Source organism: Campylobacter sp. (assembly GCF_052169515.1).
Classification (GTDB): Bacteria; Campylobacterota; Campylobacteria; order Campylobacterales; family Campylobacteraceae; genus Campylobacter_A.
Genome location: NZ_JBQNCH010000017.1, coordinates 1 through 50591, shown reverse-complemented (window position 1 = coordinate 50591; position 50591 = coordinate 1). Strand labels below are relative to the sequence as shown.

General features: G+C 38.8%; 48 protein-coding genes and 1 pseudogene. 41 read left to right on the top strand and 8 right to left on the bottom strand.

What is annotated here, in order from left to right; translation table 11 throughout:
- Nucleotides 1-1574 (bottom strand): pyruvate:ferredoxin (flavodoxin) oxidoreductase (gene nifJ, locus ACTTKV_RS07290; protein WP_442549928.1); only part of this gene is annotated, 1574 nt, incomplete at its 3' end.
- A 156-nt stretch (nucleotides 1575-1730) separates the two neighbouring features.
- Between nifJ and ACTTKV_RS07285 the strand changes: the two are divergent.
- From ACTTKV_RS07285 to fldA, 6 genes and pseudogenes are all read left to right on the top strand, one after another.
- Nucleotides 1731-2905 (top strand): annotated as a pseudogene (locus tag ACTTKV_RS07285) (sugar transporter).
- 85 nt (nucleotides 2906-2990) lie between these two features.
- On the top strand, nucleotides 2991-4382 hold the full coding sequence (gene dcuC / locus ACTTKV_RS07280) for a C4-dicarboxylate transporter DcuC (protein ID WP_442549927.1): 1392 nt from the start codon (nucleotides 2991-2993) through the stop codon (nucleotides 4380-4382).
- Nucleotides 4383-4389: 7 nt separating this feature from the next.
- On the top strand, nucleotides 4390-6153 hold the full coding sequence (locus ACTTKV_RS07275) for a M3 family metallopeptidase (RefSeq protein WP_442549926.1): 1764 nt from the start codon (nucleotides 4390-4392) through the stop codon (nucleotides 6151-6153).
- A gap of 137 nt (nucleotides 6154-6290) precedes the next feature.
- On the top strand, nucleotides 6291-6602 hold the full coding sequence (locus tag ACTTKV_RS07270; RefSeq protein WP_002939277.1) for a DUF2325 domain-containing protein: 312 nt from the start codon (nucleotides 6291-6293) through the stop codon (nucleotides 6600-6602).
- Between the two features lie 3 nt (nucleotides 6603-6605).
- Nucleotides 6606-7319: a hypothetical protein gene (locus tag ACTTKV_RS07265; RefSeq protein WP_442549925.1), complete on the top strand. Its 714-nt coding sequence runs from the start codon at nucleotides 6606-6608 to the stop codon at nucleotides 7317-7319.
- Nucleotides 7320-7330: 11 nt separating this feature from the next.
- Entirely contained in the window at nucleotides 7331-7822 is a 492-nt protein-coding gene (fldA, locus tag ACTTKV_RS07260) for a flavodoxin FldA (RefSeq protein WP_442549924.1), read from the top strand.
- A gap of 79 nt (nucleotides 7823-7901) precedes the next feature.
- Here fldA and ACTTKV_RS07255 read toward each other — a convergent pair whose 3' ends face one another.
- A complete protein-coding gene (locus ACTTKV_RS07255) occupies nucleotides 7902-11354 on the bottom strand; it encodes an acyl-[ACP]--phospholipid O-acyltransferase (RefSeq protein ID WP_442549923.1) in 3453 nt (1150 codons plus the stop codon).
- Nucleotides 11355-11522: 168 nt separating this feature from the next.
- On the opposite strand from ACTTKV_RS07255, the gene mnmG reads away from it, so the two are divergent.
- From mnmG to ACTTKV_RS07235, 4 genes are all read left to right on the top strand, one after another.
- A complete protein-coding gene (gene mnmG / locus ACTTKV_RS07250; protein WP_442549922.1) occupies nucleotides 11523-13385 on the top strand; it encodes a tRNA uridine-5-carboxymethylaminomethyl(34) synthesis enzyme MnmG in 1863 nt (620 codons plus the stop codon).
- Between the two features lie 177 nt (nucleotides 13386-13562).
- Nucleotides 13563-14066, top strand: coding sequence for a ubiquinol-cytochrome c reductase iron-sulfur subunit (gene petA / locus ACTTKV_RS07245; RefSeq protein ID WP_442549921.1), 504 nt, complete (start codon nucleotides 13563-13565; stop codon nucleotides 14064-14066).
- A 10-nt stretch (nucleotides 14067-14076) separates the two neighbouring features.
- The gene (locus ACTTKV_RS07240) at nucleotides 14077-15321 is read left to right on the top strand and encodes a cytochrome b (RefSeq protein WP_442549920.1); all 1245 of its coding nucleotides are present in this window, start codon (nucleotides 14077-14079) and stop codon (nucleotides 15319-15321) included.
- A 2-nt stretch (nucleotides 15322-15323) separates the two neighbouring features.
- The gene (locus tag ACTTKV_RS07235) at nucleotides 15324-16367 is read left to right on the top strand and encodes a c-type cytochrome (RefSeq protein ID WP_442549919.1); all 1044 of its coding nucleotides are present in this window, start codon (nucleotides 15324-15326) and stop codon (nucleotides 16365-16367) included.
- A 349-nt stretch (nucleotides 16368-16716) separates the two neighbouring features.
- Here the strand turns inward: ACTTKV_RS07235 and ACTTKV_RS07230 are convergent, their stop codons facing one another.
- Nucleotides 16717-17004 (bottom strand): hypothetical protein, encoded by a 288-nt coding sequence (locus ACTTKV_RS07230; RefSeq protein ID WP_442549918.1) that lies wholly within the window; start codon nucleotides 17002-17004, stop codon nucleotides 16717-16719.
- A gap of 458 nt (nucleotides 17005-17462) precedes the next feature.
- Between ACTTKV_RS07230 and ACTTKV_RS07225 the strand changes: the two genes are divergently transcribed.
- The 11 genes from ACTTKV_RS07225 (at nucleotide 17463) to ACTTKV_RS07175 (ending at nucleotide 28009) form a co-directional block, all read left to right on the top strand.
- Entirely contained in the window at nucleotides 17463-18032 is a 570-nt protein-coding gene (locus tag ACTTKV_RS07225; RefSeq protein WP_148821461.1) for a 4Fe-4S dicluster domain-containing protein, read from the top strand.
- A 1-nt stretch (nucleotide 18033) separates the two neighbouring features.
- Nucleotides 18034-20001: a proton-conducting transporter transmembrane domain-containing protein gene (locus tag ACTTKV_RS07220; RefSeq protein ID WP_442549917.1), complete on the top strand. Its 1968-nt coding sequence runs from the start codon at nucleotides 18034-18036 to the stop codon at nucleotides 19999-20001.
- A 9-nt stretch (nucleotides 20002-20010) separates the two neighbouring features.
- Nucleotides 20011-20931, top strand: coding sequence for a respiratory chain complex I subunit 1 family protein (locus ACTTKV_RS07215; RefSeq protein WP_442549916.1), 921 nt, complete (start codon nucleotides 20011-20013; stop codon nucleotides 20929-20931).
- Between the two features lies 1 nt (nucleotide 20932).
- The gene (hyfE, locus tag ACTTKV_RS07210) at nucleotides 20933-21577 is read left to right on the top strand and encodes a hydrogenase 4 membrane subunit (protein WP_442549915.1); all 645 of its coding nucleotides are present in this window, start codon (nucleotides 20933-20935) and stop codon (nucleotides 21575-21577) included.
- Between the two features lie 2 nt (nucleotides 21578-21579).
- On the top strand, nucleotides 21580-23061 hold the full coding sequence (locus tag ACTTKV_RS07205; RefSeq protein ID WP_442549914.1) for a hydrogenase 4 subunit F: 1482 nt from the start codon (nucleotides 21580-21582) through the stop codon (nucleotides 23059-23061).
- A complete protein-coding gene (locus tag ACTTKV_RS07200) occupies nucleotides 23058-24794 on the top strand; it encodes a hydrogenase large subunit (protein ID WP_442549913.1) in 1737 nt (578 codons plus the stop codon). Before ACTTKV_RS07205 ends, ACTTKV_RS07200 begins: the two co-directional genes overlap by 4 nt.
- Nucleotides 24791-25330 (top strand): formate hydrogenlyase complex iron-sulfur subunit, encoded by a 540-nt coding sequence (locus tag ACTTKV_RS07195; RefSeq protein WP_442549912.1) that lies wholly within the window; start codon nucleotides 24791-24793, stop codon nucleotides 25328-25330. The genes ACTTKV_RS07200 and ACTTKV_RS07195 overlap by 4 nt, the downstream gene beginning before the upstream one ends.
- Nucleotides 25327-26151 carry an NADH-quinone oxidoreductase subunit B family protein gene (locus tag ACTTKV_RS07190; RefSeq protein ID WP_442549911.1) on the top strand — a complete coding sequence of 275 codons (825 nt, stop codon included), beginning with the start codon at nucleotides 25327-25329 and terminating at the stop codon, nucleotides 26149-26151. The genes ACTTKV_RS07195 and ACTTKV_RS07190 overlap by 4 nt, the downstream gene beginning before the upstream one ends.
- Nucleotides 26148-26492 carry a formate hydrogenlyase maturation HycH family protein gene (locus tag ACTTKV_RS07185; protein ID WP_442549910.1) on the top strand — a complete coding sequence of 115 codons (345 nt, stop codon included), beginning with the start codon at nucleotides 26148-26150 and terminating at the stop codon, nucleotides 26490-26492. Before ACTTKV_RS07190 ends, ACTTKV_RS07185 begins: the two co-directional genes overlap by 4 nt.
- Nucleotides 26492-26938, top strand: a complete 447-nt coding sequence (locus tag ACTTKV_RS07180; RefSeq protein WP_442549909.1) for a hydrogenase 3 maturation endopeptidase HyCI — start codon at nucleotides 26492-26494, stop codon at nucleotides 26936-26938. The genes ACTTKV_RS07185 and ACTTKV_RS07180 overlap by 1 nt, the downstream gene beginning before the upstream one ends.
- A 210-nt stretch (nucleotides 26939-27148) precedes the next feature.
- Nucleotides 27149-28009, top strand: coding sequence for a formate/nitrite transporter family protein (locus ACTTKV_RS07175; RefSeq protein WP_442549908.1), 861 nt, complete (start codon nucleotides 27149-27151; stop codon nucleotides 28007-28009).
- 92 nt (nucleotides 28010-28101) lie between these two features.
- Here the strand turns inward: ACTTKV_RS07175 and ACTTKV_RS07170 are convergent, their stop codons facing one another.
- Nucleotides 28102-28740, bottom strand: a complete 639-nt coding sequence (locus ACTTKV_RS07170) for a Crp/Fnr family transcriptional regulator (RefSeq protein WP_442549907.1) — start codon at nucleotides 28738-28740, stop codon at nucleotides 28102-28104.
- A gap of 143 nt (nucleotides 28741-28883) precedes the next feature.
- Entirely contained in the window at nucleotides 28884-29297 is a 414-nt protein-coding gene (locus tag ACTTKV_RS07165; protein ID WP_054197151.1) for an acyl-CoA thioesterase, read from the bottom strand.
- A gap of 91 nt (nucleotides 29298-29388) precedes the next feature.
- Between ACTTKV_RS07165 and ciaB the strand changes: the two genes are divergently transcribed.
- Together ciaB and ACTTKV_RS07155 are read left to right on the top strand one after the other, a co-directional pair.
- Nucleotides 29389-31221, top strand: a complete 1833-nt coding sequence (ciaB, locus tag ACTTKV_RS07160; protein ID WP_442549906.1) for an invasion protein CiaB — start codon at nucleotides 29389-29391, stop codon at nucleotides 31219-31221.
- A gap of 654 nt (nucleotides 31222-31875) precedes the next feature.
- Nucleotides 31876-33558, top strand: a complete 1683-nt coding sequence (locus tag ACTTKV_RS07155) for a putative bifunctional diguanylate cyclase/phosphodiesterase (protein WP_442549905.1) — start codon at nucleotides 31876-31878, stop codon at nucleotides 33556-33558.
- Here the strand turns inward: ACTTKV_RS07155 and ACTTKV_RS07150 are convergent.
- Nucleotides 33551-34090, bottom strand: a complete 540-nt coding sequence (locus tag ACTTKV_RS07150) for a hypothetical protein (RefSeq protein ID WP_442549904.1) — start codon at nucleotides 34088-34090, stop codon at nucleotides 33551-33553. The two genes, ACTTKV_RS07155 and ACTTKV_RS07150, sit on opposite strands and share 8 nt — an antisense overlap.
- A 268-nt stretch (nucleotides 34091-34358) precedes the next feature.
- Between ACTTKV_RS07150 and ACTTKV_RS07145 the strand changes: the two genes are divergently transcribed.
- Complete coding sequence (locus tag ACTTKV_RS07145; RefSeq protein ID WP_442549903.1) at nucleotides 34359-36536, top strand: putative bifunctional diguanylate cyclase/phosphodiesterase; 2178 nt, start codon at nucleotides 34359-34361, stop codon at nucleotides 36534-36536.
- Here the strand turns inward: ACTTKV_RS07145 and ACTTKV_RS07140 are convergent.
- On the bottom strand, nucleotides 36533-36721 hold the full coding sequence (locus tag ACTTKV_RS07140) for a hypothetical protein (protein ID WP_087577826.1): 189 nt from the start codon (nucleotides 36719-36721) through the stop codon (nucleotides 36533-36535). The genes ACTTKV_RS07145 and ACTTKV_RS07140 overlap by 4 nt on opposite strands.
- Nucleotides 36722-36849: 128 nt before the next feature.
- On the opposite strand from ACTTKV_RS07140, the gene dut reads away from it, so the two are divergent.
- Together dut and ACTTKV_RS07130 are read left to right on the top strand one after the other, a co-directional pair.
- Entirely contained in the window at nucleotides 36850-37545 is a 696-nt protein-coding gene (gene dut / locus ACTTKV_RS07135) for a dUTPase (protein WP_442549902.1), read from the top strand.
- Nucleotides 37542-38282 carry an EI24 domain-containing protein gene (locus tag ACTTKV_RS07130; RefSeq protein WP_442549901.1) on the top strand — a complete coding sequence of 247 codons (741 nt, stop codon included), beginning with the start codon at nucleotides 37542-37544 and terminating at the stop codon, nucleotides 38280-38282. The genes dut and ACTTKV_RS07130 overlap by 4 nt, the downstream gene beginning before the upstream one ends.
- An 18-nt stretch (nucleotides 38283-38300) precedes the next feature.
- Here the strand turns inward: ACTTKV_RS07130 and ACTTKV_RS07125 are convergent, their stop codons facing one another.
- A complete protein-coding gene (locus tag ACTTKV_RS07125; protein ID WP_442549900.1) occupies nucleotides 38301-38822 on the bottom strand; it encodes an ATP/GTP-binding protein in 522 nt (173 codons plus the stop codon).
- An 83-nt stretch (nucleotides 38823-38905) separates the two neighbouring features.
- On the opposite strand from ACTTKV_RS07125, the gene ACTTKV_RS07120 reads away from it, so the two are divergent.
- From ACTTKV_RS07120 to ACTTKV_RS07050, 15 genes are all read left to right on the top strand, one after another.
- On the top strand, nucleotides 38906-39274 hold the full coding sequence (locus ACTTKV_RS07120; RefSeq protein ID WP_442549899.1) for an L-arabinose ABC transporter: 369 nt from the start codon (nucleotides 38906-38908) through the stop codon (nucleotides 39272-39274).
- Nucleotides 39275-39694, top strand: coding sequence for a hypothetical protein (locus ACTTKV_RS07115; protein ID WP_442549898.1), 420 nt, complete (start codon nucleotides 39275-39277; stop codon nucleotides 39692-39694).
- Nucleotides 39695-39751: 57 nt separating this feature from the next.
- Nucleotides 39752-40495, top strand: coding sequence for a 3-oxoacyl-ACP reductase FabG (gene fabG, locus ACTTKV_RS07110; protein ID WP_442549897.1), 744 nt, complete (start codon nucleotides 39752-39754; stop codon nucleotides 40493-40495).
- 88 nt (nucleotides 40496-40583) lie between these two features.
- On the top strand, nucleotides 40584-40817 hold the full coding sequence (gene acpP, locus ACTTKV_RS07105; protein WP_054197141.1) for an acyl carrier protein: 234 nt from the start codon (nucleotides 40584-40586) through the stop codon (nucleotides 40815-40817).
- A 34-nt stretch (nucleotides 40818-40851) separates the two neighbouring features.
- On the top strand, nucleotides 40852-42063 hold the full coding sequence (locus ACTTKV_RS07100) for a beta-ketoacyl-ACP synthase II (RefSeq protein WP_442549896.1): 1212 nt from the start codon (nucleotides 40852-40854) through the stop codon (nucleotides 42061-42063).
- 1 nt (nucleotide 42064) lies between these two features.
- Nucleotides 42065-43000 carry an acetyl-CoA carboxylase carboxyl transferase subunit alpha gene (accA, locus tag ACTTKV_RS07095; RefSeq protein WP_442549895.1) on the top strand — a complete coding sequence of 312 codons (936 nt, stop codon included), beginning with the start codon at nucleotides 42065-42067 and terminating at the stop codon, nucleotides 42998-43000.
- Nucleotides 43001-43180: 180 nt separating this feature from the next.
- Complete coding sequence (locus tag ACTTKV_RS07090; RefSeq protein ID WP_442549894.1) at nucleotides 43181-44035, top strand: CbrC family protein; 855 nt, start codon at nucleotides 43181-43183, stop codon at nucleotides 44033-44035.
- Between the two features lie 15 nt (nucleotides 44036-44050).
- On the top strand, nucleotides 44051-44902 hold the full coding sequence (locus ACTTKV_RS07085) for a YwqG family protein (protein ID WP_442549893.1): 852 nt from the start codon (nucleotides 44051-44053) through the stop codon (nucleotides 44900-44902).
- 352 nt (nucleotides 44903-45254) lie between these two features.
- The gene (locus tag ACTTKV_RS07080; protein ID WP_442549892.1) at nucleotides 45255-45869 is read left to right on the top strand and encodes a riboflavin synthase; all 615 of its coding nucleotides are present in this window, start codon (nucleotides 45255-45257) and stop codon (nucleotides 45867-45869) included.
- Nucleotides 45870-45879: 10 nt separating this feature from the next.
- Complete coding sequence (locus ACTTKV_RS07075; protein ID WP_442549891.1) at nucleotides 45880-46599, top strand: polyphenol oxidase family protein; 720 nt, start codon at nucleotides 45880-45882, stop codon at nucleotides 46597-46599.
- Nucleotides 46589-46798, top strand: coding sequence for an acetyltransferase (locus ACTTKV_RS07070; protein ID WP_442549890.1), 210 nt, complete (start codon nucleotides 46589-46591; stop codon nucleotides 46796-46798). Before ACTTKV_RS07075 ends, ACTTKV_RS07070 begins: the two co-directional genes overlap by 11 nt.
- A 10-nt stretch (nucleotides 46799-46808) precedes the next feature.
- Complete coding sequence (gene iadA / locus ACTTKV_RS07065; RefSeq protein ID WP_442549889.1) at nucleotides 46809-47948, top strand: beta-aspartyl-peptidase; 1140 nt, start codon at nucleotides 46809-46811, stop codon at nucleotides 47946-47948.
- Between the two features lie 190 nt (nucleotides 47949-48138).
- On the top strand, nucleotides 48139-48927 hold the full coding sequence (gene rpsB, locus ACTTKV_RS07060) for a 30S ribosomal protein S2 (protein WP_085658056.1): 789 nt from the start codon (nucleotides 48139-48141) through the stop codon (nucleotides 48925-48927).
- Entirely contained in the window at nucleotides 48927-49991 is a 1065-nt protein-coding gene (gene tsf, locus ACTTKV_RS07055) for a translation elongation factor Ts (protein WP_442549888.1), read from the top strand. The genes rpsB and tsf overlap by 1 nt, the downstream gene beginning before the upstream one ends.
- The coding region (locus ACTTKV_RS07050; protein WP_442549887.1) for an ABC transporter ATP-binding protein at nucleotides 49991-50591 on the top strand (601 nt) is incomplete at its 3' end. The genes tsf and ACTTKV_RS07050, both read left to right, overlap by 1 nt.

The following is a 50591-nucleotide window of genomic DNA, read 5'->3' as shown; positions in this document are numbered from 1 at the left end:
GGCAGTTTAGCGACCGTCTGCTCGGCGTCCCAGATCGAGTTTAGCAGGAACGTCCCGCCCTCGCGGATACCGTCTATGACGTCGTAAATTTCAAGATACGCCGCGACCGAGCAGGCTACGAAATGCGGATTTGAGACGAGATAGGTCGAGCGGATCGGATTTTTACCGAAACGCAAATGCGATCGCGTATAGCCGCCTGATTTTTTACTATCGTAGGCAAAATACGCCTGCGCATAAAGATCGGTTTTATCGCCGATGATTTTGATGGAGTTTTTATTCGCTCCTACTGTACCGTCCGCGCCAAGGCCGTAAAATAGGCACTCTTTTACGCTTGCGTCGCTTAGCGAAATTTTCTCGCCGACTTTTAGCGAGGTAAATGTCACGTCGTCCTCGATACCGACGGTAAAGCCGTTTTTAGGCCCCTCTAAATTTAAGTTTTCAAAGACCGCTAGCATCTGAGCAGGATCGACGTCTTTTGAGCTTAGGCCGTAGCGGCCACCTACGATCACAGGCTGATTTTTACGTCCGTAAAACGCAGCCTTGACATCCAGATATAGCGGCTCGCCTAGGCTTCCAGGCTCTTTCGTGCGGTCTAACACGGCGATCTTTTCTACCGTCTCAGGCATCACGTCAAAGAGGTATTTTAGGCTAAACGGACGATATAGATGCACCTTTAGCACACCTACTTTTTCGCCCTTTGCGCGTAGGTGATCGACGACTTCTTCGAGAGTTTGCGTTACCGAACCCATCGCGACCACTATGCGCGTAGCGTGCGGATCGCCGTAATAATTAAACGGTCTATAATCGCGTCCCGTGATTTTTGAAATTTCTTTTAGATACTCGGCCACGATATCAGGAATCGCGTCGTAGTAGCGGTTAGCTAGCTCGCGCGTCTGAAAGTAAATATCGTCATTTTGCGCTGTACCGCGAGTTTTAGGACTCTCGGGGCTTAGCGCCTCGTCTCTAAATTTTTGCAGCGCCTCGCGGTCTAGCAGTCTATCAAAGTGCGCGTAGTCAAATACCTCGACCTTTTGTATCTCGTGGCTCGTGCGAAATCCGTCGAAAAAGTGCAAAAACGGCACGCGACCCTTGATCGCTGCTAGATGCGCGACGCCGGCGATATCCATGACCTCTTGCACGGAGCCGCTTGCCAGCATAGCAAATCCCGTCTGGCGACAGGCATAGATATCCTGATGATCGCCAAAGATTGAAAGCGCCTGAGCCGCGATAGAGCGAGCGCTCACGTGGATGACGCCGGGTAGTAGTTGGCCTGCGATTTTGTACATATTCGGGATTTTTAGAAGTAGACCTTGAGAAGCCGTGTATGTAGTAGTTAGCGCGCCTACCTGCAACGAGCCGTGTACGGTGCCTGCAGCTCCGCCCTCGCTTTGCATTTCGACGACTTTAACCGGCATGCCGAATAAATTTTTCTTGCCCTGAGCCGCCCACATATCGGTGTAATCAGCCATCGGCGAGCTAGGGGTGATCGGGTATATGCCCGCAACCTCCGTAAATGCATAAGCCGCGTGCGCCGCAGCCTCGTTTCCGTCCATAGTTTTCATTATTTTAGCCATTTTTCCGCCTTAAAATTATCTTAAAAATGGCTTTATTATAGAAAAAAAATCCAAAATTTGTCATTAATCTCTGTCATTAATAAATTTAAAATTTATAAATAACTAAAATTTAAGGCTAATTCCATTATTGTAAAAGTAAAGTAGAAGGATAAAATTTTGATAAATGTCCATAAAATAGCCTATTTAAGAGTTATTGCACTAACTTTTGGAGCTTTTATATTTAATACAACAGAATTTGTACCAGTGCCACTTCTAAGCGATATGGCAAAAGATTTTGGTATGAGTACGGCCGATACTGGACTTATTATCACGATCTATGCATGGAGCGTGACGATATTATCTTTGCCATTTATGCTTTTGACTGCAAATTTAGAGCGAAGGTCGCTACTCTTAAAAATTTTTATACTTTTTGTGGCTTCTCACGCACTTTGTTCTGTTGCTTGGAATTTTACGGTTTTGACGATCGGCCGTGTGCTTATCTCTATCTCTCATGCTATATTTTGGTCGATCACCGCCTCGCTTACCGTTAGGGTGGCGCCTATCAATAAAAGTTCGCAAGCTCTTGGTCTTTTAGCACTTGGCACCTCGCTGGCGATGATACTTGGCTTGCCACTTGGCAGGATAATAGGTGACGCCTTTGGTTGGCGTATTACATTTGGACTGATTGGGGTTTTGCAGTAGGAGTTGGTTTTTGGTTGCATAAAATTTTACCGATTTTGCCTAGTAAAAACTCAGGCTCCCTAAAAAGCTTACCAGAGCTTGCTAAAAATGGTTTTTTAATGGTTATATTTTTGCTAACAGCTATTGTTGTGAGTGCGCATTTTAGCACTTATAGCTACATCGAGCCATTTGCAAAGGGCATTAGTGGTTTTAGTGGCAAATTTATCACTATATTTTTGCTCATATTTGGTGCCGCTGGTATCGTGGCAAGCTGGCTTTTCTCTAAATTTTATAGGCTTATTCCAAATGCCTTTTTAACTCTTTCTATCACACTTATTTTGGCTTGTTTACTAGCACTAAAATTTATCGCCACAAATGAGTTTTTAATGCTTGCGCTTGCCTTTATCTGGGGGCTTGGCATAGCTGGGATAAATATGAGTTTTCAGATAAAGGTACTAAATTTAGCTTCAAACGCTACAGATGCTGCGATGGCGATATACTCAGCCATTTACAATATCGGCATCGGAGCAGGGGCGCTAATAGGGCATCAAACGATAGTTCGCCTTGGCGAAGAAAATATTGGCAATGTTGGCGGTATCTTTGCAGCAGCTGGTCTTGTCGTTTTTCTTGCAGCAGCGGTTAAATTTAGGACAAAAGAGCTCAAAAAGTAAATTAAATGAAAATTTTTATTTTAGTTTTAAAAAAGCTTTTCTGCACTAGAATTTGACCAGTTAAATTCGCTCAAAGGAGTATAAAATGGCTTTTGGGGGTATTATAATCGGTCTTGTGACCCTTTTTGTAGTGGGATTTGCTATCATCAAAGGCAAATACGCACCACTTGTTCTATTTCTCTCTGGCGTTTTTATGTTGATCTGCTCGGTCTTGCTCGGCACTGGACACTTTATGCCAAAGCAGGCTGTGCCAACTGGCAACTCATACTTTGACATCGTAGAGTTTATACGCTACATGTTCTCGAACAGACTCTCAAATCTCGGCCTTATCATCATGTTTATGGTCGGTTTTGCAAGCTACATGACGCATATCGGCGCAAATCACGCCTTTGTTGGCATCGCTACAAAGCGCTTTAAGATGATAAAAAACCCTTACATCATGGTTTTTGTCGCTTTTTTTGTCGCAAAGCTCATAAGTATGGTCATCACAAGCGCTGTTGGGCTTGGAGTTTTGTGTCTTGCGCTACTTGGGCCAGTGCTCATCTCGCTTGGGCTAAATAAACTAACAGTAGGCTCTATCTGCGCGATGTCTGGAGCGGTCTCGCTCGTGCTTCTTGGTGCTTCAACGGCCGCTGCTGCAAAGGCTACGCAGCTTAGCATACTTGATTATGTATTTACCTATAAAATTCCAGCAGGCCTGCCAACTACGCTAGTTATCGGTATCGCTCTAGTTTTTTGGAACAGATATCTGGACAAAAAAGAGGGCTGGGTTTGTAGTGAGCATGTGGGCGATGTGATGGAGTTTGAGGGGACAAAAGAAGAGCTAAAAGAGGCGCCTAAAATTTACGCACTTTTGCCCTTTTTACCTATGATCTTGGCGGTGGTTTTCTCACGCTACGCTATCGCTTCTATTAAGCTTGATATCTCAGCTATCATCATCATCTCAGTAGTTATAGCCATGTTCTTTGATGCAGTTAGATGTAAATTTAAATTTGACGCTATCGCCGAGGGTGTGAAGGTCTTTTTTAACGCTATGGGTAAGAGTTTAAGCGGCGTAGTCGTTCTGATCATCGCAGCTGGCGTCTTTGCAGAGGGATTTAAGGCTCTTGGCATGATAGACGCAATCATAAAGCTTGCAAATACTCTAGGGCTTGCCGGCTTTGGCATGTCGGTACTTTTCGTAGTCATCACGACCATAGTTACCATCATTTCTGGCTCAAATGGAGCGAGCTTTTATCCGCTCATAGAAATGGTCCCACAAATCGCATCTAAACTAAATGTAAGCTCTGTCATGCTCGTACTTCCTATGCACCAAGCTTCAACGATCGCCCGTCCGATCTCGCCAGTCTCAGGCGTAGTCATAGCCATAGCCGGCATGCTTAAATGCAGCCCAATGGATATCGTAAAACGCTGCAGTGTGCCTGCTATCTTGGGCCTAGTAAGTCACCACATTTTTGTATTTTTACTTTCGTTGTGAGGTTAGTATGAGAGAGGCTATTTGGGACTTTAGTGACGCTTATGGTGATTTTGATGATGTTAAATTTAAAGAGGCGTTTGTAAATTTAAAGGCTCTCGTTTTGCAAGCTAAAAATTTGGCTCGCAAAACGAGCGATCTAAATTTAGCTATAAACGCTTATGAGCTTGCTTTTGTTGAGCTAAATTCGCTTTTGGCATTTTGCAGATGTAAGATGAGTAGTGATGTAAAAGATGAGAGAGTAAGCGACATAGAGGCCTATCTATTATCTGACATGGCAAATTTAGAGCAGGCAAAGGTGGCTATCTTTAAAACCATAGATACGCTCGATGTCTCAAATTTCTTTTTTAAAAGTGGTGAATTTAAAAAGATAAAGCCGCTATATGATGAGCACAAAAACAGTTACCAAGCAAAGCTTAGCCCAAAAAGCAGTGAATTTTACGATCAAATTTCAGTTAGCAACTTTGCACCGATTTATGGCATATTTAGGCACTTAAACAACCTCATATCAGTTGAGGCTACAAATAGCTCTGGCGAAAAAGGCGTCTATAGCTATGCAAAATGCGCTGGAGTCTTAAAGGGCTCGCCAGATCAAATGTTAAGAAAAAACGTCTTTTGCGGACTAAAAGAGCACTATAAAAAACATGCAAATTTGTATGCAGACTTACTAAATATGCTAGCTGGCTTTAGGCTGAGCAAATTTAAAGCTGCAAAAACCGACTTTTTATCGCCAAGTTTGGAGCAAAACAAGATCAGCAAAGAGGCACTTGATGCGATGTTTGAGGCAGTTTACATGAGGCTAGAAAAGATAAGAGAGTGCGTGAGTCTTAGGGCAAAGTACCTCCCAAATGGCGAAATTTACGCCTGCGATCTTTTGGCTCCATCACCATTTGCCAGCAAGGATAAATTCTCTTACGAAGAGGCTATAAATTTTATCCTCGCTGCGCTTAGCAAGGTCGATAATGAGGCTTGCGATTTTGTAAAAATGATGATAGAAAAAGGCTGGGTGGAGGCTGATGTGCGTGACAACAAAGCTGCTGGGGCATTTTGCGTCTGGCTTGGTAAATTTAAGCAGCCGCGCCTCTTTTCAAGCTACACAGGTGCGCTATCTCACGTCATACAGCAGGCTCACGAACTTGGTCATGCCTGGCACTACTGGCTCATGCGTGACATCTGCGCATTACATCAAAGGCCGCCTATGAGCCTAGCTGAGTGCGCTAGTACATTTAACGAAGCCCTGCTTAGAGATCATCTAAGAAAAAGCAGCAGCGATGATAAATTTTGTTTTGATATCCTATGGCAGGAGCTAAAATCAGCGGCAAATTTCATGCTAAATATCGGCGTTAGGTTTGAGTTTGAGAGTGCTTTTTTAAAAGCTAGGCAAAATGGTGTCGTAGGCGTTAATGAGATAGAAAATTTGATGCAGCAAGCGTGGTGTAAATTTTATGGAGACTCCACAAAAGATATGGAGAGTATTTTGCCTTATTTTAAGCTACATTTTTACAAAACGGATCAATACATCTACAACTATCCTTATATGATCGGCTACTTGATATCGCAGTTTTTAATGAGCGAATTTGAAAAAGATAGCGCTAAATTTCTAGCTAGATACAAGGCATTTTTAATGGATAGTGGCGTGATGAGCGTTGAGGATTTACTAAAAAAACACTTTAAAAAAGATGCTAGAAAGTGTGAATTTTGGCTTGAATGCATTGATAATGCACTGCGATACATAGATGACTTCAAAAAGCTAGAAAAGAAGATAATTTTCTAAATTTAAGCTTCCAAATTTAACCAAGGACGTTACAAATTTCTACATATAAGTGATAATAAATATCATAACTAAGAATAATTTTAGCAAAGCTTTCTTATAATCGTTATCAGAAAATAAATAAATTTTAGGAGCTTGTTATGTCAGTTTTAGTTATCGGAGCAGATGAGATAACGCCTATTAAGGCGGTTTTGCATGATTTGGGAGCTGAAAAGATAGAACACTGGGACGCTAGAAATGAAAACCGCGTAAATCGCAAGCCAATCCCTCAAGACACCGAGTGCGTGGTGATGCTAACTAGTTTTTTAAACCACAACACGATGAAGACCATTAAAACTCAAGCAAAAAAGAGAAATATCCCTATCGTTTGTGCAAAAAGAAGTGTTAGTTGCGTATTTTGCGAGTATTGTAAGGTCTTTGGCCTAGATAAGGAATTTGGATGCAAAGAATAATCAATGAAATTCGGACTTTTATCAGATATTGGCGAAATAACTCCAAGTATTTTTGCAAAGCTTGATAAGCTTTCACGCGCAAAAATTTTCATCGCACTTTATAATGTTGGCGTAGAAGGTGAGCTAAAAATTCCGCTTTCTTACGCTAAATTTCTAAATTTCAAAGAAATTTTTGAGGCCAGGATAAATTTCTTACTTCGTGAAAAATGTCTAAATTTTAAGCCAGTAGATCGCTTTTGCCTTCCCTCAAATATCATCATAAATGCTTATTTAAACGGTGATTTTTCGAAGATAAAATTTGTAGCAAAAGAGCCAAAGATGCCAGCTGCAAAGATGATAAAAATGCTTTACGCAAGCGGTAAATTTGAGCTTTGTATCGATGCAGCGCAGATGTTTTGTCAATTTGTTTATGATAAAATACGCCTCCGCCATCAAGACAAAGAGGTCGTGCTAAATGGCAGCCTCATTTCGGTCAAAAAAGATGGCAAAAATTTGCTCAGCGTCATGCCAAGCTTTAAAAAAGTAAGCTTTGATGATATGAGAAATTTAAACGACGATATAGATAGAGCTGTTGGAGAGCTTGGACAAGAGTGCGAGATGGTTTATATCGTTTTTCCTAGAAATGAGGAATTTAGGCGTCATGTTGAGGTTAGGCACTGTTATGCGAGAGGGCAAATTAAGCTCGTGCCTTATACGATTATTAGTAAAATTTTTTAAAAAGGATAAAAATGATAGGTATAGTTTTTGGAAGCAGCATGGGAAATACTGAAGATGCAGCAAAACTTATAAGCGAGGGTCTAGGCCTTGAAAATGAGCTTTTAAACGTCTGTGACGTGGACGCGGCAAAACTAAATGACTTTGATAAGCTAATCCTTGGTACATCAACCTGGGGCAGTGGTGACCTTCAAGATGACTGGGATGCATTTGACTTTAAAGCATTAAATTTAAATGGCAAAACGGTTGCCGTTTTTGGTATGGGCGATGGCCAAAGCTACTCAGATGAGTATTGCAACGGTATGGCGAAGCTTTATGATGCGGTAGTCGCAGCTGGTGCAAAAGTAGTCGGTGAGGTCAGCACTGATGGCTATACTTTTGATGGTTCTGATGCTGTGAAAAATGGTAAATTTGTAGGTCTAGCGCTTGATGCAGATAATGAAAGCGACAAAACAGAAGCTAGAATTTCAGCTTGGATAGAGCAGATAAAACCACACTTTGCTTAATGCAAATTTAGCTAGAGTTTTCTAGCTAAATTCTCTCAATTTTTAAATTTAATACATTTAACAGTAAAGAAAGGGCGGCTCACTCCTCTAAAAGTGAGACTGCTAGAGCTTTTACACCCTTAAAATCAACCTTGCCACTTGCAAGTGTTGGAATATCATCAACTATGAATATATAGCTTGGTGTCATGATCGGAGCTAGGTTGCTCTCTTTTAAAATTTGCTCGATATTTTCAGGCTCAGTGCCGCTTTTTACCAAAAGTGCGATCGCTTCACCCTTTTTGCTATCTGGCACGTTTGCGCTACTAAAGACAACGTCGCTTCCAAGCACCTTTGTAAGCTCTTCTTCGACACTGCCAAGGCTTATCATCTCGCCGCCTATCTTGGCAAATCTTGAATACCTATCGACGATAAAAACAAAACCGTTTTCATCTATGTGACCTTTGTCACCAGTTTTATAGTATCTGACACCATCGATGTGCGTGATTACATCGCTTGTTTTGGCTTCGTCGTTTAGATAGCCCTTCATCACCTGCGATCCGCCGATCACTATGAGTCCATCGGTGCCAGTTTCTAGCTCTTCAAGCGTTTCTGGGTCGATTATCTTAATGATCGTGCCAGGCAGAGGCATACCAACGCTGCCAGGCCTATTAAATGTAAGCTCTTTTAGGCTCTCTTTTTCTAGGATATTTGGCATATTTACAGCAGCCACCGGCGCTGTTTCGGTCGCGCCATAACCTTCATAAATTTCTATGCCAAATTTGAGCCTAAACTCATCTTTTATCTCAGGTTTTAGCTTCTCAGCCCCAGCTACGACCATTCTGGCACTTTGAAACATCAGCGGATGAAGCTTTTTGTTTCTGGTGTAGAGCCTAAAAAACGTTGAGGTGCCAAAGATGATGCTGGCGCTGTGTCTTGCAGCCATTTTGCCGATAGTCGCTCCGTCTGTTGGGTCAGGCACGCTTACCATTTTTATCCCCTCGCAAAGTGGCATGAGCGTGGTGACTGTTAGTCCAAATGAGTGAAATACTGGGAGCGAATTTAAGATCACATCATCTTTTTTGAAATTTAGAAGCTCGCTTATTTGCTTAATGTTTGCAAGTAAATTTTTGTGGCTTAGCTCGATGCCTTTTGGCTCGCCTTCGCTGCCACTACTAAATAAAATAGTAGCCGTATCTTCTAAGCCCACTGGCTTAAAATAGCAAAGTTTAATAAGCCAAGCTGGGGCAAAAAATGCCGTTAAAAGTGTGAAAAATTTCTCTTTTTTAGAGACTAAATTTGATAGATCTTCGGCAAATTTAGCCTTGTCATTCATCGCATCTTTTAGATCAAAGCCCTTAAGTGCTAGTTTTTCAAGAAATTTACTAGATGTTATGACTGTGTTTATATTTGCCTTTTTTAGGGCGTGATTTAGCGAGGTAACATTAAGCGTGTAGTTTAAATTTACGCTCACTTTGCCCATGGCTAGAAGCGCCATATTTACTATCGCTGCGATACTTGAGCTAGGTAATAAAATGCCTATATTTTTCTCATCTTTTATCTCGCGTTTAAAAATTTTGATAAAGACTAAAACGGCGGTTATAAATTTCAAATTACTTAAATTTAGCCCAGTGCTATCGCTCACGCACTCTTTAAATTTATCCTCTTTTGCGTTGTTTAGCCACTCCTCGGTTAGTGGTTTTTGCCTTGAGATAAAGCTCTCCCACGATGAAAAGCTAAGCTCAAGCACCTTTTGCTTCATCTTTGCAGCGTTTATAAATGTGGTTATTGGTTTACCAAAGGCGACGATGATGTCGCGTCTGCCGTTTTTAGAAGTGAGGTCTTTATAAAATTTATTAGCCCTTGAAAAGCTCGAGCCCCAAAGGCCACGAAGGTAAAATGGCACGATGCAAATTTCTTTTAGATCTCTGATGATAAGCTCAAAGCCCTTTTGAAACTCATTTATCTGGCCGTTGTAGCTGATATGACCCTCTGGGAAAAGTGCAACCACTTCGCCATTTTTTAGGCACTCCCTAACTATCTCGATCGACTCTTTGCTCGCCCCTGCGCCTATTGGGATCACTTTAAAAAATTTAAAAATTTGCTTTAGATACCATTTGTTATAGATCGTTCTATACATGACAAATCTTATGCCCCTTGGGCTTGCTGCTTGAAGCACGAGCCAATCTATCCAGCTGATGTGGTTGCCAAGAAGTAGCGCACCGCCACTTTGTGGTAAATTTTGCAGGCCCTCTACAAAAAAGCGGTACTTTGTCTTTAAAAATGGCAGTAAAAGCAGCCTTGTAAAAAGATGTGGAAGCTGCAAAATGGCGTAGAAGCTACCGATTAGACAAACTAGCGCTGTAAATACAAAAAGCCCAGTTGTTGATACTTCAAAATAAACTAGTCCTATGCCAATGGCTAGAAATAGCAGCATTGAGACGTTTTGCAAGAAGTTGTTTGCTGCCATTATTTTGCCGGTCGTCTTTTGCGGGGCAAAGTACTGGATCATCGCATTTAGCGGCACTATAAATATGCCTCCAAAAAAGCCAAATGCAAATGAGCTAAGGCTCACTACGCCGATGTTTGAGCCAAATGCGAAAAATAAAAGCGAGAAAAATATACCCATGGCACCCATCGGCACGATACCAAGCTCAATGTGTAGCTTTGACATAGAGCCAGCCACGTATGAGCCAAATGCGATACCTATTGCACTTGCTGCAAGTATCGCTTGCACCGCTAGCGAGCTGTCGTCATTGAAAACCGCCTTATAGTGAGCCGGAAAAGCTGCGATGATGATCTGAGAAATTCCCCAAAATATGCTTAGTCCAGCGATGCTTAGCCAGATGTTTTTATCAGACCTTACCTCTTTTAAATTCTCTCTTAAATAGCTAAGGCTAATGTATCTTTTAAGCTCAAATTTGTCGGTTTCTTCGTTTGTTTCGCTGATGTATGGTAGCTTGTAGGCGAAATACGCTTCAAGCGCGCTAAAGACCACTAAAAAGATACCGATAGGATAGACGCTTTTTAAAATTTCTTCTGAGTTTCCACCTTGGATATATAAATTTTCAAATATAAATGAAAATAAAAATGAGCTTGATAAGATGGCAACGATGGTTAGTGCTTGGATGACGCCGTTTGCGGTGCCAAGGCGCTCAGGGCCGACGAGAGCCTTAATGATTCCATATTTTGCAGGCGAGTAGATAGCACTTTGAGCAGCTAGTGTGAGCGTTAAAGCAAAAGCTACGCCAAAAGCGCCCGCAAGATAGCTAAAAAGCACTGCGACACTAATGATAAGGCCAAAAATAGCACAAATTCTTATGACTTTTGTCTTTGAGAATTTATCATTTATAAAGCTTGATGGTGAGAATAAAAATATAAAAGGAAGCAAAATCATTGCATTTATAACGGCTGTTAATATAAAAAGTATGTCGCCATCATATGTTTTTAAAAGAACATTTTGGATAGTGATTTTGTGTGCCAAATCGACGCTTGCATTTAAAAATGCGATCGCAAGGTAAGGCAGAAAGCCAGCGATTTTTAATAAACTCATCATAGAAAGACCTTTGTGATTTTAGAAATTTTGTAAATCTAACAGCAAAACATTTAAAATATTATTAATAAAAAACTCTACATTTAAATTCAATAATAAATTTTTTAAGAAATTTAAATTTTATATGCTTTTGGATAAAATCACACAATCAAAAAATAGGAAAAATTTATCATGAATTATGAAATAATCGTCGTTGGCGGCGGACATGCAGGTATTGAGGCAAGTCTTGCAGCAGCCAGAATGGGCAAAAAAACTTTACTTATCACGATCTTAGCCGAACAAATAGGCGCTGCAAGCTGTAATCCAGCTATCGGTGGCCTTGCAAAGGGACATCTCGTAAAAGAGATCGACGCGCTTGGTGGCCAAATGGGGCTAACGACTGATGCCGTTGGTATCCAGTTTCGCGTGCTAAATGAGAGCAAAGGTCCAGCAGTGCGTGGTAGCCGCGCTCAGATAGATATGGATAGATACCGCGTTTATATGAGAAATTTGCTTTTAAATACGCCAAATTTAGAAATTTCTCAAGAGATTGCCACTGAAATTTTAACTGGAAATGGCGAGGTAACCGGCGTTAAAACCCACCTAAATAACACATATAACGCAAAAAAGGTGATAATTACCACTGGCACTTTTTTAAATGGATTAATACACGTTGGATTTAATAAACTTGAAGCCGGACGTGTTGGCGAACTAAGCGCAAAGGATCTAAGCGGCAGTCTAAGAGAGCTTGGGCTAATTTTAGGCAGACTAAAGACCGGAACATGTCCAAGGATCGATGCAAAAACGATAAATTTTGAAATTTTAGAAATGCAAGATGGCGATGAAAGTCCAACGCCTTTTAGCTTTAGAACTAAAAATTTCTCTCCAACACAGCTGCCATGTTATATCGCCTATACAAATGAAACCACGCATGAGATAATTCGCTCAAATTTCGACAAAGCACCGCTTTTTACGGGTCAGATAGAGGGTATAGGACCAAGGTATTGCCCTAGTATCGAGGATAAGATAAACCGCTTTGGCGACCGCGACAGACACCATCTTTTCATCGAACCTCAGACGCTTGAAGCGACAGAGTACTATATAAACGGCTTTTCAACTAGCTTGCCTTATGAGGTGCAAGTGCAGATGCTCCGCTCCGTAAAGGGTTTTGAAAACGCCAAAATCGTAAGGCATGGATACGCGATCGAGTACGACTATGTCGAGCCAACACAACTAAAACACAGCCTAGAGACCAAAAAGGTAAAAGGGCTATATTTAGCTGGGCAGATAAACGGCACGACCGGATACGAGGAGGCTGGTGCTCAGGGGTTAATGGCTGGTATAAATGCAGCGCTTTCACTGGACAAGAAAGAACCACTTATATTGCGCCGTGACGAGGCATATATCGGTGTGCTTATCGATGATCTAGTGACAAAAGGGACAAAAGAGCCATATAGGATGTTTACGAGTAGGGCGGAGTATCGCTTACTTTTGCGTGAGGAAAATGCCATCTTAAGGCTTGGCGGATATGGCCATGAGCTGGGGCTAATCGATGATAAGACTTTTGAAGAGATCGAGACTATAAGAAGAAATTTAAAAGAGGGGCTAGAATTTTTAAACAACACTCAGATCACTCCAAATAAGGCAAATTTAGAGCTTTTAGCAAGCCTTGATGAAGAGCCGATCAGCCAAAACGTGAGCCTTCAAAAGATCCTTGCACGCAAGAGTTTTACAGCTGAGAAGCTTAGAAAGCTTGATGAGAGATTTGCAAATTTAGACGATGCAAGTATGGATCAAATTTTAACCGAGTGCAAGTATCAGCACTACATCGGCGAGCAAAAAAATCAGATCGAAAAGATGAAAGATATGATGAGTGTTAAAATTCCTGAAAATTTTGACTTTAGAAGCATAAGTGGCCTTAGTAATGAAGTGGTTGAAAAGCTTGAAAAATTTGCTCCGCCAACGCTTTTTGCTGCGAGTGAAATTTCAGGTATTACGCCTGCTGCTATCGACATCTTACATATCTACATAAAGATGAACGAGAGAAGATCATAAATCAAAACAGCCCTAAATTAACAAGGGCTGTTTTAAATAAATTTCTAAAACTTATCCCAAAAAACGTGAATTTATAGCTTAAAGTAACATTATTTTTATAAATTACATAAAGAGATTATAGCTATTTAATTTTTTGAGAGTATAATCGTTTAAAATTTATTTATAGAAAGGAAAATAATGTCAGTAAAGCAAGAAAGACGAAGCTTTATCGGCCTTGCATTTGGTGCTGTGGCAGCTGTCGGCGGTGCGATGTCACTAGTTGCCATGAAAAAGACCTGGGATCCGCTCCCTAGCGTAAAAGCTGCTGGTTTTACAACTGTTGATCTAAGCCCAATCAAAGATGGCGAAATGAGGCAGGTTGAGTGGCGTAAAAAGCCTATTTTTATCCTTAAAAAAAGTCCTGATATGGCCAAAAATGACAATAGAGATGTAGTCGTTGGAGATGCTAGATATGTAGTTGTTATCGGACTTTGTACACACCTTGGCTGTATTCCTGAGTATAAGTCAAGCAAGCAAGTTTTCATTTGCGCCTGTCATGGAGGCGAATTTAACGTCGATGGTGTTCAGACATATGGACCCCCACCAAGACCGCTTGATATCCCACCGTTTAAGATCGACGGCACCAAACTAGTTCTAGGCGAAACAAGCCCAGAATATGAAAAATTAGTAGCAAAAGCTTAGGAGGTTAGTGATGTCTTTATCTCATAAATCAACTGGTGTTATTGACTGGCTTGATCAGCGCCTAGCTTTTACAAAACTAATGAAGGTTCTAGTTAGCGAATACTGGATCCCAAAAAATATAAATTTCCTTTGGGCGATGGGTGTTATCTTAACAACACTTTTCTTACTTTTAATCGTCACTGGCTTCTTACTTTTGATGTACTACAAGCCAGATATAAATTTGGCCTTTGATAGTGTAAACTACACTATTATGCAAGAGGTCGAGTATGGCTGGCTATGGCGTCATATCCACGCGGTTTCAGCATCGACTATTTTCCTTATCATGTATATCCACTTGCTTACCGGCCTTTACTACGGCTCATATAAAAGAGGCAGGGAGATTATCTGGGTAAGTGGTATGGTGCTATTTATCTGCTTTTCGGCAGAGGCGTTTAGCGGCTATATGCTCCCATGGGGACAGATGAGCTACTGGGCGGCGACTGTTATCACTCAGCTTTTTGGTGGTGTGCCAGTTATCGGTGATGCTTTGGTTGAATGGATTAGAGGTGACTATGCAGTCGGTGACTCAACGCTTACGAGATTTTTCATGCTTCACGTCTGCTTACTTCCGCTTGTGACTATCGTGGTTTTGGTTATCCACTTCTACTCATTAAGGGTTCCGCACGTAAATAACCTAATAAGCGAAGATATTGACTTTGACGTAGAGGCACAAGAGTATCTACATGGTGATAGGTCAAAAGCCAAAGTTATACCATTTTGGCCAGGATTTTTAGCAAAAGACTTTATGTATGTAGCATTTTTCATGATCTTTTTCATGTATCTAGTCTGCTATCACTTCAACTTTGCGATGGATCCGATCAACTTTGAACCGGCAAATCCACTAAAAACCCCTCCACACATCTACCCAGAGTGGTACTTCTTGTGGCAATACGAAATTTTACGTGGCTTTTTCTTTGATATAGCTGGAATTTCAGCTTACAACATCGGCCTTATAGCGTTTGCTTTTGCTGGCGTAGCATTTATGCTTATACCATTATTTGATAGAAGCGACCTTGTAGCTCCAGGACACAAAAGACCGCTATTTTTCGTATGGTTTTGGATATTAGTCATTGACCTCATCGTTTTATCGATATATGGTAAGCTTCCAACAGGTGGCATAAACGACTGGATAGGATTTTACTCGTCTCTGCTATTTTTGGTGCTATTTATAGTTGCACTTCCAGTCATAACAATACTTGAAAGAAAAAGGGGCTAATCATGAAAGAGCTTAAAATTTTTGCCATTGTTGTTATTCTTTCAGGCATTTTATACTGGGGTATCGAGCCTTATGCTCATACAAAGCTTCATCCTCATACAGCAAATGCTGAGTACAACTTCTCAAAAGAAGATACTGACTATGCAAAGTACTTTTTAGATCAGAAAAAAGAGGCACTTGAAGTAGCAAAAGCTAGTGGCAACAAAGCTAGTATAGAAGCAGCCGAAAAAGATGTTGAGGTGGCACAAAAAATTCTTGATGACTACACAGCATTTTGGGCTGATATAAACTCAATAGACCTTTCAAAAGGCGACGCAGTAAAGGGTGCTGAGACGTTTGGGGCAGCTGGATGTACAGGCTGTCACGGCATAGAAGCGGCTGGTATGCCAGCTAGTATGGACGCTGAGACAGCTAGCCAAAGCTTTGGCGTTGTTCCGCCAGATCTTAGTACTTCTGGTAAAATTTATGATGAGAAATTTTTAGCCGCGATCATCAAAAATCCAACTATGGCCGTAAAACTATCTCATAAATTTAACGACGAGCAACCATATCCGATGACTGCATTTTTTGGCGCTGGTGGCGACATCAATACCGAGATCGCTGATATAGTGGCTTATTTAAAACAAGTTTCGGCTGAGCATGAAAAGGCAAATGGCAAGATCACAGAGGCAAAGATCTTTGAAGATGCGTGTCAAAGATGCCACGACATGAAATACGACAAAAAATACACTCTTAGCAACAAAGTGAGCCTTGCAGGCTACATGGGCTCAAACCCACCTGATCTATCTATAACGATCCGCTCAAAAGGCGATGAGTATTTGCATAAATTTATAAACGATACTCAAAAGATGCTTCCAGGCACAGCTATGCCTAGAGTCGGTCTAAACAAAGCTGCTGAGGATGACGTGGTGGCTTATATCCAAAAAGTAGGCGACAGCAAAAAGGCTGAGCGTGAGAGCACAGGTCTTTACGCGATGATCTACTTCTTTATCTTAGGAATTTTTGCTTGGCTTTGGAAACGTAAAGTCTGGAGCGAACTCCACTAAAAATTTAAGAGCCTTTTTGGCTCTTAAATTCTATTTTTTACTAGTAAATTTATATATAAAATAAGTAGAGATTTAAATTTATATTCTGTAAATTTGATCAAGATATGTTTTAAATTTTAAAATCTTACTCACTTGCCTTAACAGACTACTAAATTTAGGCTGCACTGCGTTTAGCACTAAATTTAGAGCCGTGATATGCTCGTTCTTAAATTTTAAAATTTGCGATAAACTTTTTTAACATAAAATACACGTAGCACAATGGCATAATCGTGTACTTATAGCACGCGAGAAACTGGTAAATTTCACGCAAAAGAGCCAAATTCAGCTCCACTGTCAAGCTAAGTTTATTCTAAATTTCCTTGGCAATCTTGCTCATTTTATTAAGTAGTTCTTCTCGTTCGCTTGGCTTTAATTTACCGTATTGGAGCTTTGTCATCATCTGCATGAAGTCAAACTGCTTAAACATTTGTGCATCGCTCTTTAGCTCTTCCTCTAGCTTTTTGTAAATTTTCTCTGTCTCTTTGTTGGATTTTTCTAGATTTTGTAAAAAGCTTCCAGTTGCACTCGCATCAAGGTCATTTTTAGCTGCTTTATTAATAACGTTTTTTAAATTTGATAAATTTTCAGAAATTTTCATCTGCTTTTTCCTTTGGATTTTAAATTTTTAGAGCAAATTTTATTCCTAAATTTTTACCACATTGTTATATAAAAGATGATCATATTTTTTATTTTTATAGTTTGATAAATTGAGTCTAAAATAACTAATTTATAAAATTAAAGTTAATTAGGATATTTTTCCTCTTTATAAGAAAGTCTTATTAATAAATATTATCCTTTAGAAAATGCTAATACCTAAAAATCGATATTTAATAGTATATCTTAAAAATATATAAAATAAAAATTTAATTTTAAAAATACAAATTCTGTCATGTAGATGACGGAATTTGTTTGCGATAAGTTATAAAATTGTTTCAAGAAATTTAGGAAGGAGTGTTTGAGATGTTAAATAAAAATTTAACTATCTCTATCTGGGTGATTAACAATCAACCTATTAGTGAGCAAGGCATTTTAGCCTTGGTTTGTTAGGAGGAATTTATGAAAAAACATAAATTTGTGATTGCCGATTATAAACGCTGCATAGGATGTGCAACCTGCATGGCTGCATGTTTTAAAAGCGCTTATGAACGAGGCAAACTATCACGTGCAAGGCTAAGCGTGTTAAGAGAAGCTAGTGGTGTTATGCCGACTCAGTGCAGACAATGCGATGATGGCCCTTGTGCAAACGTGTGCCCAACTGGAGCGTTGCGATTTAATGATAATTGCATCGAGCTTCACGAGGAAATTTGTATAGGCTGTAAGATGTGCACGATCGCTTGTCCTTACGGTGCGATAAGTTCTAGTGCGGAGCTTATGCCTTCAGTAAATTACGCTGTCGAGCCAAAATATAACCTTGAGGTAGAGTCACAATCAGGTGCAAAAAATATCGCTGTTAAATGCGATATGTGCTTTGGTCGTGAGAACGGACCAGCCTGTGTTGATGTCTGTCCGACGAGTGCTCTTGTTATGATCGATCCTGAAGAGGGTAAGCATAAACTTGGCAAGAGGATAGATTATGAGGCAGCGAATAAATTTGCTACTAAAATTTTAAACGGACAAGGAGCATAAGATGACTACGGTTTATATGCTATTTCTTGTAAGTGCCGTCGTTAGCATCTTGCTCTACTGCGCTCCAAAGGCTGCTGTAAAGATTGGTTTTGGACTAAGCGCTTTAAGCTGCTTTTATGCGATGTGTCACTTTGTTGCAAATATGGGAGTAAGCGATAGCTTCGCTCTTATGGATGGCTTTTTGTATTCGCCAAAATTTGCGCTAAATCCACTTGGAAATTTTTTTAGCTTTGTCGTTGTTTTCATAGGATTTGCAAGTAGCGTTTACGGTATGAGCTATGCAGACGAGTACATCAAAAAAGCAAATGTCGGTGTGTTTGCATGTTTGTTTAATACATTTATCCTCTCAATGCTTCTAGTAATCAGCGCTGATAATGTATTTTGCTTTGTCGTTTTATGGGAGCTTATGACTCTTATCTCATCGTTCCTTATCATAGTAAATGATGGTAAAAACACTTTAAAAGCAGTCATGGTATATCTTGGTATCGCACAAATCGGTGCATTTTGTATCACCTGTGGTTTGCTTATCACCGCTTACTACGCAGGAAGTACAGAATTTAGTGCGTTCATGGGTGTTAAGATGCCATTTGGTGCTTCTGTTGCTACATTTATACTGTTTTTGGTTGGATTTGGTAGTAAAGCTGGTATGTGGCCATTTCACGTTTGGCTCCCACAAGCTCACCCAGCAGCACCATCAAATGTTTCAGCTCTTATGTCAGGCGTTATGATCAAAGTTGCTCTATTTACACTAGTTAAATTTACGCTTTACTTGCCACTTAGCACATATTTTGGTCTTACAATACTCGCTCTTGGTGCAGCTAGCTCACTATTTGGTGTTTTATACGCTCTTTGCCAACACGATTTCAAGGCTTTGCTTGCTTATCACTCAGTTGAGAACATAGGCATCATCTTGCTAGGTCTTGGCACAGGAATTTATGGTGTCGCAGCTGGAAATTTAACACTAGCAGCAGTGGGATTTTTAGCAGGTTGCTATCACGTAGTTAACCACGCTATATTTAAAGGTCTACTTTTTCTTTGCGCAGGTTCAGTTATCCACGCTACTCATACACAAAACATGGACATCCTTGGTGGCCTTGCTAAAAAGATGCCTTGGACAAGCCTTGGTATGTTTATAGGTATCATGGGTATCGCAGCTTTGCCTCCAGTAAACGGCTTTGTTTCAGAGTGGTTTACATATCAAGGCATGCTTCAAGGTGCGATGGGCGAGGGAGTATTGGTTAGATATGCATTTACACTTGGTGTCGTAGCTCTTGCACTAACTGGCGTTTTGGTCGGTATGCACCTCAAGCTTTACGCTGTTATATTTGCAGGCACTCCAAGAGATCAAAAAATTTGGGAAAATGCTAAAGAGAGCCCAATAGGCATGGTTCTTGGCATGATCATCCTAATGATAGGTTGCGTTGGCTTTGGTCTTGGCGCAAACTACATAGTTGATTACATCATGCAAGCTGTAAATTCTATCGCTATAAGCGACTATAAAGCTAGTCTTGGTGCTATAAACGTAACTTCACCAATAGGCAGTATGATCTCAACTCCACTAATTGCTTTGGTTCTTTGTTCAACAATGATTTTGCCATTTATCATTCTTGCTGTTATGAAAGCAAACAGAGATAAACCACGCGAGACTGATCCTTGGGCATGTGGCTTTAAATATAGCTCACGTATGCAAATGACAGGTGGCCCATTTACAGGTGATCTTAGGAAGATCATGCAATGGCTATTTAGAGCTGATAAAAAGATCGTTACTAGAAATTATTTTGACGCGGTTGAATATCACAACCACCCAAAAGATATCTGGTGGGGAATGTTTTATGAGCCAGTCATTAAATGGTGTATGAAATTTGCTGATAAGCTTGGAATCGTTCAAAGCGGGTATACAAACGTCTATACGCTTTATATCCTAGTTTATCTATGTGCCATACTTGCTGTGGGCTACTTTTTAGTTTAGGAGACGAAAATGCAAACTATACTTTTAATGATTTTTCAAGTAGTCGTTATCGTTTTGGTAGCTCCTTTGTTTGATGGTATGGCAAGAAAACTAAGGGCTAAACTTCAATCAAAACAAGGTAGCGATTTCTTTCAAACATATCGCGATATTATAAAACTCTTTAGAAGAGGAAGAACCGTCCCTGAGTGCTCACACTGGGTATTTAGATGGGCTCCATTTTTCCTTTTTGCAACTTCAGCCGCAGTTCTAGCTGCTATACCTATAATATATAGCAAAGATACTGTTTTTGGAGCATATTCAGATATATTTGTGATCCTTTATCTTGGTGCACTACTTAGATTTGTATTTGGTGCAGCTTCAATGGATAGCGGCAACCCATTTGCAGCAACAGGCGGCGGCAGGGAGCAAATGCTAGGTGTATATGTCGAGCCAGTTATGATCATGTGTCTAATCGTCGTAATGCTCGCAGCTAAAACATCAAATTTAATTGAGATCCAAGAGATGGTTAAAACTGGCGTTATCGGATATCAGATCCCAAGTTTTGCCGTAGCTTCTATCGCATTTTTATGGTGCATGTACGTTGAGACTGGTAGAAAACCATTTGACGTAGCTGAAGCTGAGCAAGAGCTTCAAGAAGGCTTGCTTGGCGAGTACGCAGGTAGCGACCTTGGTTTAGTTCAAGCATCACTTATATTAAAACAGTTTGCTATGATCGGACTTTTCCTAACTATATTTGAGCCATGGAATTTTAGCAATCCTTTCTTAGCTATCATCATTTTTGTGATAAAAACCGGAGTATTTTACGTAGCAGCTGTCTTTATAGACAACTTTGGCCCACGCTTTAAAATGACTTCATCTTTACGCAAAAATGCGCTTGGTGCACTTGCTATCTCGTTTGTTGCACTAACACTTTATGTAGTAGGAGTGTGAGATGCAAACTTTAGACGCATTAGCAATTTGCATGATCGTAACTTCGCTTGCGGTTTTTGGTCTTAGAAATTTAAAGCTTTCTATCATCGCTTATGCGGTTGAGACATTGCTTTTAGTTAGCATATTTTTCTTGCTATATGAGAAATTTAATGCCGAACAGCTCACAACTTGGGCGATCGTTGCGTTCTTTACCAAAGTTATTTTTGTACCAGCTATCTTATTCTGGCTTGTTAAAAAGCTAGGTGTAGTTAGCGAAGATGAGCCAGTTGGTGGATTTTTTGTAAGCCCTGTTATTGCTATGGGATTTTCTCTAGCTCTTTCAATGAGTATCCACCCTATATTTTTAAAATTCTCTCTTATCAAAGAAGAGATCATGCTAATCGCAGCTGGAACAGTCTTTATGATGGGAATTTTTGGCTTCATGCTAAGAAACTCATTTATAAAACAAATTCTAGCTTACTGCTTATTTGAAAACGGCATCCACCTAAGCCTTGCTCTAATGGCTTATAACTCACATGAGCTAGTCGAGCTTGGAATTTTAACAGATGCGATATTTGCCGTTATCATCATGAGTATTTTAGCGATTAGATTTTATAAAGCTTATGATAGTTTAGATACTTCTAAAGCTTCAAATTTAAGGGGTTAGAGATGGATAGTTTAGCTTTAATACTTATCTTACCGCTCCTTGGTGCTTTGGTCTTGTTTTTGAGTCCTAAAAATTATGCGGTATTAAGTGGACTTCATGTTTTGTTTTCTGCTGCGACATCGGTGGCTTTACTTAACAATGTTCTTAAAGTCTTAAGTAGCGGAACTTTTTATAGTTTTGATAAATTTTTGTTCTTAGATAGTTTGGGCTGTGTTTTCTTGGTGCTTATTGCTGTAACTGGATTTATAGTAAATTTCTACTCTATCCACTACATGAGATGGGAGCTTGAAGATGGACACATCCACCTAAGCGATCTTAAAAAATATTATGCACTAAGCCATGTATTTATCTTTACAATGACTTTAAGCGTTATTTGCAACAACGTTGCATTTATGTGGGCTGCTATTGAGGCAACAACACTAGCTTCAGTGTTTCTTGTCGCTATCCACAAAGATCAAAAATCAACAGAGAGTGGCTATAAATACATCGTTCTTTGCTCAATCGGTCTAGCATTTGCACTTTATGCGACTGTTCTTTTATACTCAGCCACATTTAGCACTCTAGGAGATGGTGAGGCTTCTATGCTATTTTCTGGAATAATGGCAAATGCTAAAAATTTAAACCCAGATGCGGCAAAACTTATCTTTGTATTTGCACTAATTGGTTTTGGTACAAAAGCTGGTCTTGCTCCAACTCACACTTGGCTACCAGACGTTCACGCTGAAGGTCCAGCACCTATCTCAGCTTTGCTTTCAGGCGTACTTTTAAAATGTGCGATGCTAGCACTTTTGAGATACTATGCTATCACAGCTCAAGCAGTTGGATTTAGCTTTGTTGAGGGCATAATGATCGTTTCAGGAACTATCACTCTATTTGTAGCGGGATTTTTCCTAATCAGACAACACAACGTAAAAAGAATGTTTGCATATCACTCAATCGTTCACATGGGTGTTATCGCATTTGCACTTGGTGTTGGCGGTAAATTTGGTCTATTTGCAGCGATATTCCACTGCTTAGCTCACAGCTTCACAAAAGCTTTGGCATTTTGCTCAACAGGCAATATAGCAAGAATTTACGGCCACAAAGATATGAGTAAGATGGGCGGCATGGTTAAGATCGCACCGATCACCACTATAATGTTTGGCGCGGCTGTTTGCTCACTTGTTGGTGTTCCAGCGTTTGCTATATTTGTTAGCGAATATAATGTCTTTGTAGGAGCTATCACAAGCGGTCAATACATCGCAGTTGCACTATTTGCTATTGCACTTGCAGTTATTTTCATAGCTGACTTTGCACACTTTAATATGGCAAGCTTTGGCGAGCCAAAAGGTGTGATCGTTCACAACAAAGAGATGAGTTTGTTAGAGAATTTACCTCTTATAGCACTTTGTGCCCTTATCATAATCTTTGGCGTATGGCATGTAGATAGCTTTTATACGCTAGTAGATAACGGTGTTAATATAATGATGGGAGCTTTAAAATGAGAGGCGATAAATTTGTTGAAATCCTAAAAACTAAAGTAAAAATTTTAGAGGTAACTCGTCAAGCAGACGATCAGATCACTGTGTTAGTCGATAGAAATGACCTCCCTTTAGCTGTTAAAACGCTCTACTATGATATCGGCGGCTTTATAAGCACGATGATACCAAATGACGAGCGCCAGATAAATGGCAGCTATGCGCTTTACTACGCTATCTCAATGGAAGGTAGTAAGATGACTGAGACGGACGACTTTGCGGCTGAGGATAAGTGCTTTATCACTGTTAAAACGCTTATTCCAGGAAGTGATCCGACATTCCCATCTGTTACCCCGCTAGTGCCAGCTTGTGTTTGGTACGAAAGAGAAGCTTACGATATGTTTGGTCTTGTAGCCGAAGGTTTGCCTGATAAAAGGCGTCTAGTTTTAAGTGATGACTGGCCAGACGGACTTCACCCACTTAGAAAAGATGCGATGGATTATCGCTACCGCCCTGATCCGGTTGACCATAGAGATGAACCAGAGGCAGAATTTTTATTTCCAACTGGTGATGCAGTAGTAGACGTGCCACTTGGACCACTACATGTTACATCAGACGAGCCTGGTCACTTTAGACTTTTCTGTGACGGCGACGAGATCATCGACGCTGACTACCGCTTGTTCTATCAACACCGCGGTATGGAAAAACTCGCTGAAAACAGAATGAACTACGATCAGATGGGCTACCTTGCAGAGCGCGTTTGCGGAATTTGCGGTTATGCTCACGCTATCGCTTGTATCGAAGCAGCAGAAAAAGCTATCAAGCTTGAAATTCCACTAAGGGCTCAAGCTATACGCGTCATCTGTCTTGAGATCGAGCGTCTTCACAGCCACCTTTTAAATATCGGTCTAGCTTGTGAGGTCACTGGTAACTACAACGCATTCATGCACATCTTTAGGGTGCGTGAGTACTCTATGGAGCTAGCTCAACTAGTAACTGGCGGCCGTAAAACATACGGCAACGTCGTTATGGGCGGCTTAAGACGTGACATGACAAATCACGAGATCAAAAAAGGTATCGAGATCATCAATAAACTTGACGTTCAAATTTCAGAAATTTGGGACGCAGTTATGGAAGACAAACGCCAAATCGGACGCTGGAAAGGTGTAGGCGTGCTTGACCGTCAAGTAGCACGCGACTTTAGCCCAGTTGGTCCAAATATGAGAGGCTCTGGCTTTAAACGTGATAACCGCTACGACCACCCATACGACTTCTTCAAACAGATAGAATTTGAAGTAGCAGTTGAGCACGGCTGCGACGTATTTGCTCGTGAGATGGTTAGATATAAAGAGCTAAAAAGCTCCATTCACATCATCCGCCAATGCTTTGAGCTAATGCCACAAACTCCGATTATGATTGACCCTGTGACTATGATCAAGCCTGAGAATTTCGCACTCGGTCACGACGAAGCACCACGCGGTGAAAACGTCCACTGGATCATGCAAGGCAGCGCTCAAAAAGTATATCGCTGGAGATGTAGAGCGGCTACTTATAACAACTGGCCAAGCCTAAGATATCAATTCAGAGGCAACAACATAAGTGACGCAGCACTTATTGTTTGTTCGCTTGACCCTTGCTACTCATGCACTGAGCGTGTTACATTAGTCGATGTAAGAACCAAAAAGAGCAAAATTTTAACAGAAAAAGACCTTAAAAAATTCTGTCAAGATGGCGGGGTTAGCAAAAAGGATTTAAGATGATGAAGTTGTTTGACATAACAGAAAAATATGGAAAGGCGACATACGCCTATCCATTTGAGCCATACATTGTGCCTGAAAATTTCCGTGGTCAGCCAAACTATACATATGATCTTTGTGTAGGTTGTGCAGCCTGCGGTGTTGCTTGTCCTAGTAATGCCATCGAGCTTAAGATGAATAATGAGAAAACAAAGCTTGTTTGGGAATTTGACTGTGGTCGCTGCATATTTTGCGGTCGCTGCGATGAGGTTTGCCCAACCGGAGCCGTTCGCCTAAGCGATAGCTTTGAGCTTGCAGTTAAATTTGACAAGAGCGCTCTTATCCAAAGGGGTGAGCTTGAGATGCAAACTTGCAAATGCTGTGGCAAGCCATTTACGCCAAAAAGGCTTATAAATTTCACTCTTGAAAAGCTTGGCACTGCAAATTTACTTCCAGGCAGGCTTGAAGAGGCTAAGAACTATCTTTTTATCTGCCCAGAGTGCAAGAAAAATAAATCTGCTGAGAGACTAACAAAAGGCGTTGAGGAGGCTATAAAATGAGTCTATATCAAGTCCCAGAGGACATAAAAACAGCAAATGACCTAACTGCAAAGCTAGAGCATTTAAAAAATATCAAAAGAAGCTTTAGCGTTTATAGGATCGACTGCGGAAGCTGCAACGGTTGTGAGATCGAAATTTTCGCTGCCATTACGCCGATGTGGGACCCTGAGCGTTTTGGCTTTAAACTTGTAGCAAACCCAAGACACGCTGATATCTTGATCTGCTCAGGCCCAGTCACAAGACAGATGTACTACCCACTACTTCGTGCTTACGAAGCAGCTCCAGATCCTAAGATCGTAGTTGCTTTTGGTGCTTGTGGAAGTACGGGTGGAATTTTCCACGACGCTTACAGCGTTTGGGGCGGTATAGATAAGATCATACCAGTAGATGTTTATATCCCAGGCTGCCCTCCGCACCCAGCAAGCGTTATCTACGGTCTTGGAATGGCTCTTGGCATCATCGATCAAAAGCTTCAGAAAAAAAGCTATGAAAACGACAGCACTACACCTCCGCCAGTTGAGAAGTCGGTAATGGGAGATATCTTGTTTGAGCGCGACTTGCAGGCTGAGAGTAAAAGGCTGATGAGCTATATCTTTGGTAGAACACTATTTGAAAAATATATGAACGCTATCAAAGGCTCAAGCGATATCCATAACCCAAGCGCTTCAAGAGAGGCTGTGCTTACAGCTATCAAAAAAGAGGAAGACCCAAGATATGCCGAGTGCATGGGGCTTTTACACAACGATGTCTATCTAAAATATGCAAAAGCTGATAAGAGCTTTGCGATAGACGTTGATAGTGAGGTTTGGAGCAAAAGATGATACAAGTGTTTAAGCTTACAAAAAGGCACATGGACGATAATGACAAACTTCCACGCGAGTTAAAGGAGATAAAAATTTTCTCTACTTGCGTGGGACACGGCGTTGGCACGATAGACTTTAGTGAGAAGGTTTTAGAGATCAGCGACGAAGAATTTGATGAGATGATCAAAAATTCAGGCGAATATGTGAAATTTAAAATCGGAAATTTAAGCAAATATTTCGAAGTAGAAATTTTTGCTGAGCATATCGTGCGACTTTTGCCACAGCTTTGCGAGTGTAAGCTTAAAGAAATTTTGGCAAATTTAAAAGAGGGATATGTCGTGCTAAGGAAGGATTTTTGATGAGAAAGGCCATCCTTTGCATCGGCAACCCAATGCGTGGTGACGATGACGTGGGCAACGAAGTCGGCCGCATCGTAGAGGCAGAGCTAAAAGAGTGGAAGGTCTTTTTTGGGCAAGATGTGCCTGAGAATGAATTCTCAGCTATTAGAGAATTTGCACCTGAAATTTTGATAGTGGTCGATGCGATGAGCGGATTTAGCGAGGATAAGATAGAGTTTTTTGATCTAAGCGACGATAGAGACTATATCTACTCGACTCACAATCTCCCTACGCCAGTGCTTTTAAGCTACTTGCGTAAAATTTGCCCAAAGACGCTTTTTTTAGGGATTAGTGTCTTGCTCGAAAATGTCTTAAATTTCGAAGAAGGCCTTAGCGAGCAGGCTAAAAAAAGTGCCAGAAAAGCTTTTTTGAGAATTGTAGAGATTGATAAAAATTTAGTTGGTTAAATTTGGCGAGAAACTAAATTTAATCTTTTTTGGTTGCTAAAGGTAGAATTTGCTCGTAATTTGGCTAAAAATTTTAGGCTAGAAGTCGCTAAAATTTGCTTTTAATTGCGAGCAGCAGTCTTGGCTTTTAGTAATTTTGCAAAGTGTCAAACTTTGGTCGCAAAGATGAGTTTGGCTCATTTGCGAGATTGAAAATAAAAGGAGAATGTGATGTTAAATCCGGCAGAAACTGCACAAGCAGTCTCAAGCTCTATGGAGCACAAAGCTCATATGCCACTTGCAAGTATTATTTTTCTTGCTATCATGGCTGGAGCTGCTATTGCTATGGGTGATATTTTTTGGGCTCACTCAACAGTTGGTATGGCTGAAAACCAGTCTATAGGTCTTTCAAATTTCATCGGCGGTATCACATTTAGTTGTGGTCTTATGATGGTTGTTTTTTATGGTGGTCACCTCTTTACAAGCTCTGTTTTAAGCGGTGTTAGCGCATATGAAGGCAAACTAAAACTAGGTAATACTATCGTATACTGGGCTATTGTTTGGATATTTAACTTTGTTGGTGGCGCACTGATTGCGTATATGTACTACTATTCAGGCTTGCCACTAAAGTATGATGGCTACATATTACAACACTTCGTGCCAGCTGCTATTGGTAAGATCACGGCGCCATTTCACGAGCTATTTATCCGCGGTATCTTTTGTAACGTCTTTGTCTGTATGTCTGTCTGGACTGCTACAAGCGAGAGCAATCTAACTGGTAAATTCTTTGCTATTATGTGGATGATTGGTGCGTTTGTCGCTTGTTCTATGGAACACTGCGTGGCAAATATGTTCATCATAACCGAAGCCATCATCTCAAAAGCTCACTACATAGCAGCAAGCGCCGGCGATATCAATGCTGCAGCAGCGTTGCTTCATACTACGGCTGATAAGCTAGAAGTGTTAAATTGGGGAAATTTCATCGTTAAAAACCTAGTACCGGTTACTCTTGGCAATATTGTCGGAGGAGTTTTCTTTGTTGGTTTGGTTGGCTTTATGGCTAATAAATTTGAGATGAAAAAAAGAGCTTAAAAATTTTTAGTCTTTGCTTCTTGGCAAAGACTAATCTTTTAAAATTACTCTTTTTGCTAGCAATTATCTTTTTTATTAAAAATTTTTGATTTTTAGTTTGTGTAACTTTCTAGTTTTTCGTAGTCTATGATCAAAAACTCATGTGGCGTTATTTTTCTTATGATGTCATCTTTTATCAGTTCATTAAATGCAGTTGAAGCACTTTGCCTCTTAAGTCCTACGAAGCTTGAGAGCACTTTTAGAGAAAATGGCAAAAAGACATAATGATAGCCATTTTGTTTTAGATCCTGTTCGCGTGCTAACTCGATCAAAAAATTTGCAATCCTACCCTTTGCATCTTCAAAAAGTATGGATTTTATTATCTGACGTTGCACGATGATAGCATTTAGCACCGCTTTTAAAATTTCATCTACCACTTTTATATTTGATAAAATTTCACCTATCTTACTTAAGCTTATGGAGTAAATTTTGGCATCTTCTAAAATTTCAAATGCACAATTATCATCAAGAACAGCGATGTTGTTTGCCTCTAAGCGGTAGAGGATAAATTCTTCCCCGTCTTCAAAAAAAGAAAGCTTTGCACAGCCACTTTTTAAGAAAATGATTTCAATCTCTTCTGCATAAATTATGCTTGTCTTTGGAAGGTTTTTATACTCAAATTTATCAAGTTCAGTTTGAGTTAGGATATCTAAAATTTGTGTTTGCAAAAGACCTAAACGTGATTTTTTCATGATTCTCCCAAAAGTAGTTTTGGATTTTATCTTAGAAAGTATTTAATCAAGTTGAAATTTTTGCCTTTTAATTTTTAAATTTCAATAATTTTTAAAAGTAGTATTAATTTTTAAAGAAGGTTGCATAAAATGCAACCAAATTTTTAAAAACCATGAAGTTTTTTTAGATTTTCATCTATAGGTTTTTTATGTCCATCTTTTGTCACACTGACGTAGGTCGCAATAGCACTTGTAACGTGTATAGTCTCTCTAAAACCACCGTCATTTAGCCTCAGCGCAGTCACTTCTATCTGTGTTGTTATCGATGTTTTGCCAACTGCGATGATCTTTGCGTAGCAGCTTAGTACGTCGCCAACAAAGACTGGTTGCTTAAAGATGATCTCTTTCATTGAAATCGTCACAACGCGTTCGGGAGAAATTTCTCTTGCAGCCTGAGCGCCTGCAAGGTCGATCTGGCTCATTATCCAACCACCAAATATATTTCCAGCCGAGTTTGTATCTTTTGGTAGCATGACTTGTTTTATACGTGGCTCACCAAAATCTTTTAAAATATCCATTTTTTGCCTTTTAGATGTTAAATTTTTTGGTTGATTGTAGCAAATTTTAAATGCTTTATGCTAAAATCTCGCAACTTCAGGGGATAAAAATATGAATGATTTTAAAAGATTAAATGAACTTACAAAAGAGCAAAAAAACAAGTTAAATGCTATTTATAAAAACTTAGATGACGAGGTCATAAATGAGGCTGTTAAAATTTGTGGTCTTGCTGGCACACCAAGCCAAAAACTAGCCCTTGCAAGAAGAATAGTAGATCTCAAAGTAGATCCGTTTCAAAATGAGCTAAAAAAGCTAAATTTAGGCGAGGACGAGCAAAAAAACGTACTAAATTTAATGTATAACTACGTTAGAAATTTATATGAAAATCTGCACTCAGAGCTTATAAAAAAAGCAAAAGAAGAGAAAATTTTAGATGAGTTTAATCAAGCCTTTGTAGAAGCAATACACGAGCTTGGGCTTAGTCTAAATGCGTGGCAAATTTCATGGCAGGATCGCATTATTGATACTACAAATAAAGAATTTGAGGCTAAATTCAGCGATCTTGGCATGGCAAATGAATTTATCACCAAGCATGCTTTGTTTCAATGTGATGCAAATGGCACAAGAGCTGATAGGAGCTATGGTGCAGTAGTAAAAGATGGCGAGAAATTTAACTTTTTGCCTTATGCACTTGCTTTTAAAGATGAAGTAAGAGAGCTAAAAAAAGTATTTGAAAAAAATCTTGAAATTTTAAGAAATTTAGCCCAAAATGACGAGCAAAAATCCTATGTAAAATACCTTGAAAAACTACAAAACGCCTTTTGTGAAGAGGATAACTCAAAGGTAATAAATGCTTGGCAAGAGGCTGAGATAGCGTGGATGGATGTAAAAGGTGCGCTTCAGCCAGGCCATCCGCTAGAGTACTATGAAGATGCCTACACGCACGCAGTTGCACTTGAGTGGGATATTAGGCTTGTTGATAGCGATGGCATCGATGAGCTAAAATTTAAAGAAAAAGTGGCGAAAACTTACGAGAGCGTTTGCGAGAAGATCAAGTTTGATAATACTGAAACAAACAAGGCAGTTAGCGAAAATATCGCTAGGACGCAGCTTTATATAAGTGTGCCGATGATCTACTATGGTGCTGAGCTAAACGGGCTTTTTAGCGCTCAGGTCGTGCCAAATGATGAGAGTGTGAGCGCAAAATGCGGTAAGAAAATTTTTGCCTTTGTAAATCACGTCTACGAGGGCGCAAAGGCGAAACCGTTTATGAAACTTAGTTCGGAAATTTTTAGCAAAGAGTTTTTGGACTTTGGTAGGGAAATTTTATTTTTAAAGCCAAATATTTGGAAAAAAGTTTATGAAATCTCAACCATTGGCCATGAGTTTGGGCACATCCTCTTTATCGGACTTGATACTGAGATGAGTATGAATAAAAGCGGCGTCTTTAAATTTATTGAGGAGTATAAGGCGACAACTGGTGGACTTGTAAATTTTTTCTTGCACGAAGAGGCGGAGTATAAAATGGCTGTCTTTCATGAGCTAATAGCTCGTGCAGTTGGGCTTATCGCTTGGCGAAAGGTCGATGAAGTTAGGGCGTACTACTGCGAGGGGCTCATACATCTTAGCCTACTTTTTAGGGCCGGAGTGCTTAAATTTGACGGCAAACTAAGTGTGGATATGAGCGAGCAAGCTTATGCTAAATTTAAAGAAATTTGCCTGCTAAACTACTTCGATCTAGCGCAAACATACGCTAAAAAAGATGATGCGAACACATTTTTAGAGAAATTTTGCCAAAAAGATGAGCAGAGCTATCTGCCAAAAGATGAAGAGACTAGAAAATTTGTTGAACATTTTTACGCTAGATACGAAGCTATTGGAAATGATATTGATGATAGCGGCGAATGGCAGAGGTGGCAACAAAGAATTGGAAATATTATATAAAGAGTAGAAATGATAGATAAAATCAGCAACGATAATCAAACATCTTTTTTATTTATATCGGTACTTTTTTGTGCGTATGTTGTTAGTTATTTTATTGCTAGTGGTTTTTATGAAGACATAATTACTACTCTATTTGATTTTATGATCACATTATTTATTTTTTTAAGGCTAAAAGAGACAAGAAATTTAAAAACATATTGGATATACATATTGTTAGGTCTTACTTGCTGGGTAATATCAGACACTATGTGGATGCTATATGGTAAGGTTGATTTTCTTAAACAATTTCTTTCTAAAGTCAATTTTATACAAATCTCATACGTAGTCTCATATTTTATGTTTGCATTTTCTGCTTTTTATATTTTGATTAAAAATTTGAAAAATTTATTTTTAATGCAAGTATTTGTGGACTCAGCCTCTATTTCTGCAATATATTTTAGCTTTATGTGGTTTATGATTTTTGATAGAAGTTTAACTCAAGTTTTAAGCCAAAAAGATTTTTTTAATCTAAGTTATATCGCTATAGATTTATTTATGTTTTGTACTTCATTTGTTGTGTTTTTTTTACTTAAATTTTCAAGAAGAAGACTGTCTATATTTTTATGCTTGATAGCACTTATTGCAATAAGCGTTTATGATATTTTTACGACTACAATGGATTTTTGGATAGATGGAATATCCTTTTTTGGGTATGACATTGTATTTAAGGTCATATTTTTTATGTTGTTTGTTGCCACACTTCATTTAAGAGAGGGCGAGGCAAATCTAAAATTTAGAGCACTTAGAAATGATTTTGATAAAATTTTAATACAAAAGCTATTTGTTTTTGCCGTACTTTTAACGATCATGATCTTATACTCTTGGAAGATAAATTTGACATGGTTATTTTCTATTTTAGTTACTTTGCTTGCATACGGGGCATTATCTTATACATTTTCTAATGTTAGAAAGATGGATATTTTGATTAAACGCGAAATGCATATCAAAAAAGTGTTAAATAATCAGATAGAAAATAAAGTAAAAGAGTTTGAAGAGACGAATAGGAACCTACAAAAGATTAGCAAATATGATTATTTAACAAATGCTTTAAATCGCCAATACTTTCTCGCAAGGCTTGAAGAGATGATAAAGTCAAAGGCGCTCGGCGAGAAGATAGACATTTATAGTATAGATATAAATAACTTTAAAGCCATAAATGATTCATATGGACATTATATAGGTGATGATGTAATAGTAAAACTTGCTTTAAATATTGAATCGATATTACCACCTGAAAATTCTTTGTTCGCAAGATCTGGGGGAGATGATTTTATTGTTGTTATAAAACAAAATGAAGATATTCATTGTAGGGAATTTTTATATTATTTATTAAAGGCAATTTCTGAACCAATTGTAGTTTATGAATATAAAATCATACTTGATGCAAAGGTGGGCATCAGCTCTACAAAAACTAGTGAAATTTTGGCTGATGATCTTATTATGCAATCAGAGGCAGCCCTTGAGACAGCAAAGCAAGATCCTCTTCAAAAATATGTTTTTTACAGTGATATAAAAAGCAAAATACAAGACAAAAACTATATTGAAGTACTGCTAAATAGTATAAATTTTGATGAAGAATTTGAGCTAAAATTTCAGCCACAATACCTAATAAAGAATAAAAAAATAGTAGGAGCGGAGGCCCTTGTTAGATGGAATTCTCCTATAAAAGGCCCAGTGGATCAAGTAAAATTTATTCCAATAGCTGAACAAAGTTCCATTATAAATGCAATAGGAAAGTGGGTGGCAAAAGAGGCTATAAAGCAAATGGCCATTTGGAATAAAAAATACAACACAAATCTAAAAATAGGCATAAACATATCACCAAAACAGGTAGATAATGTAAATTTTGCATCTAAAATTTTAAGCTATATAGATGAATATGAAATTGACCCATCTTGTGTGGATATTGAGATTACAGAAGCCAGCCTTGTCAATGCCGAAGAGATGATGCAAAGTGCACTGTCTGAGTTTTCAAATAGAGGCGTTTGTATCTCAATAGATGATTTTGGAACAGGCTTTTCATCGATGAGCTACATTAAAAAATATCCTATGAGCCGTTTAAAGATCGCTAAAGAGCTGATAGACAATATAGCCAAAAATGATATAGATAAAGATGTAGTAAAAAGCGTTATAACTTTAGCGAAAAATATAGAGTTAAAAACTATTGCTGAAGGCGTTGAAGACGAAACTCAGCTTGAAATTTTAAGAGAACTTGGATGTGACGAAGTGCAAGGATATCTTTGGGGCAAGCCAATGAGTGCAAAGGACTTTGAAGAGCTTATAAAATGTACTATTTAAGTACGCTTTTTGCACTAAAGCCTTCAAATCTTAAAATATGTCTTTTGCAAAGTCTAGCTAATTCATTTATCATTTTTAAGGTCTCTTCATTTCTTGGAACAATGAGATGAATTTTTTCTCTTAAAAAAACGATAAAAATATTTTTTAACTCATAAATTTCACTAACCTCTTCTAGGTTAAATTTTTCATTTTCATTAGGCTTATTTTCATAATAGGCTAGAAATTTTTCATTTACTTCAAAATTCATTTGTTTTTGAATCTCTGAAATTTCAAATCTTTTTAGAGCAGCGATACGACTTTTTTTCAAAAAGATTGGATAAAAAACGATCCAAAATATAGCAAAAACAATTCCAACAATGGTAAAAATTTTACTTTTTAATAGCATATCTACAACAAAACCAGCCATGAGAGCCTCTGTAAATACCATAAAGGTATTTATAAAATATTGTTTCCTTGCTGCTTTTGATAGAAATAAGTTAAAAGATTTATAATCTATTAAATTTTGTCCATTTATGACGATACTACACTTCATAAGATGCCTTTGTTGATTTTTAAATTTTTGGGAAATTATAACCAAAAGCAAGGTCAATTTTTGTATAATTCAAACTATTTTTTAGGAGAGGGATACTATTTTTCTAATATCAAGATCATCCATAACTGGCATACGAAAATGGATTTTGCTTGCAGTTGTGTCGCTATTCTTATTGGCTCAATTAGCATCTTTATTAAGTTATAACCTAATTGGCAAAATATTTATTTTATTTGGTTTCTTTATAGTAACTTTTGGCATCTATACTTCAATGGACAAAGCAAAAACCAAGATGACACACTGGCTTGCGATATGCTTTGGTGTATTTTTATGGTCTATTTGTGATGCTTTAAGGATACTAAACCAAGATGTGCTAATGCGAGATCATGCTAGCTATGCTTATCTTGATGCTTTTTTTATGATACCCATGATCTCTATCTTGGCTGGTGTTGGTATTTTTTTATACTCAAAATTTATGGCCAGTAAAGAGAAATTAGCCGTTATTGTAGATAGCATAAGTGTTCTTTTTTTAATAGGAATTTTAGTATGTGGCACTCTTGATAAAATAGACGTTTTCTCAAAGATAAATGATATTTCAAACATTGTTTCGCTTTCTATTTTAGCTATCAATTTTCTTATACTTTTTGTTACTTTAAGTGAGCTTTTTACAAGCAATTTGCTTCGTATTAGAGTTAGTGGCTTTTATCTTATAGTGGGCAGCATTTTATTTACAATGCTAAATTTATTTATATTTTATAGGCAAATTTCAAGTGCAATTTTTGAACACACGATGGACTGTTTGTATCTAGTGCCTTTTGCCTTATTTATGATGGGCGCTTTTCATTTAAAAACCGAAAATGGATATGTTACTAATGTTGATAAAGGTATTTCGATAGGATCAAAATGGTTACCGATAATAATCGTCTTGCCTTTGCTTGCGCAAGGAAATTTTACATCATTTGGCACACTTATTTCGCTATTTGTTTTAGTTGTAAATGCCCTTGTTAACTACTACATTAAAAGCTCTCTTGCAAGTAAAAAAATACTAGATTATGAGAAAAATCTCCATAAAGAGATGGAAAAATCAATGCATGAGCGAACAAATGAGCTTATGCTTGCAAATTTACGACTTCAAGACATATTAGAAAAAGACTATTTAACGGATCTTGGTAATAGAAATTTTATAATCAACGAGCTTGAAAGAATATGTAAAAATATGTCTGAAAATGAAGAGATTGCAGTTTATTATATAAATATAAACCGCTTTAAAAGCATAAATACATCTTATGGACATGAAATAGGCGATAAAATTTTAAGAATAGTTGCAAAAAGGATACTTGAGGTTTGCAATAGGCAAGAAACTATAGCAAGAATTAGCGCGGATGAATTTATCGTGTTAGCAAAAATGGAGTTAAACAGCCATACAAAACGTATGAATCTTGGCATGGCAATAAAAGATGCTATTGAAAAGCCGATACAGCTAGAGAAATATCACTTTAGCATTAAGAGCTTAATAGGCATAAATGTAGCAAAAAAACAAAATGCATCAAATCCAAGAAGTATTATAAAAAATGCTGACATGGCAATGTATTATGCCAAGAAGAATCCAACCTCAAATCCTATGGTTTATAGCGATAAAATTAAAAATGAAATGCATTTAAGTTCAAGAATGGAGCTAGCACTTAAAAAAGCAAATTTACAAGAAGATTATCACATCTACTTTCAGCCGATATATGATATTAAAAATTCAAAAATGATTTGCGCAGAAGTCTTTTTAAAGTGGAAGTCAAAAGAGTTTGGCTTAATGGATGCGAGTGAATTTATAAAAGTGATAAATTCAAATAGCGATGTTCTAAACAATATTTGCTCGCCTTTGATTTCAAAAACTATTGAATATATCGTTAGATGGCAAAAAGAAATGCTCTTGATACCAAAAATAAGTATAAATGCTGCCCAAGTGCGAAGTAAATCAGAGAAATTTGTGTCTGATTTTATCTCTAACTTGCATTCACATCATATAAATCCAAAGCTTTTTGAATTAGAATTTAGCGAAGATATTTGGACAAATGATATTAAGACGCTTGATAAAATTTTTTCTGTTCTTAAAGAAAATAGCATTAGCGTTTGTATAGATGATTTTGGCTCAGGATATACTTCGTTTGTTTATACTAGAAAATATGATATCGAGCGTATAAAAATAGCGAGCGAATTTGTAGATCAAGCACCAAGTAGTAAGATAGATGCGCAAATTGTCGCCGCAATTATAAATTTAGCAAGATCAATGAAGATAAAAGTTAGTGCAAAAGGTGTAGATAAGTCTGAAAGTGTTGACTTTTTAAAGAAGCTTGATTGCAATGAGATGCAAGGATGTTTCTTGTCTCGTCCTATGAGCGCGGAAGAATTTGAAGACTTTGTAAGACAAAATCCTCAAATGATAGCAAAAATTTAAATTTCAGCCTTTATCTCTTCGTTTGATTTTACGACCATGCCTGAGCCATGGATCACGCTTGGAACACAGCTGGTGCAGATATCAACTTCTTCGCCGTTTTTATGAGCGTGGATAAAAACTGCATTCTTGTCATCACTGCTTTTTAGTCCGCAAACATTGCACACTACTAGATCTTTTTCTCTCATTTTTTCTCCTTTAAAATTTGGCGTATTTTAACTCTTAAATTTTATACATAAAATGATTTAAGTCAAGCTTGCATCATAGCATTTAATATTTTTTTGTTATAATCCTTTAAAATTTAAAAGGGTCTAAAATGAATGAAAGAACTATTATTTTAGAGATGTTAAAGATGCAGCAGAGCCTAAATGACGAGACAAATGGGCTTGGCTGGGAAAATGGTTATACTAATAAAAATAAACTAATCAGCTGGAAGCGCTGCATTTATATGGAGTGTGCTGAACTTATAGATAGTTTTGCGTGGAAGCATTGGAAGAGCATTGATGCCAAGACTGATGAACAAAATTTACGCACGGAAGTTGTCGATATTTGGCACTTTATTATGAGCCTGGCTTTGCAAATTTATAAATCAAAACAACTTGGTGGCATAGAAGCTCTGGCTGATGACATCTGCCAAGCAAGTGGATTTAGTGACTTTTGTAAAGAGCCATTAAGTATCGAAGACGAGAGTATTTATGAGATAATGAATGATGTCGAGATGCTTATACATGAGTGTAGTGGATTTGATTATGAGATATTTGATATCTTAAAAATTTACTTCTCAATGTCTTTAAAATGTGGAGTAAATTTGTACTCGCTTTATGAATGCTACATCGCCAAAAACGTACTAAATCGCTTCCGCCAAAACAACGGCTATAAAGAGGGAAGCTACAAAAAAAACTGGAACGGACGCGAAGACAATGAAGTGATGAGCGAAATTTTGTCAAAAGGCGTTAGCACGATGGATGAAATTTATGCCGCACTTGAGCGCGAGTACAAAAAGGTAAGATGATAAACCTTCTTCGCCTTGGCTTTAAAGATTTTTTTACGGCCAAATTTATCACGCTATCTATTTTGCCGCTTTTTCTTAGTATCGCTAGCCTTGCTTGGCTTACGATATGGGGCGGTGGCGAGATATTTGACCTTTTAAGTGATGGGGCAAAGAGCGGCGACTACGGCTTTATAGAGTCAAACTCAACGCTCTCTTTATATGCTATTAAAATTTTAAGTTTTAGTGCCACAAAATGGATCATAAGCATACTTTTTTATGTTTTAAGCACCTTTTTAACGATAATTATCAGCATAATAATCGCCCTAATTGTAGCTGGCTTTTTAACGCCAGTTGTAGCTAAAGAGATAAACAAAAGGCACTACAACTACATGTTTAAAAGCGAGGCTAGTACGGCTAGAGTGCTAAAGGTGATGATGGTTGAGATCATGAAATTTCTTGGGATCTTGCTCGTTTGCCTACCGCTTTTGTTTGTGCCGGTCTTAAATTTATTCATCATAAACGTACCATTTTTTTACATCTACTATAAACTTTTACTAATAGACGTTGGCTCAAATACGCTTGATAGCGAGAAATTTGAGCTTGCTCTGCTTGAGGGTGGCGGGATAAAATTTGTAGCTTTTACATTTTTGTTTTATCTAATATCGCTTGTGCCGCTTGTTGGGTTATTTTTTCAGCTTTATTTTGTGATAGTTTTGTCGCACCTCTTTTATCAAAGAGAGGCACTCATAAAAATTTAGAGCCAAATGGCCCTAAATTTATGCGTAGTAAGATAGCTTATTGCTCTCATCAAGTAAAGTGTCAAAGAGCCTTTTTGTCGCACTTAGCAGGTTTTTGTTTGCCTCATTTTGAGCTAGAAGCTCGTCAAACATTTTTAGCATATTGTCATTTATGAAATTTTTGTGATTTAAATCTTTTGGCTCAGGCAACATCTGCTTGATCTTGTTTGAAAGATCACTTATGCTTTGACTGCTACCTGCGATCTTGTCGCCCTCTTTGACATTTTTCATAAATTCATTTACTTGTGGGCGAATTTGCTTCATCGCCTCTTCGATCTCCTTCATATCCTGCTCGTCTATGCCGTTTCCTTTATATGAAAACTCATAGCCGTATTCGTGAGTGAGAGTTAGACTTTTTTGGCTTAAAGTGCCATTTTTCTGGCTAGAAAACTCTAAACTTTTGTTGTCATACATAGAAAAGCTTATCTCATCGCCTGAGCTAGTTTTCATCGAAAAGCTCATGTTGTTGTAGCTTCCTTGAGAGTAAAAATTTGTTTGCATTTTTAAATCCTTTTGAGGCTAAATCGGTAAAATTTTAATTTCATAAAGTAAAATTTTGTAAAATGCGTCAAAAAAGGACGGCGATGTGTTGTTTTGGAACTAGGGTTTTCTTACTAATGCTTATCACTGTTTTAAGCTTTGTTTTTGCTAGGCTTTGGCCTGTTTTGCCAGTCGTTGGCTACTACTTTATACTCGCAAATTTGCTTGCCGTTTTGATGTTTTCACTATTTTTTAAAGGGCTTTTGCCAAGCTTCGTAAAGGTAAATGCTATCCACTATTTTTCGCTAATTGGTGGCTTTTTTGGGGCGTTTTTAACAATGCTTGCTTTTAAAAAGGTTGCAAAAGATAAATTTACTCTAATAGAGCTAATTATTTTTACGCTTTGGGTGCTAATAATCGTCATAGTCATCTTTAAATTTCAAACCATTCTTGGCATTTTTAGGGGAATTTAGATGGATGAGAGGATAGTTGAATTTCTAAAAAAGATGCATCTCGCTAGCGTTTGCGTCGTTGATGAGGAGGGACAACCTTACGCTTTTAGTGCATTTTATGCCTTTGATGAGGTAAATTTTAGCCTTTTGCTAGCTAGCTCAGATGATAGCTCGCATATCAAATTTTTAAAAAACTCAAAGCTTGTTGCTGGTACGGTCGCTCTTGATACAAAGATCGTTGGCAAGATAGAAGGCGTACAGTTTCAAGGAGTGATGAGAGAGGCCAAAGAAAATGAAAAAGAAATTTATTTCAAAAGATTTTTTTATGCAAAAGTAATGGACCCAAAAATTTGGTGCGTAAGTCTTAAAAAACTAAAATTTACTAGTAATGTTCTTGGCTTTGGCAAGAAGATAAAATGGGAAAAGGGTGGCAAAATTTAGACGTTAAGCTTATATAAGCTACAATCAGTGAAAAATTAGAAAAAATAAGGAGAAAGTATGAAATTTATCGGAAAAAACGTGCTAATAACAGGTGCAAGTAGAGGTATCGGTGCACAGATCGCAAAAACGCTTGCAAATATGGGCCTAAAAGTGTGGATAAACTATCGCTCAAAGCCTGAGATAGCGGATGCTTTGCAAGCTGAGATCGAGCAAAGTGGTGGCAAAGCCGCAGTAATAAAATTTGACGCAACTGATGAAGATGAATTTATAAAAGGTATAAATTTGATAGTTGATAGCGACGGCGAGCTAAGCTATCTTGTAAATAACGCTGGTATCACAAATGACAAACTAGCTCTTCGCATGAAAACGAGCGAATTTACAGATGTGATAAATGCAAATTTAACTTCAGCTTTCATCGGATGTAGAGAGGCTTTAAAGGTTATGAGTAAAAAGCGCTTTGGAGCGGTCGTAAACGTCGCTTCTATCGTTGGTGAGATGGGAAATGCGGGACAGGTGAACTATTCAGCTAGCAAGGGCGGACTGATTGCTATGAGCAAGAGCTTTGCAAAAGAGGGAGCAAGTAGAAATATACGTTTTAACAGTGTAACTCCAGGTTTTATCGAGACTGATATGACGCATGGATTAAGCGATGAGGTGAAAAAAACTTATAGCGATAATATCCCGTTAAAACGCTTTGGCAGTGCTAGCGAAGTAGCCGAGGCGGTGGCGTTTTTGTTAAGCGATCACGCAAGCTATGTCACTGGCGAGACTCTTAAAATAAACGGCGGACTTTATATGTAGGTAAATTTCAGACAAGTTTTGAAATTTAAAATAAATAAAAGCGTAAATATTATAAGATAACAGACATTTTTTATAAGGAGACCTTAAAATGGCAGTATTTGAAGACGTAAGAGACGTAGTTGTAGAGCAACTAAGTGTAGATCCACAAGCAGTAAAACTAGAGTCTAAAATCATCGAAGACCTAGGTGCAGATTCACTTGACGTTGTAGAGCTAGTTATGGCTTTAGAAGAAAAATTTGAAGTAGAAATTCCTGATAGCGAAGCAGAGAAACTAATAAGCATCAAAGACGTTGTAGATTATATAGAAAAACTAGGTAAATAATTAAAATTTACACAGTTTGATTTAAGGAGATGTATTGAAACGAGTCGTTGTAACTGGTATTGGTATGATAAACGCACTTGGTCTTGATAAAGAGAGCTCTTTTAAGGCTATTTGCGAGGGTAAAACGGGAGTAAAGGAGATTACAAGCTTCGATGTAAGCGACTTTCCTGTTAAAATTGCTGCCGAAATAACTGATTTTGATCCAAATAGCATTTTAGACGGTAAAGAGGTAAAAAAAGTAGATCGTTTCATACAACTCGGCATACAAGCATCTAATGAAGCTATGGTCGATGCAAACTTCAAAGAGTTTGAAGCTCATAAATTTGGCGTTAGCTCAGCAGCTGGTATAGGCGGCTTACCAAATATTGAGAAAAATTCAATTACATATTTTGAAAAAGGTGTAAAACGAATTTCACCATTTTTCATTCCATCAGCACTTGTAAATATGCTAGGTGGCATAGTTTCAATAAATCATGGGCTAAAAGGTCCAAATTTATCTAGTGTAACAGCTTGTGCAGCAAGTACTCATGCAATATCTCAAGCAGCAAAATGCATTATGATTGGCCAAGCTACAAATATGCTAGTTATTGGAGCTGAGTCTACGATTTGTGGTGTTGGAATAGGTGGTTTTGCTGCCATGAAAGCACTATCAACTAGAAATGATGAGCCAAGCAAAGCTTCGAGGCCATTTGACGCAAACCGTGACGGCTTTGTAATGGGCGAAGGTGCTGGTGCATTAGTACTTGAAGAGTATGAGTCGGCTGTCGCAAGAGGAGCTAAAATTTATGCTGAAGTAGTTGGATTTGGCGAAAGTGGAGATGCATATCATATAACTTCTCCAACACTTGAAGGTCCACTAAGTGCGATGAAACAGGCTTTGGAAATGGCAAAAGGCATAAAAATAGACTATGTCAATGCGCATGGTACTTCAACGCCAGTAAATGATAAAAATGAAACTGCTGCATTGAAAACCATTTTTGGAGATAATTGTCCTCCAGTTAGTTCAACAAAGGGTCAAACTGGACATTGTCTCGGTGGTGCCGGAGCTATCGAAGCTGTCATATCTATAATGGCAATGAGAGATGGTATCATCCCTCCAACTATAAACTACGAAACGCCTGATCCTGATTGTGATCTAGACTACGTTCCAAACAAGGCTAGAAAGGCTGAGCTAAAAGCAGTTATGAGCAATTCATTTGGCTTTGGCGGCACAAATGGCGTCGTAATATTTAAAAAGTTGGATTAAGATGTCAAATTATTTAGATTTTGAAAAAAGCATAAAACAAATTGATGAAGATATAGCAAATGCTAGGATCAGAGGCGATGAACATGCTGTTGAAATTTTAAATAAAAACCTATCTAAAGAAATCTCGAAAGTATATAAAAATTTAAACGAATATCAGCGTTTACAGCTCGCTCGTCATCCAGATAGACCATATTCTATTGATTATATAAGGTCATTTTTAGTTGATGGATATGAGATCCACGGCGATAGAGCTTTTCGCGACGATCCGGCTATTGTTTGCTACATTGGTTACATCGGTGGTAAAAAGACTGTCGTTATAGGTGAGCAAAAGGGTCGTGGTACTAAAAATAAACTAAGAAGAAATTTTGGTATGCCTCATCCTGAGGGCTATCGTAAGGCTCTTAGGGTCGCAAAAATGGCTGAGAAATTTAACCTACCTATCTTGTTTTTGATAGACACTCCAGGCGCATATCCAGGGGTTGGAGCTGAAGAGAGAGGTCAAAGTGAAGCTATAGCTAGAAATTTGTTTGAGTTTGCAAATTTAAAAACCCCAATAATTGCTGTTGTAATCGGCGAAGGCGGAAGTGGCGGTGCTTTAGCTATAGGCGTAGCTGATAGGCTTGCTATGATGAAAAACTCTGTTTTTTCAGTTATTTCGCCAGAAGGTTGTGCGGCGATACTTTGGAACGATCCATCTAAACAAGAACAAGCTACAAAATCTATGAAGATAACAGCCGATGATCTTAAAAATTTATCACTGATCGATGCTGTTATAGATGAGCCTATAAATGGTGCACATAGAGACAAAGACGGTGCCGCAAAAGCACTTGCAAATTATTTTATATCAGAGCTAGCTGAGCTTGAGAAGCTTGATATTGATGAGCTTGTTTCAAAAAGGATAGAAAAAATTCTTTCCATAGGTGCATTCGAAGAATAAAATTTTTAAAAATACAAACAAATTTATGAGCTTGACTAATAAATTTGTTTGTCATATCACTTGAAAATAATTCAAAATTTAGTAAATCTTTCTAAAACTTTTAATACTTAACTAATAAATTTATACTTTTAGGGTTTAAATAATAAAATTATTGATACAAAATTTCTGTAAAGACCATTTATGAACAAATTTCAAGAAAAATATATCAGTATTTCAAAAGAGTATTACAAAAGCAATGGTAGTGCAGCAAGTATTGAAGCTATGTATCAGTTTAAAGAAGAGCTTGAAGCTAGTGATGATATGCTTGCAAAAAGTGTTTTAGTCGATATTTATCAGCTTTTGTCTATGAAAAAGAGTGCCTATGGGCTACTTCTAAAAATTCATAATAAAAATGACAAAAAGCAGCTAAAAATGCTTGGGTATCTTGCGCAGTTTGTGGATGAAAACGACAGGTGCGCGATACCTAGACCAAAGAGTAAAGAGCAAATTTTAGCCCAAAAAGAAAAGGCTACTATATTGCCAAAATTTATCTACCACCCAGATCCTTTAAAAACTGGCGCATTTAAAGATGATATGAGCATAGTATGTGAGTGTTGTGGCAAAAATACTGAAGTTTATTATAATGGTAGTATTTATTGTAAGCAAGATATTGCGTATCTTTGTCCTACTTGTATTTCTAGTGGTATGGCTGCCAAAAAATTTGACGCTACATTTGTGCAAGACGCCGATAAGCTCACCACAAACGATACCAAAAAAGATGACGAGCTCTTTAAAAGGACGCCGGGTTACGAGAACTGGCAAGGCGAGCACTGGGTGGCGTGTTGTGATGATTATTGCGCATTTCTGGGCGATGTAGGGACGAAGGAGCTCGAGGAGCTTGGCATAGCAGACGAGGTCTTTGAGGACTATGCACAAAGGGGCGAATACGACACCAAGATGGCACGCGAGATGCTTGTTGCAGGCGGCGACTTTGCTGGCTATTTGTTTAGATGTCTGCATTGTAAAAAGTATCATATATACATTGATGCTTGTTAGGGTGAAGGAGAAGATATGGATTTAAAAGAAATTTCTAAAGGCTGCGAAGAGCGTGGTCTGGACGAGCTTTTCGAGTTTTTAGAACCATTTGCAAAAAATTCTATAAAGATAGAGACGCGGACCAAAAATGACGATGATATCGCTATTGGTGCGTCCAAATTTGGTGGCTTGCCGGATCTACCAGATAGTTTAGTATGGCCGTCAAATGAAAACGGCGCTCTAAGTTTTGTAGCACAGATAAATTTTGCCGAAGCTAGCAAATTTGACATTGACTCTTTACTGCCAAAAAGCGGCATGCTTTATCTTTTCTATGATAAAAATTTGCGTGTGTGGGGCTACGATCCTGCCGATAAAAATGGATTTGCGGTGATCTTTTCTGATGTAAATCATGGCTTGCTTTCTCGTAGTAGCTCAGAGAACTTAGAGGGAGAAAATTTCATATTTAATGCACGCTCTCTTAGTTTTAAAAACGAGGCAAATTTGCCAAGTCTACAAAGCTCGCTCGTGCCATTTGGTAAATTTAGCGAGGAGGAGTGGGAGGCCTATCACGAGATTATCGAGCCAAGCTGGCAGGCCAAGGAAAACAAGCTTCTTGGCCACTCTGACAATGTACAAGACTGTATGGAGCTAGAGTGCGAGCTAGTCACAAATGGCCTTGACTGCGGTGATGGCAGTGCTTATCACCACCCAAGAATAGCAGAGTTTGAGAAAAATGCCGCCCAGTGGCAGTTGCTCTTACAGATAGATAGTGACGAGGAGGGCGATATGGATTGGGATGGAGAGGGTAGAATTTATCTGTGGATAAAGAGGGACGACCTGGCAGCGCGCGATTTTAGCAAAACGTGGCTAGTTTTGCAGACGAGCTAGGGGCGAAAATTTAGCCAAAAGCTCTTGTTGGTGTGGATTTGGCATGTTATCTAAATTTCGCGCATAGAATGTGTAAATTTAAAAATTTAAAGGCAAATAGCAGATGAAATTTAAATTTTTGTAGTTTGCTGCTAGTTAAATTTACCTTGCAAGTGACTTTTACTCCTATACTAGCGGCTCATCACTAAATTTGCCAGTACTCTTGACTCTCTTTAAATTTCTCTTTGCTGATTAGATGGAAAATCGCGATATTTAGCCTTTATTCTCTTAAATTTAATAAAACTAGCAAAACCATCCATGCGCCAAATTTAGGCAAAATTTAGTAAAATCTTCAAAAAAATAAAGGCAAAATATGTTTAATGGCTTAATCAGAGAGCTTGCCGAGGTCGTTGACTATTCGCAAAATGTGTTAAGGTTAAAGGCTAAATTTCGCCCAAATTTAGGCGATAGTATCGCAGTAAATGGCGCTTGCTTAAGTGTGACAAAACTATATGATGATGGCTTTAGTGTGGAGCTAAGCGCAGAAAGCAGGGTAAATGTTGCGGTTGAAAATTTAACTGGCAAGGTGCATATCGAGCCTGCGATGAAACTTGGAGAGCGAGTAGATGGGCATTTGATGCAGGGCCACATCGACTTTATCGGCGTGATCTCGGCTATCAAAAAGCATGAAAATGGCATTGATTTTTACATTGACCTGCCACGTGAGGCGATGGCTTTGATGGCAAACAAGGGCTCAGTGGGCGTTGAGGGTGTGAGCCTTACGATAAATGAAATTTTACCAAAGGGCATAAGGCTAACTATCATACCCATCACTTTTAGAGATAGTCTTTTTGGCACTTTCAAGGTCGGCAGACGCGTAAATATCGAGAGCGATCTGCTGGCTCGCTACGTGGCTAGGATGCTTGAAGCTAAGCAAAATGGCGGCCTTAGCTGGGCCGAGGTCGAGAGAATTTCGAGCCTTTACTAAGCGGGCGAAGATGCGTGAAAATTTGGAGATAGTTTTTAGCCAAAGTGGGATCTTGGCTGGCTTTACAAACAGGCTTGGTGGGGTGAGCGAGGGTAAATTTAGCTCGCTAAATCTTGGCGATCACGTGGGTGACAACCCAGCAGACGTCATCAAAAATAGAGAAATTTTGGCTCAAAATTTAGGCGTGAAAAAGCTTAAATTTATGAAGCAGATCCACTCAGATAAGGTCTTTTTGCTTGAAAACGAGGACGACGAGCTACCAGAGTGCGACGCTGTGGTCACAAACTTAAGCGGTGTAGGTATCTGCGTTTTGGTGGCAGACTGCTCGCCTGTCGTGATGATAGATGAAAAATGTGGAGTCATCTGTGTGGCACATGCTGGCAGAGCTGGTGTGGTACTAAAAATTTGCACAAAGGCGTTTGCTCTTATGAGCGAGAAATTTGGCTCAAAAGCAGATGAAATGAGCGTATTTGTCGGGGCAAATATAAAGGGCGGCTGTTACGAGGTGGGCGAGCTTGATCTTGGGGAATTTAACACATATAAGATAGGTAGAAATTTTGATATGAACGCAGCCTTAAGAGATGAATTTAGCGCACTTGGGGTGAAAAATTTAAGCTTTAGTGAGGTCTGTACGCACTGCGACGAGAGATATTTCTCGTACCGAAGGGATGGCGTGAGTGGGCGATTTTGCGGATTTGCAGTGAAATTTAAGGATAAAAATGGGATATGAGAGCTTTAAAAATCCACTAGCGGCAAAAATAGCTCAAAACGCTAGAAATTTGGGCTTTGAGCAGCTTATGAACGAGGAGTTTGTGCAGATGCTACTTAACTCAAAAAAGATGGAGCTAAGTGCTGCGGATAGGGAAAACGTGGAGCAAATTTTTATAAAACTGATGGAGATAGAAGAGAAAGTACAACTTAGCAAATAAAGGAGAAAAGATGCTTTTGCTTAAAAATGCTAATCTATACGCGCCAAAATTTCTTGGCAAATGCGATGTTTTGGTAGGTGGCGGTAAAATTTTAGCTATCGGCGAGGGGCTAAGCTTTAGTGTAGAAAGGCTTGAAATTTACGACCTAAAAGGCAAGGTTCTAGCTCCAGGTCTGATCGATCAGCACGTGCATATCACGGGTGGTGGCGGCGAGGCTGGATATCACTCAAGAACGCCTGAGATCACGCTTAGCCAGATCGTAAAATACGGCACGACGACGCTTGTTGGCGTTTTGGGGACCGATGGTGTCACTAGAAGCCTAGAAAATCTCTACTCAAAGGCAAAAGCGCTCGAGTTTGAGGGTATTTCAACTTTCATCCACACTGGCTCATACGCAAGCCCCTGTGTGACATTTACAGGCGATGTCGCAAGGGATCTCATACTAATCGACAAGGTGATCGGCGTGAAGATCGCACTGACCGACAACCGCGGTAGCTACGTCTCAAAAGAGGAGCTTATAAAAATCCTAAGCAAGATACGCATAGGCGGCATGGTCTCTAAAAAAGGTGGCGTCCTTCACATGCATATGGGCGGACTGAGAGAGAAATTTGACAATGTCTTTAAAGTGATAAAAGACTATGAATTTCCAGCCTACTACTTCTCACCGACACACTGCGCTAGGACGAAAGATCTATTTAACGAGGCTTTGAAATTTCAAAAAATGGGCGGAAACGTCGATATCACAAGTGGCGGAAGTAAATTTGCCCCACTTCATGAGGTAGTGGCTTATGGCCTTGAAAATGGGTTAAATTTAGAGCGTCTAACTATGAGCTCAGACGGCAACGGCAGCGTGCCTAAATTTAACGAAAATGGCGAGCTTGTGGGATATGGCTGTGCATCATGCGCCTCAAATTTAGAGGTATTACAAGCTTTAGTAAGAGGTAAAATTTTAAACATCGAAGATACTTTAGCTTTGATGAGCAAAAATGTGGCAAAATATCTAAATTTAAGCCAAAAAGGCGAGATCAAAGTAGGCAATGACGCTGATTTTTGCGTCTTTGATGAGGAGCTAAATTTATACGACGTGATCGCAAAAGGCGAGTTTTGTGTCAAGGACGAAAAGGTCGTTAAAAAAGGCTTTTTCGAGTAAATTTATAGAAATTTGAGCTTTATTTATAGCTAAAGAAATCTTTAAATTTAGCTTCAATAAAGCCAAGTTTCAATATAATCCAAGCTTTATTTCACACACGACAATCCTAAATTTGGTTGTGCGAAAGCATTAATGGTCGTGGAGGATAAAACTAAATTCAGGGCAGAATGCCTAAAACAAGGAGAAACTCATGGTAACTATGAGAGATTTATTAGAGTGTGGCGTACATTTTGGTCACCAAACACGCCGCTGGAATCCAAAGATGAAAAAATTTATCTTTGGCGAGAGAAAAGGTATCTATATTATAGATCTACAAAAGACTATCCGCTACTTCCGCTACACTTACAACATCGTTCGTGACGCAGCTGCTGAAGGCAAGTCAGTGCTATTTGTTGGTACTAAAAAACAAGCTATAGACGCTATCAAAGAGTACGCTGAAAAATGCGGAATGCCTTATGTAAATCACCGCTGGTTAGGTGGTATGATGACAAACTTCGGTACTATCCGCCAGTCTATCCGCAAACTAGAAGTTATCGAGGCTATGGAAGAAGATGGCTCGATAAATTTACTAACTAAAAAAGAGGCTTTGATGCTTCGCCGCAAAAAAGAGAAGCTTATCGCAACTCTTGGTGGTATCCGCAATATGAAAAGCCTTCCTGATATGATATTTGTTGTTGATACAGTTAAAGAGAAAATCGCTGTTCAAGAGGCAAACCGCCTAAAAATCCCAGTTGTAGCACCTATCGATACAAACTGCGATCCTGACGTTGTTGACTATCCGATCCCAGGAAACGACGATGCGATCCGCTCTGTTCAGCTTTTCTGCCAAGAGATGGCTGAGGCTATCAACGAAGGCAAATCACTTCTTGAGCAAGATGGTGGCGAGCAAGCTGCTGGCGAAGAAGTAAGCCAAGATGAGAAAGACGCAGTTGTAGCTGAGGCTATGAGTGAAGAAGACTTTGGCGAGGACGAAGAATAATGGAAATAACTGCACAAATGGTAAAAGAGCTCCGCGAATCAACCGGAGCTGGCATGATGGACTGCAAAAAGGCACTTGGCGAAGCAAATGGCGACATGGAAAAAGCTGTTGACATCCTTCGTGAAAAAGGCCTAGGCCAAGCTGCTAAAAAGGCTGATCGCCTTGCAAGCGAGGGCTTAGTAAGTGTTGAAGTTTGCTCAAAATGCAAAAAAGCAACTATTAGTGAGATCAACTCTGAGACCGACTTCGTTGCTAGAAATCCACAGTTTCAAGCACTTGCAAAAGACGCAACAGCTCACATCCAATCAAGTGGCATAGCGACAGTTGAAGAGCTAAATGCGAGCACATTAAATGGTGTTAAATTTGAAGAATACTTCAAAACTCAGATCGCAACTATCGGTGAAAACCTTGTAGTTCGCCGCTTTGAGACTATTAGCGCTGATGATAAGGGCGTTGTAAATGGCTACGTTCACTCAAACGGCCGTGTTGGCGTGCTTATCGGTGCAGCTTGCGAAAACGCTGAAGTTGCAAACAAAGCAGCTGAATTTATAAGAAATTTATGTATGCACGCAGCCGCTATGAAGCCAAGCGTTATAAGCTATAAAGATCTTGATAAAGAGTTTGTTGAGAAAGAATTTATCGCACTTCGCGCTGAACTTGAAAAAGACAATGAAGAGCTAAAACGCTTAGGCAAACCACTTCACCACATCCCTGAGTATGCTAGCCGCTGCCAGATAGGTGATGCTGAGCTTGCAAAAGCTACAAAAGCGATCGAAGAAGAGCTAAAGGCTGAGGGTAAACCTGAGAAAATTTGGGATAAGATCATCCCTGGCAAGATCGAGAGATTTTACGCTGACAACACAGTGCTTGACCAACGCCTTACACTTTTAGGTCAGTTTTATGTAATGGACGATAAGAAAACTATCGAGCAAGTTGTTGAAGAGAAAAGCAAAGAACTTGGTGGCAAGATTGAGATCGTAAAATACGTTCGTTTCGAACTTGGCGAAGGCTTAGAGAAAAAAGTCGACGACTTTGCTGCAGAAGTTGCTGCTCAAATAGGTTAATGGAAATTCTAAGAGCGTCTAATCTAGGCTTTGCGTATGATTATACGCTCTTTAACAATATAAATTTAACTCTCAATCAAAAACAAAGCATCGCAATAACCGGTGTTAGCGGTTGTGGCAAATCAACACTTTTACACATACTTTCAACACTTTTGAAACCAAATTTTGGCGAAGTCATCTATCAAGATAGATCGATCTATGAGCTTTCTCAAAACGAGCTTTTGGCTATTAGAAGGCTTCATTTTGGCATTATTTTTCAGTCGCACTATCTTTTTAAAGGATTTAACGCTTATGAAAATATCGAGCTTGCAAGTATCTTGTCTGGTGAAAATATAGAAAAAAATGATCTTGAAGCGCTTAAAATTTCAAGCGTTATAAATCAAAAAGTTGGCGAGCTAAGTGGCGGCCAACAGCAACGCGTCAGCATCGCTAGAGTGCTTACTAAAAAGCCAAAGATCATCTTTGCAGACGAGCCAACGGGCAATCTTGACAAGCAAACGGCAAATGAAGTAATGCAAGTTTTATTTGACTATATAAATGAAAATAACGCCGCCCTCATCCTAATCACCCACGACAACGATCTAGCAGCTAAATGCCACA

Coding starts and splice junctions, on each gene's coding strand:
- dcuC (WP_442549927.1), top strand. CDS start 2,991: ATGGCTTTTGGGGGTATTATAATCGGTCTTGTGACCCTTTTTGTAGTG.
- ACTTKV_RS07275 (WP_442549926.1), top strand. CDS start 4,390: ATGAGAGAGGCTATTTGGGACTTTAGTGACGCTTATGGTGATTTTGAT.
- ACTTKV_RS07270 (WP_002939277.1), top strand. CDS start 6,291: ATGTCAGTTTTAGTTATCGGAGCAGATGAGATAACGCCTATTAAGGCG.
- ACTTKV_RS07265 (WP_442549925.1), top strand. CDS start 6,606: ATGAAATTCGGACTTTTATCAGATATTGGCGAAATAACTCCAAGTATT.
- fldA (WP_442549924.1), top strand. CDS start 7,331: ATGATAGGTATAGTTTTTGGAAGCAGCATGGGAAATACTGAAGATGCA.
- ACTTKV_RS07255 (WP_442549923.1), bottom strand. CDS start 11,354: ATGATGAGTTTATTAAAAATCGCTGGCTTTCTGCCTTACCTTGCGATC.
- mnmG (WP_442549922.1), top strand. CDS start 11,523: ATGAATTATGAAATAATCGTCGTTGGCGGCGGACATGCAGGTATTGAG.
- petA (WP_442549921.1), top strand. CDS start 13,563: ATGTCAGTAAAGCAAGAAAGACGAAGCTTTATCGGCCTTGCATTTGGT.
- ACTTKV_RS07240 (WP_442549920.1), top strand. CDS start 14,077: ATGTCTTTATCTCATAAATCAACTGGTGTTATTGACTGGCTTGATCAG.
- ACTTKV_RS07235 (WP_442549919.1), top strand. CDS start 15,324: ATGAAAGAGCTTAAAATTTTTGCCATTGTTGTTATTCTTTCAGGCATT.
- ACTTKV_RS07230 (WP_442549918.1), bottom strand. CDS start 17,004: ATGAAAATTTCTGAAAATTTATCAAATTTAAAAAACGTTATTAATAAA.
- ACTTKV_RS07225 (WP_148821461.1), top strand. CDS start 17,463: ATGAAAAAACATAAATTTGTGATTGCCGATTATAAACGCTGCATAGGA.
- ACTTKV_RS07220 (WP_442549917.1), top strand. CDS start 18,034: ATGACTACGGTTTATATGCTATTTCTTGTAAGTGCCGTCGTTAGCATC.
- ACTTKV_RS07215 (WP_442549916.1), top strand. CDS start 20,011: ATGCAAACTATACTTTTAATGATTTTTCAAGTAGTCGTTATCGTTTTG.
- hyfE (WP_442549915.1), top strand. CDS start 20,933: ATGCAAACTTTAGACGCATTAGCAATTTGCATGATCGTAACTTCGCTT.
- ACTTKV_RS07205 (WP_442549914.1), top strand. CDS start 21,580: ATGGATAGTTTAGCTTTAATACTTATCTTACCGCTCCTTGGTGCTTTG.
- ACTTKV_RS07200 (WP_442549913.1), top strand. CDS start 23,058: ATGAGAGGCGATAAATTTGTTGAAATCCTAAAAACTAAAGTAAAAATT.
- ACTTKV_RS07195 (WP_442549912.1), top strand. CDS start 24,791: ATGATGAAGTTGTTTGACATAACAGAAAAATATGGAAAGGCGACATAC.
- ACTTKV_RS07190 (WP_442549911.1), top strand. CDS start 25,327: ATGAGTCTATATCAAGTCCCAGAGGACATAAAAACAGCAAATGACCTA.
- ACTTKV_RS07185 (WP_442549910.1), top strand. CDS start 26,148: ATGATACAAGTGTTTAAGCTTACAAAAAGGCACATGGACGATAATGAC.
- ACTTKV_RS07180 (WP_442549909.1), top strand. CDS start 26,492: ATGAGAAAGGCCATCCTTTGCATCGGCAACCCAATGCGTGGTGACGAT.
- ACTTKV_RS07175 (WP_442549908.1), top strand. CDS start 27,149: ATGTTAAATCCGGCAGAAACTGCACAAGCAGTCTCAAGCTCTATGGAG.
- ACTTKV_RS07170 (WP_442549907.1), bottom strand. CDS start 28,740: ATGAAAAAATCACGTTTAGGTCTTTTGCAAACACAAATTTTAGATATC.
- ACTTKV_RS07165 (WP_054197151.1), bottom strand. CDS start 29,297: ATGGATATTTTAAAAGATTTTGGTGAGCCACGTATAAAACAAGTCATG.
- ciaB (WP_442549906.1), top strand. CDS start 29,389: ATGAATGATTTTAAAAGATTAAATGAACTTACAAAAGAGCAAAAAAAC.
- ACTTKV_RS07155 (WP_442549905.1), top strand. CDS start 31,876: ATGGATTTTTGGATAGATGGAATATCCTTTTTTGGGTATGACATTGTA.
- ACTTKV_RS07150 (WP_442549904.1), bottom strand. CDS start 34,090: ATGAAGTGTAGTATCGTCATAAATGGACAAAATTTAATAGATTATAAA.
- ACTTKV_RS07145 (WP_442549903.1), top strand. CDS start 34,359: ATGGACAAAGCAAAAACCAAGATGACACACTGGCTTGCGATATGCTTT.
- ACTTKV_RS07140 (WP_087577826.1), bottom strand. CDS start 36,721: ATGAGAGAAAAAGATCTAGTAGTGTGCAATGTTTGCGGACTAAAAAGC.
- dut (WP_442549902.1), top strand. CDS start 36,850: ATGAATGAAAGAACTATTATTTTAGAGATGTTAAAGATGCAGCAGAGC.
- ACTTKV_RS07130 (WP_442549901.1), top strand. CDS start 37,542: ATGATAAACCTTCTTCGCCTTGGCTTTAAAGATTTTTTTACGGCCAAA.
- ACTTKV_RS07125 (WP_442549900.1), bottom strand. CDS start 38,822: ATGCAAACAAATTTTTACTCTCAAGGAAGCTACAACAACATGAGCTTT.
- ACTTKV_RS07120 (WP_442549899.1), top strand. CDS start 38,906: ATGTGTTGTTTTGGAACTAGGGTTTTCTTACTAATGCTTATCACTGTT.
- ACTTKV_RS07115 (WP_442549898.1), top strand. CDS start 39,275: ATGGATGAGAGGATAGTTGAATTTCTAAAAAAGATGCATCTCGCTAGC.
- fabG (WP_442549897.1), top strand. CDS start 39,752: ATGAAATTTATCGGAAAAAACGTGCTAATAACAGGTGCAAGTAGAGGT.
- acpP (WP_054197141.1), top strand. CDS start 40,584: ATGGCAGTATTTGAAGACGTAAGAGACGTAGTTGTAGAGCAACTAAGT.
- accA (WP_442549895.1), top strand. CDS start 42,065: ATGTCAAATTATTTAGATTTTGAAAAAAGCATAAAACAAATTGATGAA.
- ACTTKV_RS07090 (WP_442549894.1), top strand. CDS start 43,181: ATGAACAAATTTCAAGAAAAATATATCAGTATTTCAAAAGAGTATTAC.
- ACTTKV_RS07085 (WP_442549893.1), top strand. CDS start 44,051: ATGGATTTAAAAGAAATTTCTAAAGGCTGCGAAGAGCGTGGTCTGGAC.
- ACTTKV_RS07080 (WP_442549892.1), top strand. CDS start 45,255: ATGTTTAATGGCTTAATCAGAGAGCTTGCCGAGGTCGTTGACTATTCG.
- ACTTKV_RS07075 (WP_442549891.1), top strand. CDS start 45,880: ATGCGTGAAAATTTGGAGATAGTTTTTAGCCAAAGTGGGATCTTGGCT.
- ACTTKV_RS07070 (WP_442549890.1), top strand. CDS start 46,589: ATGGGATATGAGAGCTTTAAAAATCCACTAGCGGCAAAAATAGCTCAA.
- iadA (WP_442549889.1), top strand. CDS start 46,809: ATGCTTTTGCTTAAAAATGCTAATCTATACGCGCCAAAATTTCTTGGC.
- rpsB (WP_085658056.1), top strand. CDS start 48,139: ATGGTAACTATGAGAGATTTATTAGAGTGTGGCGTACATTTTGGTCAC.
- tsf (WP_442549888.1), top strand. CDS start 48,927: ATGGAAATAACTGCACAAATGGTAAAAGAGCTCCGCGAATCAACCGGA.